This window comes from Olsenella sp. An290 (assembly GCF_002159535.1).
Lineage (GTDB): Bacteria > Actinomycetota > Coriobacteriia > Coriobacteriales > Atopobiaceae > Thermophilibacter.
Map to the genome: position 1 here is coordinate 1 of NZ_NFIU01000012.1, position 54,813 is coordinate 54,813.

The 54,813-nt window shown below is 68.0% G+C and carries 51 protein-coding genes; 14 read left to right on the top strand and 37 right to left on the bottom strand.

The annotated features are described in order from the left end of the window. The 8 genes from B5F84_RS07190 to B5F84_RS07225 form a co-directional block, all read right to left on the bottom strand. Window positions 1-184, bottom strand: a 184-nt coding sequence (locus tag B5F84_RS07190) for a hypothetical protein (RefSeq protein WP_204205529.1), incomplete at its 3' end; no start/stop codon positions are given. Between the two features lie 353 nt (window positions 185-537). After that, complete coding sequence (locus tag B5F84_RS07195) at window positions 538-1,212, bottom strand: response regulator transcription factor (RefSeq protein ID WP_087322274.1); 675 nt, start codon at window positions 1,210-1,212, stop codon at window positions 538-540. Window positions 1,213-1,472: 260 nt separating this feature from the next. Beyond that, complete coding sequence (locus tag B5F84_RS07200; RefSeq protein ID WP_087322276.1) at window positions 1,473-2,336, bottom strand: amino acid ABC transporter ATP-binding protein; 864 nt, start codon at window positions 2,334-2,336, stop codon at window positions 1,473-1,475. Then, the gene (locus B5F84_RS07205; RefSeq protein ID WP_087322278.1) at window positions 2,326-3,726 is read right to left on the bottom strand and encodes an amino acid ABC transporter permease; all 1,401 of its coding nucleotides are present in this window, start codon (window positions 3,724-3,726) and stop codon (window positions 2,326-2,328) included. The genes B5F84_RS07200 and B5F84_RS07205 overlap by 11 nt, the downstream gene beginning before the upstream one ends. A 120-nt stretch (window positions 3,727-3,846) precedes the next feature. Then, window positions 3,847-4,677, bottom strand: coding sequence for an ABC transporter substrate-binding protein (locus B5F84_RS07210; protein WP_239378308.1), 831 nt, complete (start codon window positions 4,675-4,677; stop codon window positions 3,847-3,849). A gap of 68 nt (window positions 4,678-4,745) precedes the next feature. After that, window positions 4,746-5,576, bottom strand: coding sequence for an ABC transporter substrate-binding protein (locus tag B5F84_RS07215; protein WP_087322282.1), 831 nt, complete (start codon window positions 5,574-5,576; stop codon window positions 4,746-4,748). A 246-nt stretch (window positions 5,577-5,822) separates the two neighbouring features. Next, window positions 5,823-7,163 carry a glutamine synthetase family protein gene (locus B5F84_RS07220; RefSeq protein ID WP_087322283.1) on the bottom strand — a complete coding sequence of 447 codons (1,341 nt, stop codon included), beginning with the start codon at window positions 7,161-7,163 and terminating at the stop codon, window positions 5,823-5,825. A 150-nt stretch (window positions 7,164-7,313) separates the two neighbouring features. Next, window positions 7,314-7,523, bottom strand: coding sequence for a hypothetical protein (locus B5F84_RS07225; RefSeq protein WP_087322285.1), 210 nt, complete (start codon window positions 7,521-7,523; stop codon window positions 7,314-7,316). 124 nt (window positions 7,524-7,647) lie between these two features. On the opposite strand from B5F84_RS07225, the gene gpmA reads away from it, so the two are divergent. After that, window positions 7,648-8,409: a 2,3-diphosphoglycerate-dependent phosphoglycerate mutase gene (gene gpmA / locus B5F84_RS07230; protein ID WP_087322287.1), complete on the top strand. Its 762-nt coding sequence runs from the start codon at window positions 7,648-7,650 to the stop codon at window positions 8,407-8,409. A 522-nt stretch (window positions 8,410-8,931) separates the two neighbouring features. Here the strand turns inward: gpmA and B5F84_RS09630 are convergent. Then, window positions 8,932-9,882, bottom strand: coding sequence for an FHA domain-containing protein (locus B5F84_RS09630; RefSeq protein WP_204205530.1), 951 nt, complete (start codon window positions 9,880-9,882; stop codon window positions 8,932-8,934). Window positions 9,883-10,027: 145 nt separating this feature from the next. Here B5F84_RS09630 and B5F84_RS07245 point away from each other — a divergent pair, with 145 nt between their 5' ends. Next, the gene (locus tag B5F84_RS07245; RefSeq protein WP_087322289.1) at window positions 10,028-10,957 is read left to right on the top strand and encodes a hypothetical protein; all 930 of its coding nucleotides are present in this window, start codon (window positions 10,028-10,030) and stop codon (window positions 10,955-10,957) included. Next, the gene (locus B5F84_RS07250) at window positions 10,954-12,684 is read left to right on the top strand and encodes a protein kinase (protein WP_087322291.1); all 1,731 of its coding nucleotides are present in this window, start codon (window positions 10,954-10,956) and stop codon (window positions 12,682-12,684) included. Before B5F84_RS07245 ends, B5F84_RS07250 begins: the two co-directional genes overlap by 4 nt. A 187-nt stretch (window positions 12,685-12,871) precedes the next feature. Here the strand turns inward: B5F84_RS07250 and B5F84_RS07255 are convergent, their stop codons facing one another. Beyond that, window positions 12,872-13,681, bottom strand: a complete 810-nt coding sequence (locus B5F84_RS07255) for a ZIP family metal transporter (protein ID WP_087322293.1) — start codon at window positions 13,679-13,681, stop codon at window positions 12,872-12,874. 168 nt (window positions 13,682-13,849) lie between these two features. Continuing rightward, window positions 13,850-14,113 (bottom strand): helix-turn-helix transcriptional regulator, encoded by a 264-nt coding sequence (locus B5F84_RS07260; RefSeq protein ID WP_158094511.1) that lies wholly within the window; start codon window positions 14,111-14,113, stop codon window positions 13,850-13,852. Window positions 14,114-14,116: 3 nt separating this feature from the next. On the opposite strand from B5F84_RS07260, the gene B5F84_RS09750 reads away from it, so the two are divergent. Beyond that, entirely contained in the window at window positions 14,117-14,239 is a 123-nt protein-coding gene (locus tag B5F84_RS09750; protein WP_255375239.1) for a hypothetical protein, read from the top strand. A gap of 96 nt (window positions 14,240-14,335) precedes the next feature. Here the strand turns inward: B5F84_RS09750 and B5F84_RS07265 are convergent, their stop codons facing one another. From B5F84_RS07265 to B5F84_RS07295, 7 genes are all read right to left on the bottom strand, one after another. Further along, the gene (locus B5F84_RS07265; RefSeq protein WP_087322296.1) at window positions 14,336-16,447 is read right to left on the bottom strand and encodes a heavy metal translocating P-type ATPase; all 2,112 of its coding nucleotides are present in this window, start codon (window positions 16,445-16,447) and stop codon (window positions 14,336-14,338) included. Window positions 16,448-16,452: 5 nt separating this feature from the next. Continuing rightward, window positions 16,453-16,764 carry a DUF1490 domain-containing protein gene (locus B5F84_RS07270; RefSeq protein ID WP_087322298.1) on the bottom strand — a complete coding sequence of 104 codons (312 nt, stop codon included), beginning with the start codon at window positions 16,762-16,764 and terminating at the stop codon, window positions 16,453-16,455. Window positions 16,765-16,855: 91 nt separating this feature from the next. Further along, window positions 16,856-17,215, bottom strand: coding sequence for an AraC family transcriptional regulator (locus B5F84_RS07275; protein WP_087322300.1), 360 nt, complete (start codon window positions 17,213-17,215; stop codon window positions 16,856-16,858). Window positions 17,216-17,224: 9 nt separating this feature from the next. Beyond that, a complete protein-coding gene (locus B5F84_RS07280; RefSeq protein ID WP_087322302.1) occupies window positions 17,225-17,590 on the bottom strand; it encodes a cation transporter in 366 nt (121 codons plus the stop codon). A 169-nt stretch (window positions 17,591-17,759) separates the two neighbouring features. Further along, entirely contained in the window at window positions 17,760-20,435 is a 2,676-nt protein-coding gene (locus B5F84_RS07285) for a ferrous iron transporter B (protein WP_087322304.1), read from the bottom strand. Window positions 20,436-20,611: 176 nt separating this feature from the next. Further along, a complete protein-coding gene (locus B5F84_RS07290; RefSeq protein WP_087322306.1) occupies window positions 20,612-20,851 on the bottom strand; it encodes a ferrous iron transport protein A in 240 nt (79 codons plus the stop codon). A 49-nt stretch (window positions 20,852-20,900) separates the two neighbouring features. Continuing rightward, a complete protein-coding gene (locus B5F84_RS07295; RefSeq protein ID WP_087322308.1) occupies window positions 20,901-21,134 on the bottom strand; it encodes a FeoA family protein in 234 nt (77 codons plus the stop codon). Window positions 21,135-21,883: 749 nt separating this feature from the next. On the opposite strand from B5F84_RS07295, the gene B5F84_RS07300 reads away from it, so the two are divergent. Continuing rightward, window positions 21,884-22,774, top strand: a complete 891-nt coding sequence (locus tag B5F84_RS07300; RefSeq protein ID WP_087322310.1) for a PPK2 family polyphosphate kinase — start codon at window positions 21,884-21,886, stop codon at window positions 22,772-22,774. A gap of 570 nt (window positions 22,775-23,344) precedes the next feature. Here the strand turns inward: B5F84_RS07300 and B5F84_RS07305 are convergent. Next, window positions 23,345-26,074: a phosphoenolpyruvate carboxylase gene (locus B5F84_RS07305; protein WP_087322311.1), complete on the bottom strand. Its 2,730-nt coding sequence runs from the start codon at window positions 26,072-26,074 to the stop codon at window positions 23,345-23,347. Between the two features lie 303 nt (window positions 26,075-26,377). Between B5F84_RS07305 and B5F84_RS07310 the strand changes: the two genes are divergently transcribed. Then, window positions 26,378-27,829: a lipopolysaccharide biosynthesis protein gene (locus B5F84_RS07310; RefSeq protein ID WP_087322313.1), complete on the top strand. Its 1,452-nt coding sequence runs from the start codon at window positions 26,378-26,380 to the stop codon at window positions 27,827-27,829. A gap of 213 nt (window positions 27,830-28,042) precedes the next feature. On the opposite strand, the gene B5F84_RS07315 is transcribed toward B5F84_RS07310, so the two are convergent. From B5F84_RS07315 to aspS, 6 genes are all read right to left on the bottom strand, one after another. After that, window positions 28,043-28,633 carry a flavin reductase family protein gene (locus B5F84_RS07315; RefSeq protein ID WP_087322315.1) on the bottom strand — a complete coding sequence of 197 codons (591 nt, stop codon included), beginning with the start codon at window positions 28,631-28,633 and terminating at the stop codon, window positions 28,043-28,045. Between the two features lie 9 nt (window positions 28,634-28,642). Next, entirely contained in the window at window positions 28,643-29,020 is a 378-nt protein-coding gene (crcB, locus tag B5F84_RS07320; RefSeq protein ID WP_087322318.1) for a fluoride efflux transporter CrcB, read from the bottom strand. 329 nt (window positions 29,021-29,349) lie between these two features. After that, window positions 29,350-31,188, bottom strand: coding sequence for an ABC transporter ATP-binding protein (locus B5F84_RS07325; protein WP_087322320.1), 1,839 nt, complete (start codon window positions 31,186-31,188; stop codon window positions 29,350-29,352). Next, window positions 31,189-32,928 (bottom strand): ABC transporter ATP-binding protein, encoded by a 1,740-nt coding sequence (locus tag B5F84_RS07330; RefSeq protein WP_087322322.1) that lies wholly within the window; start codon window positions 32,926-32,928, stop codon window positions 31,189-31,191. A 1-nt stretch (window position 32,929) separates the two neighbouring features. Next, window positions 32,930-33,391: a MarR family winged helix-turn-helix transcriptional regulator gene (locus B5F84_RS07335; RefSeq protein WP_204205531.1), complete on the bottom strand. Its 462-nt coding sequence runs from the start codon at window positions 33,389-33,391 to the stop codon at window positions 32,930-32,932. Window positions 33,392-33,800: 409 nt separating this feature from the next. After that, a complete protein-coding gene (gene aspS / locus B5F84_RS07340; protein WP_087322324.1) occupies window positions 33,801-35,570 on the bottom strand; it encodes an aspartate--tRNA ligase in 1,770 nt (589 codons plus the stop codon). Between the two features lie 254 nt (window positions 35,571-35,824). Between aspS and B5F84_RS07345 the strand changes: the two genes are divergently transcribed. Then, window positions 35,825-36,493: an HAD-IA family hydrolase gene (locus B5F84_RS07345; RefSeq protein WP_087322326.1), complete on the top strand. Its 669-nt coding sequence runs from the start codon at window positions 35,825-35,827 to the stop codon at window positions 36,491-36,493. A gap of 112 nt (window positions 36,494-36,605) precedes the next feature. After that, entirely contained in the window at window positions 36,606-36,911 is a 306-nt protein-coding gene (locus tag B5F84_RS07350; RefSeq protein ID WP_087322328.1) for a CDP-alcohol phosphatidyltransferase, read from the top strand. 120 nt (window positions 36,912-37,031) lie between these two features. Here B5F84_RS07350 and B5F84_RS07355 read toward each other — a convergent pair whose 3' ends face one another. The 4 genes from B5F84_RS07355 to B5F84_RS07370 all read right to left on the bottom strand — a co-directional run bounded on the left by B5F84_RS07355 (window position 37,032) and on the right by B5F84_RS07370 (window position 41,827). Beyond that, complete coding sequence (locus B5F84_RS07355) at window positions 37,032-39,143, bottom strand: ABC transporter permease (protein WP_087322329.1); 2,112 nt, start codon at window positions 39,141-39,143, stop codon at window positions 37,032-37,034. Next, window positions 39,133-39,921, bottom strand: coding sequence for an ABC transporter ATP-binding protein (locus tag B5F84_RS07360; RefSeq protein ID WP_087322331.1), 789 nt, complete (start codon window positions 39,919-39,921; stop codon window positions 39,133-39,135). Before B5F84_RS07360 ends, B5F84_RS07355 begins: the two co-directional genes overlap by 11 nt. A gap of 157 nt (window positions 39,922-40,078) precedes the next feature. Further along, entirely contained in the window at window positions 40,079-41,107 is a 1,029-nt protein-coding gene (locus B5F84_RS07365) for a sensor histidine kinase (protein ID WP_087322332.1), read from the bottom strand. 48 nt (window positions 41,108-41,155) lie between these two features. Beyond that, a complete protein-coding gene (locus B5F84_RS07370) occupies window positions 41,156-41,827 on the bottom strand; it encodes a response regulator transcription factor (protein WP_087322335.1) in 672 nt (223 codons plus the stop codon). Window positions 41,828-42,528: 701 nt separating this feature from the next. Here B5F84_RS07370 and B5F84_RS07375 point away from each other — a divergent pair. From B5F84_RS07375 to selD, 5 genes are all read left to right on the top strand, one after another. Further along, entirely contained in the window at window positions 42,529-44,166 is a 1,638-nt protein-coding gene (locus B5F84_RS07375; protein WP_087322337.1) for an AMP-binding protein, read from the top strand. 94 nt (window positions 44,167-44,260) lie between these two features. Beyond that, window positions 44,261-46,030, top strand: coding sequence for a thiamine pyrophosphate-dependent enzyme (locus tag B5F84_RS07380; RefSeq protein ID WP_087322339.1), 1,770 nt, complete (start codon window positions 44,261-44,263; stop codon window positions 46,028-46,030). A gap of 3 nt (window positions 46,031-46,033) precedes the next feature. After that, entirely contained in the window at window positions 46,034-46,633 is a 600-nt protein-coding gene (locus B5F84_RS07385; protein ID WP_087322341.1) for an indolepyruvate oxidoreductase subunit beta, read from the top strand. A gap of 296 nt (window positions 46,634-46,929) precedes the next feature. Next, window positions 46,930-47,301, top strand: a complete 372-nt coding sequence (locus tag B5F84_RS07390; RefSeq protein ID WP_087226158.1) for a DUF1508 domain-containing protein — start codon at window positions 46,930-46,932, stop codon at window positions 47,299-47,301. A gap of 90 nt (window positions 47,302-47,391) precedes the next feature. Beyond that, on the top strand, window positions 47,392-48,432 hold the full coding sequence (gene selD / locus B5F84_RS07395; protein WP_087322359.1) for a selenide, water dikinase SelD: 1,041 nt from the start codon (window positions 47,392-47,394) through the stop codon (window positions 48,430-48,432). 23 nt (window positions 48,433-48,455) lie between these two features. Here the strand turns inward: selD and B5F84_RS07400 are convergent, their stop codons facing one another. From B5F84_RS07400 to B5F84_RS07430, 8 genes are all read right to left on the bottom strand, one after another. Then, window positions 48,456-48,965 (bottom strand): DUF188 domain-containing protein, encoded by a 510-nt coding sequence (locus B5F84_RS07400; protein WP_087322343.1) that lies wholly within the window; start codon window positions 48,963-48,965, stop codon window positions 48,456-48,458. A 12-nt stretch (window positions 48,966-48,977) separates the two neighbouring features. Continuing rightward, a complete protein-coding gene (locus tag B5F84_RS07405) occupies window positions 48,978-49,301 on the bottom strand; it encodes a zinc ribbon domain-containing protein (protein ID WP_239378309.1) in 324 nt (107 codons plus the stop codon). 13 nt (window positions 49,302-49,314) lie between these two features. Then, window positions 49,315-49,440 (bottom strand): helix-turn-helix transcriptional regulator, encoded by a 126-nt coding sequence (locus tag B5F84_RS09700; protein ID WP_239378310.1) that lies wholly within the window; start codon window positions 49,438-49,440, stop codon window positions 49,315-49,317. A gap of 82 nt (window positions 49,441-49,522) precedes the next feature. Continuing rightward, the gene (locus tag B5F84_RS07410) at window positions 49,523-49,906 is read right to left on the bottom strand and encodes an MmcQ/YjbR family DNA-binding protein (protein ID WP_087322345.1); all 384 of its coding nucleotides are present in this window, start codon (window positions 49,904-49,906) and stop codon (window positions 49,523-49,525) included. Between the two features lie 109 nt (window positions 49,907-50,015). Then, window positions 50,016-50,360: a PTS lactose/cellobiose transporter subunit IIA gene (locus B5F84_RS07415; RefSeq protein WP_204205533.1), complete on the bottom strand. Its 345-nt coding sequence runs from the start codon at window positions 50,358-50,360 to the stop codon at window positions 50,016-50,018. Between the two features lie 17 nt (window positions 50,361-50,377). Then, entirely contained in the window at window positions 50,378-50,680 is a 303-nt protein-coding gene (locus B5F84_RS07420; protein ID WP_087322346.1) for a PTS sugar transporter subunit IIB, read from the bottom strand. A 241-nt stretch (window positions 50,681-50,921) separates the two neighbouring features. Continuing rightward, window positions 50,922-52,316, bottom strand: a complete 1,395-nt coding sequence (locus B5F84_RS07425) for a PTS transporter subunit EIIC (RefSeq protein WP_087322349.1) — start codon at window positions 52,314-52,316, stop codon at window positions 50,922-50,924. 126 nt (window positions 52,317-52,442) lie between these two features. Next, entirely contained in the window at window positions 52,443-53,843 is a 1,401-nt protein-coding gene (locus tag B5F84_RS07430) for a glycoside hydrolase family 1 protein (protein ID WP_087322351.1), read from the bottom strand. 309 nt (window positions 53,844-54,152) lie between these two features. Here B5F84_RS07430 and B5F84_RS07435 point away from each other — a divergent pair. Then, on the top strand, window positions 54,153-54,813 hold a 661-nt coding region (locus B5F84_RS07435; RefSeq protein WP_087322353.1), incomplete at its 3' end, for a GntR family transcriptional regulator.

Here is a 54,813-nt window from a genome sequence, read left to right on the forward strand (position 1 = left end):
CGGGCGCGCCGGGCACGGGTGCGGGGGCCGCGGCCTGGGAGGAGGCGCCGGCCGAAGGCTCAGAGGGGGTCCTCACGTCGGTCGTGGGGGCATCGTCCAGCGACGCGTCGGGGGCGGGGGCGCCCGCGGGGGTCTCCTCCCTCGGGTCCTTAGGTGACTGCGCGTCAAATGGATACTCGCTCATGGCTGCCTTCCTTCCGGCATGCGCCCAGCGGGCGCCTGACTTCCCGATGACGTAAAGGAATGTACCCCTTGGCGCGCGGCGTAGAGGCTTCGATGCGCAACACCACCCAGCTGGCACGAGCCTTTCCGTTTCCTGAAAACACACGGGGGCCAAGGTTCTTCTCGCCCGCGGCCGGGCCCGCGCGCAGGCCACGAATAGCATGCAAATGTTTGCGCAGAACCGCCGATTTTCGCGGCATCGGGCCAACTTTGTATGCTATTTCGACCCGCCGCCCGCCCCTGAAAAAGAACCCCGCCGCTCCCGTCATCATGGCGGGAGCGGCGGGGCGAAGCGTCGCGATGTCCGGGCCGGGGCTAGATGCGGAAGAGGTACCCCACGCCGCGGATGGTCACGATGTGGCTGGCCACCTGCGGGCCCACCTTGGAGCGGACGCGACGGATGTGCACGTCCACCGTGCGCGTGCCGCCGCAGTACTCGAAGCCCCAGACGCGGTGGAGCAGCGTCTCGCGCGAGTAGGCGCGGCTGGGGTGCGTGGCCAGAAAGCTCAGCAGCGAGTACTCCATGAGCGTGAGGTCCACGGGCTTCTCGTCGATGTAGACCTGATAGGTGGCCAGGTTGATGGTCATGTTGTCCACGGTCACGATGTCTGCCGGAGCGGACTCCTCGCCGGGCCACAGCAGAAGCGAGCAGCGCACCTCGAACTCGGCCACGGCGGCCGTGGAGAGGATGAAGTCGTTCTTGCCCTGCATGGGCATGCGCAGCGTGGAGAGCTTGTCCGGGTCCTGGACCAGGAGCATGGGGATGAAGCCGTTCTCCGCGACGAAGGAGTCGACGGCGTTCAGGATGTCCTGGCCCATCCCCTCGCCGTCCAGAATCACGAGGTCGAACTCGTGACCTGACGAGACGGCCTGCGAGAAGGTCTCCTCGCTCGCAAGGGCAATGGAGACGTCGATCGCATGGGAGAGCTCGCGCATGCGATCGTGCAGCCGTGTGGTGGCGGATATGAGCAGGATGTTCTTGTGATGCATCCTTCGGCCTCCCCGATTCTCTGCACAAGTTTGAAACAGATTAGCACAACGTCCCCGCACTCTGCGAGGACGTTGTCAGCTCAAGGTAAACAAACGCCAGCTGAGAACCGCTTCCAGACACCCGGTTTACACGTCGGAAACGTAACGTTTGACCACGTGGCGCGGCGAGAAGAACCGCGGCTCGCCAGCCGGCGAGAGGGGCCGGCGGCCGAGCGCAGGCCCCGCGGCGCGGTGGCCGGGGCCCGCGGGGCCGGGGCGCGCTACTTGATCGAACCGAGGAACTCCGCCGTGCGCGCGTTCTCGGGATGGTCGAAGACCTTCTCGGGCCGCCCCTGCTCCACCACGACGCCCTCCTCCATGAAGACCACGCGGTCGGCCACGTCACGGGCGAAGCCCATCTCGTGGGTCACCACGATCATGGTCATGCCGGAGTTCTCCGCGAGGTCGCGCATGACGTCGAGGACGCCGCGCACGAGCTCGGGGTCGAGGGCCGAGGTGGGCTCGTCGAAGAGCAGCACGTTGGGGTGCATGGCCACGGCGCGCGCGATGGCGACGCGCTGCTGCTGGCCGCCGGAGAGCTGGGCGGGCTTGAAGTCGGCTCGGTCGGCCAGCCCCACCGCGGCGAGCTGCTTGAGCGCCTCGGCCTCGGCCTCCTCCCGGGAGCGCCTGAGCACCTTGGTCTGGCCGATCATGACGTTCTCCTTGGCCGTGAGGTGCGGGAAGAGGTTGAACTGCTGGAAGACCATGCCCACGTCGCGGCGCAGGCGGTTGACCTCCGCCGTGCTCTTGTTGGTGATCTCCTCGTCCTCGATGAGGATGTGGCCGGCGCTCGGGCGCTCGAGGAGGTTGATGCAGCGCAGCATCGTGGACTTGCCCGAGCCCGAGGGCCCGAGCACCACCACGACCTCGCCGGGCCAGACGTTGAGGTTCACGTCCTTCAGGACCAGCGTCTCGTCGAAGCTCTTGTTGAGGTGCTCGATGCGCACGATGGGATGCTCGCCCGGCGTGAAGGCGTGGCTCGTGAGGCCCTGGTCGGCCTCGTAGGCGATCCGCGCGGCCTCGTCGGCGGGCAGCGCGGGAGGGACCTCGATCGCGGGGGCGCGGTGGCGGAGCTTAGCAGACATCGGTGGCGACCTCCTTGGCGGAAGCGGGCGCGAGGGACGCGGTGGGGGCGGCGACGGCGGAGACCTCCGCGGCGACGCCGTCCTTCTTGGCGGCCTGACCCACGAGCTCGTCCGCGTTGTCGGCAATCTGGGCACGGCGCTTGGGACGCGGGCCGGCGCCGCGCTCGGAGCGGGCGATGTTCTCCTCGATGACGCTCACGACCTTGATGAGCGGCAGCGTCACGATGAGGTAGAAGATGCCGGCCGCCACGTAGGGGGTGATGTTGCCCGTGACGGTGGTGAGGTTCTTGGAGAACATCATGAGCTCCATGACGCCCACCGAGGAGAGCAGCGACGTGTCCTTGAACGCGGTGATGAAGTCGCTCGTCACCGTGGGGATCACGCGGCGGACGGTCTGCGGCAGGATGACGGTGAGCATGGTCTGCACGTAGTTCATGCCGAGCGAGCTGGCCGCCTCGTACTGGCCCTGCGGGATGGACTGGATGCCCGCGCGGAAGATCTCGGCGAGGTAGGCCGAGGAGTTGATGGCCACCACGATGATGCCGAGGAGGTTGTTGTCGATGTTGATGTTGAGCATCGGCAGGCCGAAGAACATGATGTAGATCTGGAGGAAGAGCGGCGTGCCGCGCAGGACGTTGATGTAGGTCACCGCCACGGCGCGGACGACCCGCCACCGGGAGATCTTGAGCATCGCGAAGACCAGGCCGATCGCGATGGCAAACGGATAGGCCGCAACGACGATGCCCAGGCACAGCAGCCAGCCGGGCGCGAGGGACGCAAACGAGGTGAGCAGCAGCTGGGGCTTCAGGAACATGCCGAGGAACTGGTTGGAGTTCCAGGCCTCCACCCATGGCTGCTCGTCGAGCCAGTTGACCATCGACTGCAGCGGCGTGTTCGCGATCGTGGAGATGGGGTCGGACGGCGCGAGCTCGTGCGTGGCGCCCGCGGCCTCGTAGGTTCCCGTGACGGTGCACTCCCCGCCCGCAGAGGGGAACTGCATGTTGGTGATCTCCAGGCGCAGGAGCGAGCCCTCGGGGATCGCCTGGTCAAAGCTCACCGTGATGGAGGAGCCCGAGGGGACGGCCTCGCCGGTGACGTCCATGCGCTTGAGCCCCTCGAGGGCGGTGATGCGCGTGGTGGAGCCCTCGAAGGTCGACCCCTCGGGAAGCGTCAGCGTGACCGAGGTGACCTCCTCGCCAGGCTCGACCGTGCCCTCCCAGGTCAGACGCGTGTCCATCCCGCCGATGACGCCATCGCCGCCGTCCTCGTTGGGGCGCGCGGTGGCCTTCTCGGTGGTGAGCGCCTGCGCGGGCTGCGGTACCACGGTCGCAAAGACGCCCGAGAGCGCCAGCGCGAGCGCGACGAGCAGAGCCCCCCGTCTGTGCTGCATGCTTCCTCCGTTTCGTGCCGTGCAAAGGGGACAGTCACTTTTGCACGGTGTCGCTGCGGCGACCGTGCAAAAGTGACTGTCCCCTTTGCACGGCCGCCGCAACCTGCGTGTTCTTCTCGCCTAGATGTCGGTGGTGCCAAACCACTTCTGCTTGAGCTCGTCCATCGTGCCATCGGCCTCGACGGCCGCGAGCGCCTCGTTGAGGGCGTCCTTGAGACCCGGGTTGTCGTAGGAGACGGCGATGCCGTACTGCTCGCCGGTCGGGATCTCCTCGAGGATGGTGAGGTCGGAGAAGGACTGCGCGAGCATGTTCTGGGCAACGGGCAGGTCGATGACCATGGCCTGATAGGAGCCCGTGGAGACGCCCATCATGCCGGCCGTGACGTCGGCGAGCGGCACGCGCGTGGCGTTGGGCAGGTTCTCCTGGATCCAGGCGTCGCCGGTGGTGCCGGTCTGGCAGGCAATCTGAACGTCCGCGGCGTCAAGGTCGTCGGTGGCGTAGCCGGAGCTCGCAGCGACGATGAGGGCCTGGTTGGAGTTGAGGTAGGGGTCGGTGAAATCGACGTCCTCGAGGCGCTCGTCGGTGATGGTGACACCGGCGATGGAGATGTCGGCCTTGCCCCCCTGCTTGATGGTGGGGACGAGCGTGTCGAAGGCCTGGTTGGGCAGCCACTCGCAGGTGAGGCCCATCTTCTCGGCAAGGGCGTTGGAGAGGTCCACGTCAAAGCCCACGGTGTTGCCCTCGTCGTCGATGTACTCGAAGGGCGAGAAGCCGAGCTCGGCCACGTTGGTGAGCACGCCCTCCTTCACGAGGGTGTAGTCGGCCTCCCCGGTGGCGTCGTCGGACTGGGTGTCGTCGGCGGGCTCCTGCGTGCCGTTGCCGGAGCAGCCGGCCAGAAGGGCCGCGGCACCGGCGGCGCCGGCGACCTTGACGAAGCTACGCCTGTTCATGCTGGACATTTCATTTCCTCCCTTGGTTGCGTCGTGCAAAAGTGACTGTCCCCTTTGCACGCTGACTGCTAGAGCTCGGCGCCGAACCACTTCTGCTCGAGCTCGGCGATGGTGCCGTCTGCCTCGAGCTCGTCGATCGCGCCGTCGATGGCCTTGGTGAGGCCGGGGTTGTCCTTGCTCACGGCGATGCCGTACTGCTCGCCGGTGGGAATCTCAATGGCCACCTGGCAGTCGGTGAACGAGTTGGAGCAGAGGTACTGCATCACGGGCAGGTCGGCCACGGCGGCCGCGTAGAGCCCGGTCTGGACGCCCGTCACGGCCACCACGGGGTCGTCAAGCGCCACGACCTCGGCGTTGGGCAGGTTCTCCTCGACCCAGGACGCACCGGTCGTGCCCGCCTGGACGGCGATCTTGGTGCCCTCGGCGTTAAGCGCCTCCTCGGTCGTGGCCGCGGCGTCCGCGCGCGTCACGAGGCCCTGGTTGGAGTCGAGGTAGGGCTCGGTGAAGTCCACCTGCTCGGCACGGGCGTCGGTGATGGTGATGTTGGAGACGCCCACGTCCGCCTTGCCGCCCTGCTCGATGAGCGGGACGATCGTGTCGAACTTCATGGCAGGCAGGTACTCGCACTCAAGGCCGAGCCTGTCGGCGACGGCGTAGATGAGGTCGACCTCAAAGCCCTGGGGCTCGCCCGTAGTCTCGTCGACAAAGTCGAGCGGGGCGTTGGCAAGGTCGGAGGCCACGGTGATCTGGCCGTCCTCGACGAGCGTGTAGGCCGCCTCGCCGGCGGGCTCCGTCGCGGCGGGGACGTCCCCCTGCCCTCCCCCGCCGCACCCGGAAATCGTCACGGCTAGCGCGCAGGCAACCGCAAGGCTGCCCGCAACCCGGCAGGAGAGCTTCATGGTGGGTCCTTCCCCCAGTGCTTTGGCGCGTGGTCACGCCCTTTCCCGACAGAGGGCACGGGGTCTTCCCCGTGTCGAGGCCGCCGCCTCGCCTGTCGCCGAATTTCAAGTTTCGTCCAAGCCGCGGGGCAATGTCACCCACGACCCGTTTCTTAACAGGATTGACACGTTGTGAAAGAGCCGCCCGGCGAGAAGGACCTCGGCGCGCGGTCCTTCTCGCCGGGCGGGCGCAAGGCGGGACGGGGGTTAGAAGCCGCCGTAGTAGTGCTCGCGCTCCCAGTCCGTGACGGCGGTGCAGTACTCGTACCACTCCGCGCGCTTCTCGCGCACGAGGTAGTCGAAGATGTGATCGCCCAGGACGTCGCGCATGAGCTCGGAGGACTCGAAGCGGTCCACGGCCTCGCCGAGCGTGCGCGGCAGGCGGGAGACGCCGCGCGCCGCGAGCTCGCGGTCGGAGAGGGCAAGGGTCTCGCTCGTTGCCTCCTCGGGAAGGGGCAGCCCCTCCTCGATGCCCTTGAGGCCCGCGGCGATGGTGACCGCGAGCGCCAGGTAGGGGTTGGCCGTGGGGTCGGGGCTGCGCAGCTCGACGCGGGTGGCGATGTGCTTGCCCGGCTTGTGCGCGGGGATGCGCACGAGCGCGGCGCGGTTCCTGCGGCCCCAGGTGGCGTGCGTGGGGACCTCGCCTGTGGAGATGAAGCGCTTGTAGGAGTTCACGGTGGGGTTGGTGACAAGCGTGAACTCGGGGGCGTACTTGAGGATGCCGGCCACGTAGTGCTGGCCGAGCTCGGAGAGGTGCGCCTTGTGGAAGTCCTTGGGCGCCCAGAAGAGGTTCTCGCCGTCGTGGTCGAGGATCGACTGGTAGAGGAACATGGCCGAGCCGGGAACCCCCGTGATGGGCTTGGGCATGAACGAGGCGTACATGCCCTGCTCGGCAGCCTCCTGCTTGATGACAAGGCGCGCCGTCATGATGTTGTCCGCGCAGCTCACGGCCTCGGTGAAGCGCAGCTCCACGCCGTTTTGGGAGGGGCCTGCCGCGTGATAGGAGTACTGCACCGGAATGGACATCTTCTCCAGCGTGAGCGTGGTCTGGCGACGCAGGTCGTTGGCCGTGTCCATGGGCGTGAGGTCAAAGTAGCCCGCGTTGTCGAGCGGCACGGGGTCGAGGTCGTTGTCAAAGTAGAAGTACTCCATCTTGGGGCCCACGTTGGGCACGTAGCCCTGCTCCTCGGCGCGGGCGAAGACGTCCTTGAGGCAGCGGCGCGGGTCGCCGTTGAAGGGCTCGCGCGCGGGGGTCTGGATGTCGCAGAACACGCGCGCGACCGCGGACTCCGACGGGCGCCACGGCAGGAGCGTGAACGTGTCGGGGTCCGGGAAGGCGAGCATGTCGGACTCCTCGAGCTGGGCAAAGCCGTCAACGGCCGAGCCGTCAAAGCCGATGCCCTCCTCAAAGGCCTCCTCGAGCTCCTCCGGGGAGATCGCAAACGACTTGAGGTTGCCGAGCACGTCGGTGAACCACAGCCGCACGAAGCGGATGTCGCGCTTCTCGACGGTACGCAGGACGAAGTCGATGTCCTTCTCGCTACTCATGGGACGAGCCTCCCCGTGGTACGCGGGCTTTCAGTATTCAGGGACAGGTTCTCACATGTGTGTTACACGCCTGTTTCTGCTTGCGCCATGCCACGGGCGACGCACGGGGCGGGCGAGAAGAACCTCGGGCGGGCCGTCGAGATGCGGGGCCTACCCGCGGGGCCGCTCGCCGAGGGCTCGCTCGGCGCGGCGGAGCATGTCTTCGGCGGCGGAGCAGGTGCCGCCGGCGGCGCGTGCGGAGCAGCCCTCCCTGCTCCCGCAGCTCGAGCAGCCGTCCCTGCCGGACCTGACGAGGTGGCGGACGCAAAGCGCCACGAGCACCGCCACGAGCGCGAGGATGCCTATGTCCACGGGACCCATACGGACCTCCCTGTTCAAAAAGACTTCAGTGTTAACCTATGGCAACTATACCCAACTGCGGCATACTATAGGACGATGGGCGGCACCTGCCGCAAACCATGCATCGAGAAGGGACGTGTCTCCAATGAACGACGATCAGACCATGCAGCTTGTCATCGTCCGCCACGGCGAGTCCGAGTGGAACAAGCTCAACCTCTTCACCGGCTGGACCGACGTCGACCTCACCGACACCGGCCGCGAGGAGGCCCACGCGGGCGGCAAGGCCCTCAAGGAGGCCGGCTTTGACTTCGACGTCTGCTACACGTCGCTCCTCAAGCGTGCCATCCACACGCTCAACTGCGTGCTCGACGAGCTTGACCGCAACTGGCTGCCCGTCCACAAGGCCTGGCAGCTCAACGAGCGCCACTACGGCGCCCTCCAGGGCCTGAACAAGGCCGACGCCGCCGCCGAGCACGGTGAGGACCAGGTCAAGATCTGGCGCCGCTCCTTCGACGTCCAGCCGCCCGCCCTCGAGCCCGGCGACGAGCGCGACCCCCACGTCCAGGAGATGTTCCGCGACGTGCCCAAGGAGGACCTCCCCTACACCGAGTGCCTCAAGGACACCATCGCCCGCGCCTGGCCGTACTTTGAGCAGGAGATCAAGCCGCAGATGGAGGCCGGCAAGCGCGTGCTGATCGCCGCCCACGGCAACTCCCTGCGCGCCCTCGTCATGCAGTTCGAGAAGCTGACCCCCGAGGAGATCCTCGAGGTCAACATCCCGACCGGCGTGCCGTGCGCCTACACCTTCGACAAGGACTGGAACGTCGTCGAGAAGCACTACATCGGCGACCCGGCCACCATCGAGGCCAAGATCAACGCCGTCGCCAACCAGGGCAAGGCCAAGTAGTTCCTCGCTGAACGCAGGGCAGGCCCCGGGTTTTCCACGAGAAGTGCGCCACGCGGAACTTCTCTCCGGAAACCCGGGGCCTTCTGTGTAGCGGCGACCGACCGCGTCGGAGGCCCCCACCACCCCCGAATCGTCAAATGTTGTATCAACAAATCCGCTCGTATCGCCCGGACAATGAGGGGAGCAATTGTTCCCGTGAGAAGGGGCGGCTATGAAGCGGCAAAAGCGTAGCCGCCTCTACGACGCATGCTTCTTTCACGCACGCCTCACGGTCTATGCGGTGGTGCTCGCAACGGGGCTCGCGGCGCTGCTCGCCCCCGTTGACTACGAGTGCAACCTGCCGGGACGGGCGTGCCCGGCCTGCGGGCTGAGAACGGCGGTCACCCTGACGCTGAAAGGAGACCTTCCAGAGGCCCTGGAGGCAAGTGCCCTCGCAGCCCCTCTCATGGCGTGCGCCAGCCTTGCCGTCGCCGATGTGACGGCCGGCATGGTCTTGAGGACACGTCTGCCAAGAGCACGCCCCTACCCCGCCACACCCTCGATCGCGACGAAGGTCGTGCCGCCGGCGAGGATGAGCTCGTCACCGGGGCGCAGGGGCGCCGGGACGCCCGCCTCCAGCGCGGCGCCCTCGTGCGTGGCACCGCTCACGAGGGCCGTTCCGTTCTTGGAGCCCAGGTCCTCCACGAGCCAGCCGCCCGACTCGTCGCGTCGGACGAGCGCATGGCGGCCGGAGACGCCGGAGCCCACGTCGGTGATGTCCTGGGCGCCCATGGCCAGTGAGCCAATGGTGACGCCATCGGGAGAATCGGAGAGCCAGTGCGGATCGCCCGCCACATAGCCGCCCTCCACGCGGATGAGGCCGAAGCGCGTCGCCGGCTCGGGCCGTACCTCGCGCGGACCTGCGTCGGTCGTCGCGACGGCGCCCACCGTCGGCGTCTCCGCCCGCCGGCCCAGCGCCGTGCGGACGTAGTCCATAGCGTAAGCAACCGAGGCGCGCACGTCAGCCGTGCAGCCTGCGGCCACAAAGAGCACCAGCGCCGCCTCCGCGCGCTCGCCGGGTGCCAGTCCGGCGCCGCCGGCCAGGCGCCCGAGCGCGTTGCGATAGAGCCGCGCGTCCTCGTGACAGCGCTCCAGCGCGGCGTCCATCGCATGCCCCGGCCCGCCCACCAGCACCGCAGTGATCTCCTCCGCAGCCATCGCGCGCCCGCGCCGGGACCGCAGGCGGCTCATCACGCGCACCGCCGCGCTGCCGTAGTCGCGGAAGAAGCGCTGCTGCAGCGTGCCCGCCGGGGCGTGCACCACGTTGTGCGAGAGCCAGGAGCGGTCGCGGGCCAGGTCGCGCGGGGTGCGGCCGTTGGGCAGGGGCCGCTCGGAGAGGATGAGGTCCGCGAGCTCGCGGTGCGAGATGCCCCCATGCGTCTTGAGCAGCGAGAACAGCACCCCGCAGGGCGTTTGGTCATGGCCGTTCAGCATCCCCTGGAACCCCTCCGCGCTCAGCGCCCGCCGTCATTGCCCCGCCATTTTACGACAGACGCGCACCACGGCCCCCGGGACGCCGCCCAGCGGGCCCCGAAACGGGCGCGCTATCATGTGAGAGACGTCCGACGTAGGAGAACCCATGCCAGATGAACCGACCGGCGGCCCCGCGCCCGCCCGCAGACGCCGCGGCCTTCCCCCCAGGGAGAGCGCCCTCGTCGCGATCGCGTTCACGCTGCTCGTGGTCAGCGGCGTGGTCTACGTGCAGTCGATTCCGAGCCTGCTGGCCGCGGATGACCAGGGCGCGTCGACGGCCGAGAAGGGCGAGGACCCCGCAGAGGCGGACCAAAGCCAGTCGGGTGCCGCCGGGGACGCGGCCGCACCAGGGTCGCAGGCCGCCCCGGCCACCGAGAAGGATGCGAGCGCCGAGAAGAGCCCGCAGCCCGAGAAGGTCAAGCTGCCGGACGTCAGCCTCGAGGGCGCACACGTGGAGGAGAAACCCAGCTCTCCTGACACCGAGGACCCCAAGCCGGACGCGCCTGCTGCGGACAGGCCCAAACCGCCCACCGATGACGCGCCGGCCGGGGACACGGACGACGACACGCCCGACGATGACGCCGGCGACGACGTCTTCACCTCCACCCCCTCCGCCGAGGAGGAGGCCGCGTTCCACGCGTTTCTCGCCGGGAAGGCCTCCGCGATCCCGGGCTACGTGAGCCAGGCCAACGCGTGCACGAGCACGTTCGAGAACGCCTGCCAGAGCGCGAGCCTCTCCGCCCGCCGCGCCAACCGGGACTCCTGCGCCGCCCTCACGCAGCAGCTCTTCTCGGAATACATCGCCGTGCGCGACTACGTGCGCTCCAACAGCTCCCAGTACTGCGACGAGCAGGAGCGGCTGATCGGCGCCTATCGCTGCCTGATGAGCTACGTGGACTGCTATCTCGACGCCTGGACCGTCAACGTGGGCTACGAGGACCCCACCGGCCACGTGGGCGAGTTCACCGCACCTCTCGCCGCCTGTGACGGCTACCTGGCGGAGTTCCACTCGTACTACGACGGGCTCGCGCTATGAGCTGCCGAGAAGTGCGCCCCGTCGACGGCTCCGCGCTGAGCCCGGAGGCCGAGCCCGCGCGGCGCGTGATCACGCTGCGCGACGTGGAGGCCCCCTTCCCCCTTGCGGCGGAGGAGCGGGACGGCTATCTCCGCCGCGTCTCGACGCTCTTCGTTGACGAGGGCCGAGGCAGGCGCGGAGGTCTAGGGCGGGTGTTCCCCGCGACCAACGCGCAGGGCGAGCAGTTCGCGGTCAAGCTGCTCATCCTCCCGGACGATAAGGATGACAGAGCCGATGCTGGCGAGCAGGACGAGCCGTCGCTGCGCCGGGCTTTTCGCCGTGAGTACGAGTGTCAGCGAAGCCTTGCGCTGCTTCGCGGCTTCCCGCGCCTCTACGCATACGGGCTGATGGACGACGTCCCGGCCATCGTCATGGAGTGGGTCGAGGGCCTGACTCTCGCGGAGGCACGCCGCGAGCTCGCAGTGGACGATGAGGGGCGCCTCTCGCCGCTCACCGTGGCGCGGCTCGGGCGCGAGCTGTTCGAGCTGATCGCCCGCCTCTCCCTCGTGGGCAACGGACTCGTGCACCGCGACATCTCGCTGGCAAACGTCATGGTACGGACCGCGCATCGCCCTCTCGAGCAGCAGCGCGCGGAGGGCTCGTTCGACCTGTGCCTCATCGACTTCGGGTCTGCCGAGCCCGCCACCACGACGACCGACTCCTTCACGGCAGCCCATGGCGCGCTGCGCCACGCCACGGTCGCGTACGCGCCGCCCGAGATGCTGAGCGACGACGTGGCCGACGTCGAGCGACAGCGGCACTCGGCCGCTGTCGACGTGTACGCTGCCGGCAGCGTGCTATGTGAGCTGCTCGGTGGGCACGTGCCCTTCCCCGGGGCATCGCGGGCCGCCTCGCCCTACCGGTACAAGCTGGAGCACGAGCCGCTGCGTCCCGTCCCGGCGCACGCGGACGCCGCCGACCTCGCCACGGTACTCGCGCGCGAGGGGGAGGTCGCGTCCGTGGTGGCGCCAATCGCCCTCGAACGGGAGCTCTCGCCACGAAGCGGCGAGCTTAGGCAGGCCCTCGCGCTTCCCGACGAGCAGATCACCGACGCTCTCATGTCCTGCCTCTCCACCGAGCAGCGGCGGCGCCCCCTACCGGAGCTGATGCGTGACGAGCTCGACGGGCTCGCCGAGCGCTACGCGGAGAACGTCAGGCGTGCGCTGGGCGGCTGCCCCCTCACGCCCTGCATGACAGGGGGCGCCTGGCTGGGGGTCGGCTCACCGTACTCGGGCTGGCGTCTGCTACGCACAGCGGGACGCGCAACCGGCCTGTTCGTGACCGGTGCCGTCACGGTCACGACCTCCTGGCTCGCCGGTGCGGGAGACCCAAACAGGACCGCAATCGTGGCGGCACTGCTATTTGCGCCCGGCTTTCTCGCCATACTCGCACGGGGGCGCGACGTCTCGGGCGTGGCCGGACTCGTGCGCGGGAGCGCCGCGCTGCTGTTTGCCTCGGTCGCGAGCGCTGCCCTCTTCTGGATGCGGATGGAGATGGGGGATGCCCTGTCAGGGGCGCTCGCAGCAGTGCTCACCTGTGCCAGCGGCGCATGGCTGCCGCTTGCACTCGACTATGCGTGCGCCCACGTACCCGGCATCGTCCGTGAGGCACGTCGGCAGCTCCCTCCCGCAGCTGCACGGCCCATGGGCCCCGGCTTTGGCGAGACAACGAGGCGCCGCCTGCCGTAGAGGGGGTTGGCAGGCGGCGCTGGGATTCGCCATTCGCAACGGGGAGAGGGACCGTCGCGTCAGGCAGGGTTAAACGGTGCTCATCGGGTTGCCCGTGACAGGTACATCATAAGTTAACTGTGGCTAATTTTCTGCGATGCCAGGAGGCTGCACGGGTTCTCCACAAGTTTACCAAGGTTTACTAGCATCAGCCAAGTGCGACGTCCAGGACCATCATGACCACGAACCCGGCAATGAAGCCCAGCGTGCCCACGTTGGAGTGCTCGCCGAGATGGGACTCGGGGATGAGCTCCTCCACCACCACGTACACCATCGCACCGGCGGCAAAGGCCAAGAGCCACGGCATGTACGGGCTGATCCAGCCGCTGGCAAGCACCACGAGGACGCCAAAGATGGGCTCCACGATGCCCGAGAGGCTTCCCATGACAAAGGCGCGACGGCGGCTCATGCCCTCACGGGCGAGCGGAAGCGAGATGGCGGCGCCCTCGGGGAAGTTCTGCAGGCCAATGCCCACCGCAAGCGCCATGGCCATGCCGAGGTAGGCCTCCCCCGCCGCGCCCGCAGACTGCGCCGCCATCGCAAACAGCAGCCCCACCGACATTCCCTCGGGGATGTTGTGCAGCGTCACCGCGGATACCAGAAGCGTCGTGCGCTTCCAGCCGGAGGGCACGCCCTCGGGCTCGCTGGCCTCCGCGTGCAGGTGGGGCAGGAACGTGTCGAGCGCCATGAGGAAGGCAACGCCCAAAAGGAAGCCTCCCGCCGCGGGAAGCCAACCGGGGACCCCGAGGCCCTCGGCCTGCTCGATGGCGGGGTTGAGCAGCGACCACACGCTCGCCGCCACCATGACGCCCGCGGCAAAGCCAAGGAAGATGTGGTGCATGTGCTTGCGCTCGGACCGGAAGAAGAACACCACGGCAGAGCCGAGCGTGGTCATGAGCCAGGTGAAGCCGCACCCGAGCGCGGCCCACTCGAGCGCTTGGGGAATGTTGTCAATCATGAAGCAACCTCCAGACCGCTGGTCCGGCCCGGAGCGACCCTTGCGGGCACTCGTGCGGGCCGCTGAATTACTACCATGATAGTAACATTCTCCGCGCGAGGTTTAACGTGCGCGGCGAGCGCGGCGGCGGCTCCGCGGGGTCAAAAGGGGACGGGTCCGTTTTCGCTGTCAAAACGGACCCGTCCCCTTTTGACCGCCGTCCCCTTTTGACCGCCAGGCGCGCGGGTAGCCCACGGCGCTCGCAACCTCGGCCACGCTCACCGACGCCACCTCGAGCAGGTTTGCCGCCCGCTCCATGCGCGCGCGGCGCACGTAGGCGCCCAGGCCCTCGCCGGTCTCCGCCCGGAAGGCCGCGCACAGCCTCGAGCGGCTCGTGAGCAGGTCGCGCGCGATCCCGTCGAGGGTGAGGCTCTCCCCCAGGTGCTGCGCCACGTGATGGCGCGCCGCGCACACGAGCCGGCCCGCTCGAGCGTGCCGGCCGCCGCCTCGGCGCGCTCGCGCTCCTCGTGCCAGACGAGCGCCACCTCCGCCGCGCGCCTCATCTGCCGCATCACCTGACCCTCGTCCGCCAGGGGGAGGACTGGACGCTGTAGGCCGCGGCGGGCGCGCGGGGCGGGCGCCGGGCGCGCCCGCGCGCGGCCCGCCCGCGCCCCCCTACTCGCGCAGAAGCGGGCGCGCGTTGAGCGCCGTGATCGCGAGCGTCGAGGCGTTGTGCAAGTAGGCTGCGGTGGTAAGCGAGATCGCGCCGCCGAGCCCCAGGGCTATGAGCAGCGTGTTGAACCCCACGATGAGGCGGTAGTCGCGCCGGATGCGGGCCATGAGGCGCTCGGAGAGGTCGCGCGCCGTCACGAGCGCCCCGAGCGAGGGCTCCGTCACGAGCACGTCGGCCACGGCGCGCGCCACGTCGCTCGCGTCGCCCATCGCGACGGAGACGTCTGCCGCGGCGAGCGCAGGCGAGTCGTTGATGCCGTCGCCCACCATCATGACCGTGCGGCCCTCCCGGCGAAGCGCCTCGACGTGGGCGCTCTTGCCCTCCGGCAGCACCTGCGCGCGGTACGACGTGAGCCCGAGCTCCGAGGCCACCCGGCGCGCCGCGGGCTCGGCGTCGCCCGTGAGCATCACGAGCTCGTCCATGCCGCGCCCGCGCAGCTCCCTCACGACCTCGCTCGCCTCCGCGCGCGGCGGGTCGCTCACGCAGATGGCCCCCACCAGGGCGCCGTCGCACGCCACGTAGATCACCGACGCGGCCGGAGCCTCGCGCTCCACGAGCTCGTCGAGCCCCGCGGGCCGCTCGACGAGCTCGTCCTCAAAGAGGAAGTGGGCGCTGCCGATGAGCACGTCCTTCTCGCCCACGCGCGTGGCGATGCCGTGCGCCACGATGTAGCGCACCTCCGCATGGAGCTCGCTTTCGTGGGAGAGCCCGCGACGCTCCGCCTCCGCCACGATCGCGCGCGCCATGCTGTGCGGGAAGTGCTCCTCTATGCAGGCGGCCAGGCGCAGGACCTCCTCCTCGCCGAGGTCCCCGAGGGAGATCACGCGCTCCACGGCGGGTGCGGCGTTGGTGAGCGTCCCCGTCTTGTCAAAGACCACCGTGTCCGCCGCAGCCATGGCCTCGAGGTACCTGCCGCCGCGCACCACTATGCCGTGGCGGGCGGCCTCGTTCATGGCGCTCATGACCGCCACCGGCGTGGAGAGCTTGATCGCGCACGAGTAGTCCACCATCAGGACCGACATCGCCGTGCGCAGGTTCCTCGTCACGGCCAGGATGCCGAGAAACGCGAGGAAGCTGTACGGCACGATGGCGTCCGCCAGGCGCTCCGCCCTGCCCTGGGCCGAGGCCTTGAGGTCGGAGGACTCCTCCACCATGCGGGCGATCCGGTCTATGCGCGCGGCGCCGGGGACGGCGGCCACGCGGACGAGCAGGTCGCCGTCGCGCAGCGCGGTGCCGGCGAAGACGGTGGACCCGGCCTCCTTGCGCACGAGCGCCGCCTCGCCGGTCATCGAGGACTCGTCGAGCTCGCCCACGCCGCCCACGACGGTGCCGTCCACGGGAAGGACACCGCCCTGCGCGAGGTGGAGCACCATGCCCTCCCGCACGTCCGCGGTGGCGATGCGCACGTCCCTGCCGTCGACCACCTGCCAGACGCTCTCCGCGCGCACGACGAGGCCGTCGCGCAGCGCGAGGCGCGCCCGGGCGTTGACGTGCTCCTCCATGAGGGAGGAGAGGCGCAGGAGAAACGCGATCGTCCCCGCCTCCGAGAAGGACCTCCGGGAGAGCGCCGCGGCGAGCGCGGCCGCGTCGAGCACCTCGACGGCCATGCGGCCGGAGAGCAGGACCCGAAGGCCGCGCAGGATGTGACGTGCGGCGCGCACGCAGACGAGCGCGACGCGCGCCGGGGCGGGCACGAGCGCGCGGCGGGCGGCGCGCGCGAGCAGGAGGCGCACGACCCTCATCTGAAAGCGGTTGTTCTCGAGCGCCATCTCGAGCTCCGTCTCGCGCAGGCCGAGCCCGGGCTCCTCGACGGACGGCAGCGCGAGAACGTCAAGCGAGCGCACGGCATCGAGCGCCGCCGTGCGCGCGGCGGGGTCAGCCGGGTCCGTGCGCAGGAGTATGGAGCCGTTGGCGGCATGCGCCTCCGCGAAGAGGACGCCGGGCACGGCCATGAGCGAGTGGGAGACCCCGCGAGCCTCGGCCTCGGTCATGAGGTCGCGCCCGCATCGCAGGCGCAGGCGCCCCGGAATCTCCGAGACGATCTCAAAGAGCATGGGCCTTACGCCTCTGCGGCGGCGCTCTCGGCGTCGACCTGCGCGGTGACCTCTGCCCGGACCTTGCCCTCGAGAGTGGCGAGGCGCTCTGCGACCGCCGCGTCGATCTTGGCCTGGCGGCGCGCCTCGGCGCAGGCGTCGTTGGCGTCGTCCACGACGGACTGGGCCTCGGCGCTCACGGCGTCGGAGACGCGCATCGCCGCGGTGGTGGCGGCAACGGCCGCCCTGTGCAGGGTGCCCTTGGCGGCGAGGCCCGCGGTCACACCGGCGAGCGCGGCGCCGCCCAGGGCAAAGAGAACGTGATGGTGAAGGGACATGGCTCCTCCTTCGTCTGGCCGTCTTGTCCCCGACAGTATTGTTCCTCTCGGCGCGGAGGTCGACCCGTCGCTCCAAAAGGGCGTACCGTGTCTAACTTCTCGGAAGGCCGGCGCCCGCGCGCGGGCGGTAGCGCTCCCGGAACGCCGTCGGGCTCATGCGCAGGCAGCTGGCGAAGGCGCGGGCGAACTTGGACGCGTTGGCGTAGCCCAGGGCGCGCGCCACGTCCGCCACCGGCAGGTCGGTCCGCGCGAGCAGGCGCGCCGCGGCGATCATGCGGCGGCGGCGCGCCCACTGGTAGACGGGCATGCCAAACTCCTCGCGGAAGGCCTCCTTGAGGACGGTGGGCGACGTGCCGCACGCCCGGGCGAGCTCGGGGATCGTGGGGTGGCGGGAGAGGTCGGCGAGAAGGACCTCGCGCGCCCTGCGGGCGACCTCCTCTCGGCCGGGCATCGCGCGCCCCTAGCCGGCCACGTGGTAGCCCGCGGCCTCAACGGCTGCGGAGAGCGCCGCCCGGTCGACGGGGTCCTTCGAGAGGACGCGCACGCGGTCGGGCAGGCTCGCGCGGGCCCACACGCCGCCGATCGCGTCGAGCGTGGACTCGACCGAGGCCAGGCAGTGCTCGCAGTGCATCCCCTCGACGGTGAGGTCGACCGCGTAGGGGTAGTGGGCCTCGTCGGTGTCGGCCACCGTCGGGCGCGCGACGTGTGCCTCGTCCCCGCCCGAGCAGCCGCAGCCGCAGCCGCCGCGGCGCAGCGTGCGCACGTAGCACCCGGCGACCACGATCACCGCCATCACCACCACGACGAAGATGATTGCATCTGCCATTGCCGTCTCCTCCCTCTTGCGAGAAGGGCGCGCCGCCAGCAGGGGTTGCCGACGACGCGCCCGGATGGTACGAAGGGTGCCTGCCCCTTTGTGGGACCCTTTGTTGGTCGGTGGCCCAAAAGTGACCTGTCCCTTTTTTGCTGCGAAAACGGACCCGTCCCCTTTTGGGTTACGCGAGCTGGGCGAGGACCTTCTCGTCCTTCTCGTCCTGCTTGGGCATCGGGCGCACGATTTGGAAGATCATGCCCGCGAGCAGCACGAACGCGACCACCGTCCACAGCCCGAAGTTCCCCAGCACGAAGAGCTCCCAGAGCTGGTTGATGATCAGGCCCACGCACCAGGCGAAGACGCACTGGTAGCCAATGGCGAACCAGAACCACTTGGGCGAGTCCATCTGCTTGCGGATGGTGCCGATGGCGGCGAAGCACGGCGCGTCGAGCATGTTGAAGGCCACGAAGGCGCACATCGCACCGACGTGCAGGATGCCGGAGGCGTCGGTGAACATGCCGGCGAAGCCGCTCCACATGGTCACGGAGTTCTCGGTGGCGTCGCCGATGCCGTAGATGATGCCGAAGGTGGAGACGAGGTTCTCCTTGGCGATCAGCGCGTTGATGGAGGCAGCGGCGGCCTGCCAGCTGTCCGCGCCGAGCGGCGCGAAGATCCAGGCGATGGCGTTGCCCACGATGGCGAGCAGCGAGTAGTCGGTGTAGTACTCGGGCACGCCGGGCATGAGCGACATGAAGCCGAAGGAGCCGTCGCCGCCCTCCCAGTTGGCAAAGCCAAACTCAAGCAGGAACCACACCACCACGGACGCGGCGAAGATGATCGTCGTGGCCTTCTTGAGGTACGCGGAGATGCGCTCCCACACATGCAGCCACCAGCTCTTGATCGTGGGGAGGTGGTAGTTGGGCAGCTCCATCACAAACGGCGCGGGGTCGCCGGCGAACATCTTGGTCTTCTTGAGCATGAGCGCGGAGACAATGATGGCGGCAAGGCCCAGGAAGTAGAACATCGGGGCCACCCACCAGGCGTCGGAGCCGCCGATGAGCACGCCCATGACCAGGGCGATGATCGGGGTCTTGGCGCCGCACGGGATCATGGTGGTGAGCATGGCCGTCATGCGACGGTCCTTCTCGTTCTCGATGGTCTTGGTGGCCATGACGCCGGGCACGCCGCAGCCGGACGAGATGAGCATGGGGATGAAGCTCTTGCCGGAGAGGCCGAAGCGGCGGAACACGCGGTCCATGACGAAGGCCACGCGGCTCATGTAGCCGCAGTCCTCGAGGAACGCGAGCATCATGAACAGCACGAGCATCTGCGGGATGAAGCCGAGCACCGCGCCGACGCCGGCGACGATGCCGTCGAGCACGAGCGCCTGGACGAAGTCGGAGGCGCCGGCGGCCACGAGCGCCCCCTCGATGAGCGAGGGGATCGACGGCACGAAGCTGCCGTAGTCCTCCATCGCGGGCGCGCTGTCCTGCGCGGCAACGGCATCCTCGAAGTCGGCCGCCGTCACCGTGTCGATGACGGAGAGCTGCTGGCCGTCGTCCAGGACGGGGTTGCCGTCGGCGTCGATGCGCGTGGCGATGCCCTCCTCGCCGGCCTCGTCGACGGTGATGAAGTTGCCGTCGCCGTCGTGGGTGGGCACGTCGGTCGCCGTGACGCCCGCCGCCTCGGCGGAGGCCACGAAGTCGGAGACGGTGGCCTGCGCGTCGGCGTCCTCCGGGTCCTCGGCGAGCGCCGCCACGGCGTCGGCCACGCCGTCGGTGGAGACGCCGTCGGCCTCGGCGGCGGCCAGGAAGCCGTCGATCTTGTCGCCGTAGAAGCCGGCGTCATACTCCTCGGTGGCCGTCTCGTAGGCCGCCTGGTCCGCGGGGTTCCACAGCCAGCCGTCGCCGAAGACGCCGTCGTTGGCCCAGTCGGTGCCCCAGGTTCCCACCGTGGAGACCGCGATGTAGTACACGACGAACATCACCACGACGAAGATGGGCAGGCCGAGGATGCGGTTGGTCACGACCTTGTCGATCTTCTCGGAGACGCTGAGCTTCTTGGGAGCCTTCTTCACGCAGGCGGCCATGACGCCCGCGATCCAGTCGTAGCGGTCGGAGGTGACGATGGACTCCGCGTCGTCGTCGCGGCTCGTCTCGACGGCCTTGATGACCTTCTCGGCCTGGTTGAGCTGGGCGGAGGAGAGGTGCAGCTGCTTTACCGCCTCGGCGTCGCGCTCAAAGACCTTGACCGAGTACCAGCGCGCGAGGTTGGCGTCGCAGCTGCCGGAGATGATGCCCGCGATCTGCGTGAGCGCATCCTCCACCTCGGGCGAGAAGCACTTGGCGCCCGGCTGGACCTTTCCCGCCTGACCGGCGGACACGGCCCTTCTCACCAGCTCGTCGAGGTTGGTGCTGCGCAGCGCCGAGACCTCCACCACCGGCACGCCCAGCGCCGCGGAGAGCTTCTTGGCGTCGATGACGTCACCGCGCTCCTTGAGCAGGTCGCACATGTTGAGGCCGATGACCACGGGGCGCCCTGCCTCGAGCAGCTGCGTGGTGAGGTAGAGGTTGCGCTCGAGGTTGGTCACGTCCACGAGGTTGATGATCGCGTCCGGGCGCTCGCCGACGATGTAGTCGCGCGAGACGACCTCCTCGGGCGTGTAGGGTGAGAGCGAGTAGATGCCCGGCAGGTCGATGAAGGTGACCGACTTGTCGGCGCGCCAGCTCGCCTGCTTCTTCTCGACGGTGACGCCGGGCCAGTTGCCGACGTAGCCGTTCGAGCCCGTGAGCTCGTTGAACAGCGTGGTCTTGCCGCAGTTTGGGTTTCCTGCGAGACCGATGGTTGTCTCTGCCATACCGTGCCTTTCTTGTGCGTGCCTCTGTGTGCCGTGCGCGCTTCTCGCGTGCGCGCTCCTTCGAGTTAGCCAATTGCTACTTGCGTGGTGTTATTTGTTAGAGTTGGCTAACTTGTTCGGCGAGAAAAACGGCCGCTCCCGGCCGTGCCTGCGACCCGCGGGGAGTCCCGCCGCCGCTACTCGCCCTGCCTGACGTCGGTGACCTCGACGTACGCTGCCTCGTCCTTGCGGATGGAGAGCTCGTAGCCGCGCACCGTGATCTCGATGGGGTCGCCGAGCGGGGCCACCTTGCGCACGTACACGCCCGTGCCCTTGGTGAGACCCATGTCCATGATGCGGCGCTTGAGCGCTCCGGTGCCCGTGAGCTTGGACACCGTGCAGCTCTCCCCCACCCTCACGTCCTTGAGTGTTGCCATGTACCTTCCCTTCTTCCGCGACGCCGGGGGATCGGTCCCCTCGCGTCAGTTAAAGCATCACGGTGATGTGGTTTGCCATCGTGCGGTTGAGCGCAAGGCGCGCGCCCTTCACGCTCACGATGACGTCACCAGCAGCACGCGAGATGACCTTGACCTCCGAGCCCTCAACGAAGCCGAGCTCGGCGAGATGCTGGCGCAGGTCGGCGTCGCCGCGAACCCGCGTCACGCGCGCCACCTCGTCGGGGCCGACCATCGCCAGCGGGAGCTGTGCAGATGCAGCCATAGAGCCTCCTCAGACCTCTGCGGGTCCTTCTCGTACCCCTTCGGGCGCTCCCGGGACGCGCTCGGCCGCGTCTGGACGGGCGTTTGCCGCGCTCGACGCGCTTTGTCGCCCCGCGCCGCCGCCTGCCGCGCTTGGCCGCCCCGGAAGTTACCCTTCACCAACTGAACACAAGTAATATAGGACTAACTCATGGAAACGCAAGGGCCGCTCGCCGATTTTGTAACATTGGGCGAACTTTTGGGACGCGCAGGCGGCGGCAACAAGCCGTCTGGCCACATCCGGGGCGTCTGACGCCGCGCCGACCACCTGCGTTACGCTTTTGCCGGTCATGGCACAAAATCTCTCGCGAGCGTTTCGAAATCTTGAGTCATGTCACTGTCCCCTCAAGGAGACGAGCGTCCGTTGCGGCCCCCGCACGCCCCTTTTCAGTGCCGCGGCCCATAATTCGCAACATTCCGGCCGACCTAAGCCTCCGGAGGGGGCCGGACAAGTCTCCCCCCCTCCTGCCATGAGCCCGATTTTCGCAACGTCCTTCTCGCCCTTGGTGACATGAGCCCAAAACTCGCAACGCCCTCCCCCGCATCCGCCGCGTCAGCCTCACGTGGGAGTGACACAACCCCAAAACTCGCAACGCTCGCCATAAAAGAGAGCGCTCGGGCCAGGCGCCGGCCCAGCCCCCCGTCGACCGCGCGGCGTCACGCTGGGCAAGAAAACGGGAACAAGGTAGAAAACGCAAGCAGGGAGGCAGCATGGACATCCGAGACTTCACCGTGACGGGCGAGAAGAACCTCAAGCTGGAGCGCTTTCCCACCTCGCTCAAGATCGACTCCGCGCGGCGACCCGAATACGAGCGGACCCTCGCCGACAACAAGGCGCGCATCGAGGCGCTGCAGGACCGCCTCTACGCCGAGGCGCGCGAAAGCGTCATCATAATCCTGCAGGCCATGGACGCCGCGGGCAAGGACTCCATGATCCGCCACGTGCTGGGCGGCATCAACCCCACGGGCATCGACGTGCGCAGCTTCAAGCAGCCCACCAGCGTGGACCGCGAGCACGGGTTTCTCTGGCGCAGCTTCGGCGCGCTGCCGCCGCGCGGCAAGATCGCGGTGTTCAACCGCTCCTACTACGAGGAGTGCCTGGTCGTGCGCGTCCACGGGCTCTGGCGCGACTACCGTCTGCCAGACCGCTGCCTCAATTTGGACGAGGGGGACTACTTCAGGGAGCGCTTCGAGGACATCCGCGGCTTCGAGCGCTACCTCTGGCGCACCGGCAACCGCATCGTCAAGATCTTCCTCAACGTGAGCGCGGACAAGCAGCGCGAGCGCTTCCTCGAGCGTATCGACGACCCCGCCAAGAACTGGAAGTTCTCCGAGAGCGACCTCAAGGAGCGCCTGGAGTGGGACCAGTACCAGCGCGCCTACGAGGAGATGATCGCCGGGACCGCCACCGAGCGGGCGCCCTGGCACGTGATTCCCGCAGACCAGAAGTGGGTCGCGCGCGCGTTGGTCTCGGAGGTGCTGCTTGGCGTGCTCGAGGACATCGACCCTCACTACCCCGGGCTCCCCCGCAGGGCGCGCGAACGGCTCGCCGACTGCCGGCGCGCCCTCACGGACGGCCCCGCCGCGGACGTGGACCGCTAGAGGGCGAGAAGAACGCGGCTTTTGGAGCGGTGCCCGCACGCTCATGACTTCGGACGTTGCTTCCATCGCGTGTCCCCTCCCCCAGTGCCGCGTCTCTATCCCTTGCCCGGAGCATAGCAGCGTGACCGGACATAAATAGAACATATGTTTCTGCTGAGACACGTCCCTTGCCGCGCGTCAGGCGGCCGGGGGAACATTGCCCACGGGTCTACTATTCGTTTATTTTCTTGTGCTGGGCAAGGCCGACAAACGTGGGCCTGGTGCTAAATCTCATGTATACGTCAATAACGAGATGGGAGGGGCTTTGATAAAATATAAACGCGAAACAGTTTGTTCTTCTCGCCTATTCGCATTTTGTACACATACATAAAAATAAAATATTAGACCCCGGGCCCTAATTGGCGCCCTGTGGAAAATACCCAACTGACGGCATGCCAAGAGCACGAAAGCGGCGCCGGCAGCGGAACTCCCCCGCTGCCGGCGCCGCATGACAGAGCAGGATGGCCCGGCGCCACGGCCCCACAGGCAACTTGGCACAGGGCCCGGCGCCATCGCCCGGCGCCGCCCGCCTCACCCCGTGTTCTGCAGGCCCGCAGCCACACCGGAGACGGTGCAGAGGATGAGGTAGAGGAAGCGCTCGCGCTCCTCGGGCGTGAGGGTCTCCCCCTCCGTGCGGAGCTTGCGCAGGGCGAGCGCCTGGGTGACGGAGAGCACGTTCACAAAGGGCAGGCGCATGCGGATGACGGGGCCGAGCACGCGACGGTGCTCGAGCGGCCACTCGTCGCCCACGATGGCGAGCACCCAGCGGCGCGTGAGCGCCATCTCGTCGAGGACCTTCTGCGCAAGGTCGTCGCGGTCGCCGAGGGCGAGGTAGAGCCGGGCGATTCGGTCGTCCGTCTTGGAGAGCGACATCTCGATGTTGTCGACGAACGTGGTGAAGAGCGGCCACTCGGCATAGGCCTCGCGCAGGCGGTCGAGGTCGCCCAGGCGCTCGCAGGCCGTGCCCAGGCCGTACCACGCGGCCAGGTTGATGCGCGCCTGGCTCCAGGAGAAGATCCAGGGAATCGTGCGCAGGTCGTCGAGGGACTTGGCGCCCAGGCCGCGCTTGGCGGGACGCGAGCCGATGGGCATGAGGCCCACCTCGGTGAGCGGGGTCACCGTGGAGAACCACTCGGCGAAGCCCTCCGTGTGGAGGAGCTCGAGGTAGTGCTCGCGCGAGGCGGAGTCAAGGGCGCTCGCGAGCTCGGCGTACTTGGCCGTGGACTCGGTGTTGACCCACTCGATCGAGGGCGCGGACTGCAGGAGCGTGGCGCCCGCGACCGACTCCACGTGACGGCGGGCCAGCGTGGGGTCGCCGTAGCGCGCAAAGATGACCTCGCCCTGCTCGGTGAGCTTGAAGCGGCAGTTGACCGAGCCCTTGGGCTGCGAGAGCACGGCGCGGTTGGCCGGTCCGCCGCCGCGGCCGACGGCGCCGCCGCGGCCGTGCATGAGCACGAGGTCGATGTTGTTCTCCTCCGCCCACTGGGCGATCGCGGCCTGCGCCGCGTGCAGGACGAGCGTGGCCGAGGTGGGGCCGGCGTCCTTGGAGGAGTCAGAGTAGCCGAGCATGACCTCGAGCCGGCGGCCGGACTCGGAGAGGCGCCGCTGGACCTCCGGCAGGCGAATCATGGCGTCGAGCGTGGTCACGGCGTTCTCGAGGTCCTCGATCTGCTCGAAGAGCGGGATGACGTCGAGCGTGGGGACGTCGGCCTCGTGCGCAAAGGCCAGGTGGGCGAGCTCGTAGACGTCCGCGACGTTCTGCGCCGACTTGGTGAAGGAGATGATGTAGCGCCGGGCGGCGTCCACGCCGTTTTTGCGCTGGATCTGGCCGATGGCGCGGAAGGTGTCCAGGACCTCGCGCGTCATGGGCTGGAGCTCGCCGTTCTCCCCCCAGCGGCCGTGCTCGCGAATGTCCTCGAGGGCGCGCGTGTGCACGACCGAGTGCTGGCGGAACTCCATCTCCACCAGGTGGAAGCCAAAGGTCTCGGCCTGCCAGATGAGCTTCTGCAGGGGGCCGTAGGCCGTGCGCACCGCACCAGACTTGGCAAGGGACAGCTGCACCACACGCAGGTCTGCGATGTAGTCCTCGGCGCTCCGGTACATGATGTCGGCGGTGCGGCGGACCGTGGCCTCAAGGCGCTCCGCGATGACGAGCATGCACGCGCGGTGCAGCTCGCTCTGGGAGATGCCCATGGCGCGCAGCGTGATGGCCTCACTCATCTCGCGCTGGTGGTTCCAGAGGTTGACGAGCTGGTCGGAGGGCGGCGTGGAGGTGGCGTCGAGCGTGAGGTTGCGCCCCGTGACGCGCGTGGCCTCGGCGAGCGCCTCGAGCACGTGGCTGCGGAACTTCTCCGCCACCTGGCGGCTCACGCGCGCGGTCACGTTGGGGTTGCCGTCACGGTCCGAGCCGATCCAGCTGCCGGGGTGGAAGAACGCCGGGCAGACGGGCGGCACGGTGCCGGCCTTGTCGCCGAGCTCCCAGTCGTCGAAGCGGCGGTACACCTCCGGCACCATCTCAAAGAGCGTGTTGTCGAAGATGTCGATGATGGTGTCGGCCTCCTCGACGGGCGTCGGCTTCTTGTGCGCGATCGGCGAGGTGCGGAAGAGCGCGTCGATCTCCTGGAGGAGCTTGCGCTCGTTCTCCGCAAGGGCGATGCCGCCGAGCTGGTCGCGCTCCTCGAGGAGCCCCGCGATGCGGCGGATCTTGCCCTCGACGGCCTTGCGGCGAGCCTCGGTGGGGTGCGCGGTGAAGACCGGGCGGAACTCGAGGCGGCGCAGGAGCGCGATGGCCTTGCCGCGGCCGCACTCGTCCACGAGCTGGCGATAGGCCACGGTGATGTCGTTGATCGGGTCCTCGTCCGCCGTGGTGGGGATGGCGCGCTCCCGACTGCGCAGCGACCCGACGCGGTAGTTCTCCTCGCAGATGTTGGCAAGGTGGAAGTACGCCACGAAGGCGCGCATGAGGAGGGTGGCGCGCTCCTCGCTCAGGCCGTCGATGATGCGCTCGAGGTCCTGGAAGGCGGCGAGCTCGTCGCTCGTGTCGCGCTCGTCCGCGTTCGCGCGGATCGCGTCGGCGAGAAGGACGTCAAAGATGGAGCGCAGCTCCGGGTCGTACTCCTCGAGCACCTTGCGGACGAGTCTCAGGAAGAGCGCCATGTTGTCGCGGATGCTGCCCGGGACGTCGACGCCCGAGAGCGTCTGGCGCGCGGCGTCCGTGGCGTCTCGCACGGCGTCGGCGAGCGCGCGGTTCGCGCCGGGCATGATAGCGGACTGAGTCGCGGGAAGTTGGTTCTTCTCGGCCAACGTGCCTCCTTTGTCGGACGTGTGGTCATGAGCTACCTTAGCGCGAGAAGGACGCCGCGGGTAGGACCTCGCAAGAAAGACTCAACCGAGAAACCCATTGTTCACGTGGTCCGCCCCTCCGGCGGCAGGGGCTTCTGGCGGGGCCGAGGGAGGCCGGGGCCGAGAGGCGGCCCTGCCCCCACGCCACGTCGCCGACACTTCCGTCACGTCCCGCGGCTACAATCCTCCACAGGGAACCCCGACGGCGAGAGGACGCCACCCATGGCAGCACACCCGCTCAGGCGCCTCCTTCGGCGCCGCGGCCCAAAGAACGACGTCACCGTGGTGCCGCGCACCCCGCGCTACGGGGTCGAGCGGCCCGCCGAGCCCGCGCGCGGGCGCGAGCGCCAGCCCGGCCCCCTCGCGCGCGTGGTCAACGGCTGGTGGAACCGCCTCATCGGCGCGGTCTTTGGCGGGCGCTTCTCAACCGAGACGGAGCAGTACCTTGCCCACCAGACCAAGCGCGACTACGTGTGCAACACCCTCGGCCAGGCGGCCTGGGGCATGCTCTTCCCGCTGCTGACCCTCATAGCCACCTGGTTCGTGGGTCCCGAGCAGGCCGGCCTGTTCTCCATGGCGTTCACGGTGGGAACCCTGCTTCTCTTCCTGGCCAACTACGGCGTGCGCACCTATCAGGTCTCGGACCTCGACGAGACGCAGTCGTTTCTCGACTACCAGATCAACCGCGTCATGACCTGCGCGCTCATGCTCCTGGTGGGCTGGGTGTGGTGCCAGGTGCGCGGCTACGACGCCCAGATGTTCTCCGTCTGCATGGGTGTGCTCGTCTTCCGCGCGGTCGACGGCCTCGCGGACGTCTACGAGGGGCGCCTCCAGCAGAAGGACAAGCTCTACCTTGCGGGCATCTCGCAGGCGGCGCGCTGCGTGCTCGCGGTGGTCGCCTTCTTCATGGCGCTGCTTCTTACGCGCAGCCTCGCGGTGGCGAGCTGGGCGCTCGCCGTGGGCGCGGTGGCGTCGCTCGTGGTGCTCTCCCTGCCGCTCGCCTACTTCGAGACCGACCGCTCGCTGCCCGCGAGCGTGCGCGGCGTGCGCGAGCTCTTTGTCCAGTGCTTCCCGCTGTTCCTTGCGCTCTTCCTCTACAACCTCATCGACTCCGTGCCCAAGTTCGCCATGGAGGGCGCCCTCTCCTACGACAACCAGCTCTACTACAACGCCATGTACTTCCCCGCCCACGCCATCCTCATGGCCGCGGGCTTCATCTACAAGCCGCAGCTCGTGCGCCTGGCGCGCATCTGGGACGACCCGGAGAAGCATCGGCGCTTCGATCTTCTCGTCCTTGCCATGATGGGGGTCATCGCGCTCATCACCGGGGCCACCGCGCTTGTCATGGGCACGGTGGGCATTCCCGTCATGAGCTTCATGTACGGCCTCGACTTCGAGCGCTTCCGGAGCCTCTGCTACGTGATGGTCGCGACGGGCGGCGTCTGCGCCTGCATCGACTTCCTCTACCAGATCATCACGGTGCTGCGCGCGCAGGAGCAGGTCTCGCGGCTCTACCTCATCGCGATCGCGTTTGCCGTGCCCGTGGCGCTGCTGCTCGTCAACTTTGCGGGGCTCGCGGGCGCGGTGGTCGCGAGCCTGGTCTCCATGGCGATCCTGCTGGTGCTGCTGGTGACGGAGTACTTCGCGATCCGGAGGCGCCTGGGCCGCGGGTAGCGCGGGGCGCGGGCGGGCGTGTGACCGGAGCGCGGGTGCGAGCAGCCGGGCGCGGGCGGGCCCTCCGATTAACGCACAAAAACTGTTTTCATTTCATATATCCCCAGATGACTTTTTCGGAAAAGTCAGATTATGTGCGTTAATTTTCGCGCCAGTCGGAGACGCAGCCAAGGGACGTGCCCGGCGCTCGGTGCACCACCCCGCCGCCCCGAGCTAGCGCCGCCCGCGCCCCCGTGGCGCGCGCTTGCGGACCGAGTACCCAAAGCTGCCAAGGCGCCGGCCAAGCTCGAAGTACTCCCCATGGCTGTAGGCCGTCAGGTTTGCGCGCGCAAGGTCAAGCCGGCCTCGGGCGTCGAGCAGGTCCTCCTCAACCTGGACCGCGCGGACGTCGGCAATGAACAGGTGGTGGCTCCCCAGCTCCAGCACGTCGCGCACCGCGCACTCCAGGCTGACCGGAGACTCCGCGATGATGGGCGCAAGCTCAAGGCTCGACGCGGGCGCGGGAGTGAGGCGGCACTCCTTCCACTTGTCGAAGTCGCGCCCCGAGCGGACGCCGCACCAGTCGCAGGCGCGCTGCAGCCGCGCCGTGACAAGGTTGACCACAAACTCCCCCGACTCGCGAATAATTCCGTAGCTATGGCGCTCCGGGCGAAGCGAGATCGAGAGCATCGGAGGGTTGGTGCAGACCGTGCCGGCCCACGCGACGGTCACGATGTTCTTCTCGCCCGCCGCGTTTGCGCAGCTCACCATCACTGCGGGGAGCGGGTAGAGCATGTTGCCGCCGCGCCAGACCTGCTTTGCCATGTATCCTCCCTACGCCGAAGCCAGGGCGGCGCCCAGACGAGCTCCCGCCCACACCGCAACGAGGCAGGTTACCACGTTGAGCGCGACGTTCGCGGCCGCGGGCGCAAGGTGGCCCGCCTCGATCATCTGCAGCGTCTCGTTGGAGAAGGTCGAGAAGGTGGAGAGGCCGCCGCAGAGGCCAACCGTGAGCAGCAGGCGTGCGGGCTCGGGCAGCGGCGCGACCGCATGCGCGCCCGTGACCAGCCCGATGAGCAGGCCCGCGAGCACGTTGGCAACGAAGGTCCCCGCTGGAAGTCCGGGTGCCAGCGTCGAGAGCGCCAGGCCCAGGCCCCAGCGCGCCACGCTACCCGTCGCGCCGCCCACGGCGACGGCAACCAGCTCGATCATGCGGCCCCCGTTCTCCCCTCGTCCCATGCTGCGACCCGTTGTCGGGCTTGGAACAGTCTATCGCACGCATGGCTGGGCGGCGGGCGCGAGGCCCGGCCCCTCTCCCCAAGATTGGGTAGCCTGTTTGATATGACTCGTCTTCAAACGCGAAAAAGCGCTCAGGCTCGGGCAAAACCTCGCAATAACGCGCAATTTCTCTCAGTTTTGGCGTCGTTTGCACCATCCGAGAAGAACCAATATCAAACTCACCACCCAATAGCGGAGAGAGAGGGGCCCCGAACCCCGCGGGCAACGGGGCCGGGGTCGCCAGGCGTCCCGGTCCCGCGCCCCTAGTCCAGCTCCTTGGCGCCGGTCCAGAGCTGCCAGTACTCTCCGCGGCGGGCGAGAAGCTCGTCGTGCGTGCCGCGCTCGACGATCTGCCCGTGCTCGAGCACGATGATCGCGTCGGCGTTGCGCACGGTGGAGAGTCGGTGCGCGATCACGAAGACCGTGCGTCCAGCCATGAGCCCGTCCATGCCGCGCTGGATGAGCGCCTCGGTGCGCGTGTCGATCGAGGACGTGGCCTCGTCGAGGATGAGCACCGGCGGGTCCGCCACGGCCGCCCGCGCGATGGCCAGGAGCTGCCGCTGGCCCTGCGAGAGGTTGGCTCCGTCCGCCACCACCGGCGTTTCGTAGCCGCGCGGCAGACGGGAGATGAAGCCGTCCGCGTTGGCCACGCGCGCGGCCTCGCGGACCTCCTCGTCGGTGGCGTCGAGCTTGCCAAAGCGAATGTTGTCCGCGATCGTTCCCGCAAAGAGGTGCGTGTCCTGCAGCACGATTCCCAGCGAGCGACGCAGCGAGGTCTTCTCGATGTCGCGCACGTCGATGCCGTCGTAGGTGATCACGCCCGAGCGCACCTCGTAGAAGCGGTTGATGAGGTTGGTGATGGTGGTCTTGCCCGCGCCCGTTGACCCCACGAAGGCGATCTTCTGGCCAGGCTTGGCGTAGAGGGTGAGGTCATGCAGGACCGTCTGGCCCTCCTCGTAGCCAAAGTCCACGTTGTAGAAGCGGACGTCGCCCTGGAGCGGCACGTGCTCGCCGCAGATCTCCCACGCCCACCCCGCGGCGCCGGCCGCCACGCGAGCGGCCTCCACGTCGTCGGCGTGCTCGAGCCGCACCTCGCCCTCGTCCACCTCGGGCGCGAGCTCCATCACGGAGAAGATCCGCTCGGCGCCCGCGAGCGCCGTGAGCAGGAAGTTTCCCTGCTGCGTGAACTGGTTGAGCGGGGCCGTGGCCTGACGGACAAACACGAGGTAGCTCGCGAGCGACCCCACGTCCATCGAGCCGCCCAGGGCCAGAAGCGCGCCGACCACGGTCACGATCGCATAGTTGACGTAGCCCATGCACACCGTGACCGGCACCATCGTGGACGCATAGGCCTGCGCGGAGGTGCCGGCCTCGCGAAGCCGCTCGTTGAGCTCACGGAACCGTGCCACGTTGGCCGTCTCGTGGTTGAAGACCTTCACGACCTTCTGCCCGGAAATCATCTCCTCCACGTAGCCGTCGAGCCCGCCGAGCTCGGCCTGCTGCCGCGCGAAGAACCTCCGGCTCCTGCCGCCGGAGAACCGCACGTAGAGCGCAATCCCCGCGTCACAGGCCAGCGTGATGAGCGTCAGGCGCCAGTCGAGCACCAGGAGCAGCGTGAGCGTGCCCACGATCTGCACGGCCGCCTGTACGAGGCTCGCAAAGCTGTTGTTGAGCGCCTCCGAGACCGTGTCCACGTCATTGGTGAAGTAGCTCATCACGTCGCCGTGGCGCGTGCGGTCAAAGAACGAGAGCGGCAGGCGCTCGATGTGCGCGAAGAGGTCGCGCCGGATGTCAAAGACGACCCTCTGTGCCGCGCGCACCATGGTCTGCGTGTAGCCCGCGGCAGACGCCACGCCAAGCGCGTAGATGACGGCGGTCAGCGCCACGCCGCGCACGAACGCGTCATAGTCCCCCGCGCCCACCGCGTTCACGATGGGCTTGATCATGTAGGTCCCCACGAGGTTGGCAAGCCCGGACACCGAGACGAGCACCGCCACCACGGCGAGCATCCAGCGCGCATGGCTCATGTACGAGAGCAGGCGGCGCAGCGTCCGAAGCACGTTCTGCGGCCGCGCGGGCGCAGCGGTCTGGCGGGCGGGCATCTACGCCACCTCCCCACTGATCCCAGATCCTATCTGGGACTCGTAGATCTCCTGGTAGATGTGATCGGAAGCGAGAAGGACCTCGTGCGTGCCGCACGCGTGCACCCTCCCGTCGTCGAGCACCACGATCTGGTCCGCGTCCATGACCGAGGCCACGCGCTGGGCGATCACGATCTTGGTGACGTCGCCGAGCGTGGCCAGGTTCGCGCGGATCCGGGCGTCCGTGGCCATGTCCACGGCGCTCGTGGAGTCGTCGAAGATCAGGACGCGCGGGCGCTTGAGCAGGGCGCGGGCAATGCAGAGGCGCTGGCGCTGCCCGCCGGAGGCGCCCGCCCCGTTCTGCCCGAGGTCGCCGTCCAGGCCGCCGATGCGGTCCAGGAACTCGTCGGCGCAGGCGAGGCGGCAGGCCTCGAGCATCTGCTCGTCGGTCGCGTCGGGGTTGCCCCACGCAAGGTTCTCGCGCACGGTCCCCGAGAAGAGCACGTTCTTCTGCAGCACCACGCCGACCGCGTCGCGCAGGGCGGCAAGGTCGTAGGCGCGCACGTCCCGGCCGCCCACGCGGACCTCCCCCGCGGTCGCGTCGTAGAGGCGGGCGACGAGCTGCACGAGCGTCGTCTTGCCCGAGCCCGTGCCGCCGAGAATGCCCACCGTGGACCCCGCGGGAAAGGCGAGGGTCACGTCCTCGAGCACGTTCTTCTCGGCATCGGCGGCGTACTTGAAGGAGACGTGCTCAAAGCTCACGGAGCCGTCGGCGATCTTGGTCACGGCCTGCTCGGGGGAGGCGATCGTGGGCACCTCGGAGAGGACCTCGCGCACGCGCTCGACGCTCGTGACGGCACGCGCGAGCAGGAGGAACACGTTAGAGATCATCATGAGCGAGTTCACGATCTGGAGCACGTAGCTCATGAAGCCGGTGAAGGTGCCTACCTGGAGCGTCCCCGCCATGATCATCTGGCCGCCAAACCAGAGGATGCCCACGCAGGTGACGTACATCGTCCCCTGGAAGATGGGGGTGTTGAGCACGGCCGTCCGGAAGGTGCGCGAGGCCGTCTCGGCAAGGCGCCCGTTCACGTCGGCGAAGCGCTCGGCGACGTGGCCCTCGCGCACGTAGGCCTTGATCACGCGAATGGCGGCAAGGTCCTCCTGAAGGGCGTCGTTCAGGTGGTCCATCACACTCTGGAGCACGCGGTAGAGCGGCCCCACGCGGCGCACCACGAAGAACATGGCCAGGGCCAGGACCGGCATCACCGCAAAGAAGACGAGCGCGAGCTCGGGCGACATGACCCACGCAAAAAGCAGGCCCATCACCAAGATCACGGGACCGCGGACGAGCGGGCGCGTTCCCGAGACCAGGGCGTTCTGGATCACCGTGACGTCGGTGGTGAGGCGCGTCACGAGCGAGGAGCTCTCGAAGTCGTCGAGGTTGGCGAAGGAGAACTCCTGCACGTGCGCGTACTCCGCCTCACGGAGACGCGCGCCGAGGCCCATGGCGGCTCGCGCCGAGAAGCGCGCGTAGAGGAAGCCGAGCCCCAGCGAGACGAGCGCAAAGAGCAGCATGAGGCCTCCGTTGGCGAGCACCGCGCCAAGGTCGCCCGCAAGGATGCCGTCGTCGACGACCGCGGCCATGAGCATGGGGATCACAAGCTCGAGCGAGGTCTCCAGGGCAACGCAGACAACGGCGACGAGGAAGTCACGTCGATAGGGGCCCAGGTAGCGGGCGATGAGACGGACGCCGTCCATGCTAGGCCTCCCCCCTCTCGGCCGCGGCGCGCAGGTTGGCGTGGGCGCGGGCGAGGTAGTCGGCAAAGGCGGTGCGCTCGTCGGGCGAGAAGCCGGCGAGCATGACCTCCTGCTCCGCAGCGCAGGTGACGTCCCAGGCGTCGGCCGCGGCAAGGCCGCGCTCGGTGAGGGTAAGGGCCTTGGTGCGCCGGTCCCGGCCGGGCGCCGAGCTCACAAAGCCCGCGCGTGCGAGGGAGTCGAACATGCGCGAGACGGCGCCCGGGTCGCACTCAAAGAAGTCCGCGACCTCGCGCTGGCTCGACGCGCCGTGAATGGCCAGGTAGACGAGGAGCTTGGCCTGGCCCGGACCAAGCCCGAGCTCGTCGACGCGCGGCTTGAGATAGGTTCGCTGGGCATGGAAGGCTCGCATGAGGCGCATGTGGAAGTCCGTGAGGGAGCTTCCGCGCCGAGGACGGTCTGGCATGGCGTCTCCTTGACGTGACAACTGTTGCTTACGCAATGATACGACAGACCGTTGCCGTGTCAAGGATTCGAGCGGCACGGGCGCGCGGGCCAGGGCGGTCTCACGGCGCGCCGGCGGCGGCGCGCCACTGCCGGCGGTTACGTACACTGCCGGCGGTTACGTACACGAAAAAAGGTTCTTCTCGCCAACGCGTTTTATATTTGCGCAGGTAGACGCCTCACGTTCCTGTGTACGTAACCGGAAAGAATGTACGTAACCGACGCTCGTGTACGTAACCGCCGGAAGCGTACGTACCCGGCGAGAAGGACCTCCGTCCGAAGCCGTCGCACGGCAGCAAAAAGCCCCGGGCGCGCGCCCGGGGCCGGAACTTGCAGCTTGTCATGCCGCCTTTGCCACGGCAGACGGATCGTCACAGCAGGCGGAGGCCAACCTCCTTGAGCTGCTTGCCGGAGACCTCGCTCGGCGCCTCGGACATGAGGTCGGAGCCGGAGCTTGTCTTGGGGAACGCCATGACGTCGCGGATCGAGTCCTCGCCGGCGAGCAGCATGCACACGCGGTCAAGACCGAGCGCGAAGCCGCCCATCGGGGGCGCACCGTACTCGAGGGCGTCCATCAGGAAGCCAAACTGCTCGCGGGCGCGCTCCACCGTGAAGCCCATGAGCTCGAGCATGTCGAGCTGCATCTGGGAGTTGTGGATACGCATGCCGCCGCCGCCCGCCTCGCAGCCGTCCATGACGAAGTCGTACGTCGCCGATCCGATGGCCAGCGGGTCGGCCTTGATCTTCTCGACGTCGAGCTCGGTGGGCAGGGTGAAGGGCTGGTGCTCGGCCTCGTAGCGGCCGGCCTCGTCGTCCCAGTGGAAGAGCGGGAAGTTGACCACCCAGAGGAAGTCGTGACCCTCGCGCGGGACGTTCAGCGCGTTTGCCATGTGCAGGCGCATGCCGCCCAGGATCTCGTCGGCCGTCTTGCGGTCGGCCACGGCGAACATCACGAGGTCGCCCAGCTCGATGCCCATCTCGGCCTTGAGGGCCTCCATCTCCTCGTCGGAGAAGAACTTGACGATCGGGCTGTTCACGGAGCCGTCCTCGCGGAACGCGATCCACGCGAGGCCCTTGGCGCCGAACTCGGCGGCGACGTTCGCCAGCTTGTCGATCTGCGCGCGCGGCCAGGCGCCGGCGCCCTTGGCGTTGATCGCCTTGACGTACTGGCCGTCGGTGGCCGCCGCGCCCGCAAAGAGCTTGAACTTGGAGGCCTGGAAGATGCCCGTCACATCGTGGAGCTCCATGCCAAAGCGGGTGTCCGGCTTGTCGGAGCCGTAGGTGTCCATCGCGTCCCAGTAGTCCAGGCGGCGAAGCGGCGTCGACATCTCGACGCCCATCTTGGCGAAGGCGTCCGCCAGCACGTCCTCGAGCGCGCCCATGACGTCGTCCTGCTCGACGAAGCTCATCTCAATGTCCACCTGCGTGAACTCGGGCTGGCGGTCGGCGCGCAGGTCCTCGTCGCGGAAGCACTTGGCAACCTGGTAGTAGCGCTCCACGCCACCCACCATGAGGAGCTGCTTCAGCAGCTGCGGGGACTGCGGCAGCGCGTAGAAGTGGCCGGGCTGGGTGCGGGACGGCACGAGGAAGTCGCGCGCGCCCTCGGGCGTGGACTTGAAGAGCGCCGGCGTCTCCACCTCCATGAACTCGCGGTCGTGCAGCGCCTGGCGCAGCGCGAAGGTGAAGTCGGAGCGCATCTTGAGGTTGGCCGTCATGCGCGGACGACGGAGGTCCAGGTAGCGGTAGCGCAGGCGGACGTCCTCGGAGGTGTCCACGTGGTCCTCGATCTGGAAGGGCGGCGTCTTGGAGGAGTTGAGGACCTCGATCTGGTCGATAAGAACCTCGACCTCGCCGGTCGCGAGCTTGGGGTTGTCCATGCCCTCGGGGCGCTCGCGCACGGTGCCCGTGACCTTGATCGGCCACTCGGAGCGGATGGTCTCCGCAGCGTGGAAGGCCTCGCCGCCGGAGTGCTCCGGGTCAAAGGAGACCTGCGTCACGCCGTCGCGGTCGCGCAGGTCAACAAAGATGAGGCCGCCGTGGTCGCGGCGGTGCCAGACCCAGCCGGTGAGGGTCACGGTCTGGCCGATGTGCTCGCGGCGCAGCTCGCCGCAGGTGTGGGTGTGCATGCTGTGGGAATCCATGGGTGCCTTTCTCGTCCTGCCGCCCCGTGCCGTACGGGCGGCGCCTTCTGGATGGTCGCGGCGTGCGTAGACGGCGCGCGCCGCAGCGGGGGTGATTGTACTACGGGCGCGTTCCGCAACGCTCCGCGGCGCTGACAAAGGGGGCAGGGTTAACGGTCATGAAACCCGGGTTACGTGACCGTTAACCCTGCACCCTTTGTCAGCGTCGTGGCTCCCACGTGCTACCCTAGGCGCGACCAACGTTAGGAGCGCCCATGCACGCATGCACGACCGCCGTCTTCGACCTTGACGGAACCCTCCTCGACACCCTCGAGGACCTGCACCTCTCCACCAACGCCGCGCTCGCCGCCCACGGCATGCCCGCGCGCACCAGAGACGAGGTGCGCCGCTTCGTGGGCAACGGGATCGCCCTGCTCATCCACCGCGCCGTTCCCGCCGGCACGCCCTTGGCCACGGAGGAGGCCGTGCTGGAGGACTTCCGCCGGCACTACGCCGAGCACTGCGACGACCACACCGCGCCCTACCCCGGCATCGAGGTTCTTCTCGCCCACCTGCGCGCGGCGGGCACGAGGCTCGCCGTCGTCTCCAACAAGGCCGACTTTGCGGTCCAGGAGCTCGTGGCCCGGCAGTTCCCGGGAACCTTCGGGGCCGTCATCGGGGAGAACGAGGCGGCGGGCGTCCGCAAGAAGCCCGCCCCGGACATGGTGCGCGTCGCGCTCGAGCGGCTGGGCGCCGGTCCCGAGGGGCTCGTCTACATCGGCGACTCGGAGGTCGACGTCCAGACCGCGGCCTCCTGCGCCTGCCCCGCCGTCATCTGCTCCTGGGGCTTCCGCGACCGCGCCGCGCTCGTCTCCGCGGGCGCTCGAGTCATCGTGGACACGCCCGCCCAGCTGGAGCGGGTTCTTCTTGCCGGCGTGCGCTGACCAACTTCCACCGAACGCTCACCTAACAATTTGGGAACGTACGCATAACATCCCGCACGGCGGGTTATAGTCTTCGTATCGTCCATCTGGTAGTCCGGAGAAAGGATACGCCATGGGTAAGAAAGCTGCGGAGGCCCTCGACATCAACTACGACGAGCTGGCCGAGTACCTGCACTGCAACCACTCCGTGTATATGAAGCTCGGCTCGGCTATCTACTACCTGACCGACGTCAACTACGAGGCCTGGCGCGCCCAGGACACGAGCCGCCGCAACGAGAAGGACCACTTCGTGGACTGCTCCGAGCTCGTCCCCACCGTCGACGAGTTCCTCTCCCTCCCCTGGATCAACGGCGAGACCATCAAGGACGTCTTCGACCACGCCACCTTCTACGCCTCCATCAAGGGCGAGAAGGACTAGCCCTCCAGGCGCCTGCGAATGCGGAAGGGGTCGGAACCGCCGGGTTCCGACCCCTTTTTCATGACGCCCGCCCCGTCGCCCCTGTCATGCCAGCAAAAGCGGCGGGGCGGGCGTCAGGCCCTAGGCGCGGGCGAGGATGCTGCGGGACGTGAGGTAGGTCACGAGGAAGTACCCGCCGTAGAGCACCACGACAAAGCACACCGTCCCCACGAGCGCCGTGCCGATCTGAAAGCCCGTGAGCAGCGCCACGATGTCATTCACCACGCTGAGCGCCACCGCCGCGTGCGCCACGGCAACAACCAGCGGGAACAGGAAGTACACGCCAACCTGGGCGAGAAGGGCATGGTCGACCATGCGCCGCTCGGCACCGAGCTCGGCGAGCACGCGATAGCGGCCCACGTTGTCCGCCGCCTCGGAGAGCTGCTGCAGGGCGAGCACCGTCGCGCAGCACACGAGCAGGACCACGCCGATGTAGATGGCCAGGTAGGTGACCACGACGGTGGTGCCGGACGCCTGGTCGAGCAGGCCCTGGGCAGTCGTGAGGGTCCAGACCGGCCAGGCGTCGAGCGTGGAGCCCTGGCCCATGACGTCGCCGTAGGCCTCGTCGATCGCGGCGACGGCGGCCGGCTCCACCTCGGTGCGCTCGCCCGCGTACATGAGGTTCACCGCGGTGGCGCTGGGGCCGGCGCCCGCGGGCACCATGCCATCCGGGACCACGAGCGCGCCCGAGACCGTGCCGCCGGCAGCCGTGTCCGAGAAGAGCAGGTGCACGATCGGCTCCTCGGCAAAGCGCAGCGTCTTGCCGCCGACCTCGACCTCCGGGTTCTGCGCGGTCACCGCGTCCCAGAGCTCGTCGAGGGACGAGAGGTCGTTCCAGAGCAGACACTCCCCCGCCGCGAGCTCCACGGTCTTCTCGCCCGCCATCCGGGCCAGCGCGTTATACTCGGAGACGGGCACCACGGTGAGACGCTGATCGGTGTTGCCCTGCATCATGGTCTGCATGGTCGCGTTGCCCGTGAAGTCCGTGTTGGCAAAGAGCTCCTCCACGGTGGTGTCCACGAGCAGGTTGCCGTCGGCGTCGTAGGTGTACTGGTTGACCTGGACGGCGTCGCGGAAGAGCTCGTCGTAGTTGGGGATGTCCGCGCGCAGGCGGGCGATGGCGTCGTAGCCGTCTGCCGCGGCCGGCCCCTCCTCGGGGTCGGCGGAGACGAGCGCCGAGGCCATGCCCATCGGATAGCTCACGAGCGACATGTCGTAGACCGTGCCCACGCGCAGGCTCTCGTTCATGCCCGTTGCCACCGAGAAGCCCGTGCACACGCCGCAGATGGCGAGAAACAGCATCGCGCACACCATGGAGATGGAGAGCCACGCGGTGTTGATGCGGCTGTTGAGCTGGCGCATCACGAACATGTTGAGGCCGGAGAGATAGGCGCGCGGGCTCGCCTGGAGCGCACGCAGGGCAAAGCCGGAGATCGAGAAGAAGAAGAGCAGCGTGCCCACCGTGACGAGCCCCGTGGCCAGCGCAAAGTACGGCCCCTCCTCCATCATGCCGTGCTCGAGCAGGACCTTGTACGCCACGCCGATAAGAACGAGCGACACGAGGAAGAGCACCACGGAGAGCGGCAGGCTGCGCAGACGGACCTTCTCGCTCACCTTGTCCGCGTTGATGAGGTCAATGAGCTTGTAGCGGGAGACCGTGGTCACGTTGAAGACGAGCGTCACGAGGAAGATGCCCGCGAAACACGCCACCGTGGAGAGCGCCGCGGCCGGCGAGAAGGCAAAGACGAAGCCCTTGATCGTGGCCTCGAAGAGCCCCGCCGTGATGTACATCATGACCTGCGAGAGCCCAACGCCCAGAAGTAGGCCGACCGCCAGCGCGACCACGCCCACGGCGAGCGTCTCGATGACCACGATCCACGACACGTGCCGGATGTCCATGCCAAGGGTGAGGTAGATGCCAAACTCGCGCTTGCGCCGCCGGATGAGGAAGCGGTTGGCGTAGACGACGAGAAACCCGAGGATGATGACAACGAAAACGGAGAGGCCAGAGAGGATGTCCGTGAGCGCCTGCACCATGCGGCGCTGGTCCTCGCCCATCTGAATGACGGCCGCCTGGTCGGTGATGGAACCGAAGGCGTAGAACACGCAGACGCCAAAGGCGAGCGTGAGGAAGAAGACCGAGAAGTCCCGGAAGGACTTGCGGACGTTGCCGAGCGCGATCTTAGCGTACATCGGCGCCCTCCCCTCCCAGGAAGGACACGACGTCCATGATCTCGCCGAAGAACTGCTTGCGCGTCTTGGAGCCGCGGACGATCTCGTTGAAGATGCGGCCGTCCTTGAGGAAGAGCGCACGGCGCGCGTAGCTCGCCGCGAAGGAGTCGTGCGTGACCATGATGATCGTGGCGCCGTCCGCGTTGAGCGCCTCGAGGCTCTCCAGGAGGCGGCGGGAGTTCTTGGAGTCGAGGGCGCCCGTGGGCTCGTCGGCAAGGACGAGGGACGGGTCGGTCACGATGGCGCGCGCCGCGGCGACGCGCTGGCGCTGGCCGCCGGACATCTGGTGCGGGAACTTGTCGAGGACGTCGCCAATCTCAAGGCGCTCGGCCACGCCCTCGACGCGCGCGACGACCTCCTTGGCCGGCACGTGGCTGATCGTGAGCGCAAGGGCGATGTTCTCGCGCGCGGTGAGGGTGTCGAGCAGGTTGGAGTCCTGGAAGACGAAGCCCAGGCGCTCGCGACGGAACTTCGAGAGCTGGCCCGAGCGCAGGGAGGTGATGTCCTGGCCGTCCACGAGAATGTGGCCCGAGGTGGGACGGTCGATCGTGGAGATGCAGTTGAGCAGCGTGGTCTTGCCCGATCCGGACGGGCCCATGATGGCGATGTACTCGCCGGACGCCACGTCAAAGGAGACGCCGTCGAGGGCGCGGGTCACGTTGGAGCGGCTGCCGTAGAGCTTCTCCACGCTCTGGCAGGAGAGCACGGGATGGGTGGGACGGGCGTGCGAAGGTGCCATGGGGCTCCTCTCGTCTGGGGTCTGGTACAAGACCATACTCGCCCGGCGGGAGGAGCGACGCCATCGAAGGGGCTTACCCCCGCCTTATGCTTTCGTAAGGTTGGCGGGCGCCTACATCGCGCGCCGTCGGCCCCGCACCGCGCAGGCCCGCCCCGCCTCACGCGCGATCAACCATGTCGGGGAAGCTGAGGTAGACGGTGGTGCCAACGCCCTCCTCGGACTCGAGCCAGGCGTCGACGCCCATCTTTGCGCAGAGCTTGCGGACGAGGTAGAGGCCCATGCCGGTGGAGCGGGCGAAGCGACGGCCGTTCTCGCCGGTGAAGCCCTTGTCAAAGGCGCGCCCCACATCGGAGGCGGGCATGCCGACCCCGTCGTCGGCAATGGCGAGCCGCGTGACCCACGAGTCGAGGCCCGTCTCGTCGCGCTCCGCGAAGATGCGCACGTGGCCGCGCCCCTCCCCGTCCGCGCGGTACTTGGCGGCGTTCACGAGCACCTGGCCGATCACGAAGGAGAGCCACTTGGGGTCCGTGCGCACCGTGACGTCAAGGTCCACGAGCTCGGGCGTCACGCGCGCCCCGATGAGCGTGCGGGCCTTGTGGCGCAGGGCGTCGCGCACCACCTCGGAGAGGGCGACCTCCCTGATCTGGAAGTCGCGGTCGAGCGACGTTCCGCGAGAGTAATAGAGCGCCTGCTCGACGTAGCCCTCGATCTCTCCGACCTCGGCGTCCATCGCGTCGACCTCCGGCGAGGGGTTGTTGTGCGCCACGAGGTGCGCGGCGGCGATGGGGGTCTTGATCTCGTGGACCCAGGTCTCCACGTACTCGCGGTACTCCCGCTGCCGATGGCGCGCCGCGGCGAGGCGGTCGCGCATGGCCTTGGACTCGCGGTCGAGCGCGTCAAAGAAGAGCTCGCCCTCGAGGAAGTGCGGGCGCTCCACGAGCTCGGTGGCGAGGTAGGTCTCGTCCAGGGAGTCGAGCGCGTCGGAGATCTGCTGGTAGAAGCCGCGACGGTGCAGCCAGTCCAGCACGAGCGCCACGAAGGCGGCGAGCACGAGCACGCCACAGACAAAGGCCACGACCGCGCCCTCGACGCCGTAGACGCTCATGACGAGCGCCACGAAGGCGAGCGCCACCGCCCGCACGAGCAGCGGGACCGCCCGGTCCGCAAGGTAGGACCAGAAGCTCACGTTCTTCTCCCCTCTCGACGCCGGCGACGGGCGGCGGCAAGGCGCTGGCTACTCCACCAGATAGCCCATGCCGCGCCTGGTGCGCACGAAGTCCTCCACGCCAATCCGCGCGAGCGTCTGCCGCAGGTGGGAGACGTTCACGGTCAGCGTGTTGTCGTCGACGAACTCGTCGGAGGCCCAGAGCTCCTCCTGGATGCGCTGGCGGCTCACGACGGCGCCCGCGTTGCGCATGAGGAGCGCTAGGATGCGCAGCTCGTTCTTGGTGAGCTCGGCCGAGCGGCCCTGAAAGCTCACGCGACAGCGCGCGGTGTCCAGCGTGACGCCGCCATGGCTGATCTCCGCCGCGGTCGCGCCCTCGCCGTAGCTGCGCTTGAGGACCGTTGCCACGTGGGCAAGAAGGACCTGGTCGTTGTAGGGCTTGGGCACGAAGTCGTCGGCGCCGAGGGAGAGCGTGAGGAGCTCGTCCATGTCGTTGTCGCGCGAGGTGACCACGATGATGGGGACGGAGCTCCTCCGACGCACCTCCCGGCAGACGTACTGCCCGTCCACCCCAGGCAGGTTGAGGTCAAGGAGCACGAGGTCGGGCGCCGCGGCGAGCACCTGACCGGCAGTGTCGGCAAAGTCCGTGATCGCCTGCGCCGCGTAGCCGTTGCGCTCCAGGAGCACGCAGAGCTCGTCGCGGATGCGCGCGTCATCCTCCACCACGAGCAGCCGTCGCATGGGCACCTCCTGAGTCCGTGGCCATTCCGTCGAGCATAGCACAGGCGCCCGCACGGGCCCGAGCCACGCGGGGCGGGTCGCGGGCGCGGGGCGGGCGGGCAAGCTCGGACGGCCCCTGGTACCGGGCCCGCGACATTCCCAGACGGTATTGGGTGCTAGGTTTTATATGGCAGGGCGCCGTGCACGCTAGCCCTGCGCTCGCGAGAAGAACAACCCGCCCAAACCCTGCCAAACCCGCTTCGGGACATCGCACTCGACGTCAAAATCGTCCGTTCTTCTCGGCCAATATCAAACTAGCCACCCAAAACCGCCGCGCTGGCCCCGGATTCGGCGAGTCGGACAGCGCGCAGCGCGTCCGGACCACTTTACGGGCCGAAAGCACCATCAAATGTTATTCGATATCAAACTGGCCACCCAAAACCGGAGCTTCGGGGCGCCGCGGACGGGCCCGGGCGACGGACCAAGGGGCGCCGCGGACGGGCCTGGGCGACGGACCAAGGGGCGCCGCGGACGGGCCCGGTCGGCAGCCCAAGAACCGAACGGCACCCAGGACCCGGGCGGCGGGCCGAGAGACGGCGCGCTCGATGGGCCCGCCCCTCCGGGCCACGTCACGGGCGCGTTACCACTCGCCGGACGGGCGCTTCCGGGCGGGCGCCGCGCGCCTATCATGTAACGACACGTCACTGAACTGGGAGAGACGCATGACCATCGTCGACATGCTGCGCGCCAACGCCGAGAAATACCCCAACGAGGTCGCCCTCGTGGAGGTCAACCCCGAACGCCGCGAGAACCGCCACATCACCTGGCGCGACTACGACCTCGTCGAGACCACCGACGACGAGCCCTTTCGCCGCGAGATGACCTGGTCGGTCTTTGACGAGAAGGCCAACCGCTTTGCCAACCTGCTGCTCTCCCGCGGCGTGCGCAAGGACGACAAGGTGGCGCTTCTGCTCTACAACTGCATCGAGTGGCTGCCGCTCTACTTTGGCATCCTCAAGTGCGGCGCCACCGTGGTGCCGCTCAACTTCCGCTACTCAGCCGACGAGATCGAGTACTGCGTCGACAAGGCCGACGTCGACATCCTCGTCTTTGGCCCGGAGTTCATCGGGCGCGTGGAGGAGATCGCCGAGCGCATCCGGGCCGGGCGCCTCCTCTTCTACGTGGGCGACGACTGCCCCACCTGGGCGGAGAGCTACCGCGAGCTCGCGAGCCTGTGCTCCTCCGCGGACCCGCGCGTCCCCCTCTCCGAGGACGAGGACGCCGCCATCTACTTCTCCTCCGGCACCACGGGCTTCCCCAAGGCGATCTTGCACCACCACCGGAGCCTCACGCAGGCCGCCGAGATGGAGCAGCACCACCACGGCCAGACCCACGACGACGTGTTCCTGTGCATCCCGCCGCTCTACCACACGGGCGCGTGCATGCACTGGCTGGGCAGCCTCATGGTGGGCGGGCGCGGCGTGCTTTTGCGCGGCGTCTCGCCCAAGACGGTGCTCGAGACCGTCTCGGCGGAGCGCTGCACCATCGTCTGGCTGCTCGTGCCCTGGGCGCAGGACATCCTCGTGGCCGTTGAGCAGGGCACGGTTCGCCTTGAGAACTACCACCTCGACCAGTGGCGCCTCATGCACATCGGCGCGCAGCCGGTTCCGGCAAGCCTGATCCGCCGCTGGCGCGCGCTCTTCCCGCACCATGCCTACGACACCAACTACGGGCTCTCCGAGTCCATGGGGCCGGGCTGCGTGCACCTGGGCGTGGAGAACATCGACCACGTGGGCGCCATCGGCGTGCCGGGCTATCGCTGGGAGTGCCGCGTCATCGACGAGGACGGGCGCGACTGCGCGACCGACGAGGTCGGCGAGCTCTGCGTCAAGGGCCCCGGCCTCATGGAGTGCTACTACAAGGACCCCGAGGCCACCGCGGAGACGCTCGTCGGCGGCTGGCTCCACACGGGCGACATGGCCCGCCGCGACGCCGACGGGTTCTACTGGCTCGTGGACCGAAAGAAGGACGTCATCATCACGGGTGGCGAGAACCTCTATCCGGTCCAGATCGAGGACTACCTCATGGGGCACCCCGCCATCCAGGACGTGGCCGTGATTGGCCTGCCGGACTGTCGCCTCGGCGAGATCGCGTGCGCCGTGGTGGAGCTCAAGCCCGACGCCGCCCCGCTCACCGAGGCGGACCTCGAGCGGTTCTGCCTGGGGCTGCCGCGCTACAAGCGGCCCCGGAGATTCATCTTCGCGCCCGTGCCGAGAAACCCCACGGGCAAGATCGAGAAGCCGGCGCTGCGCGCCAAGTACGGGGCCGACGCCCTCGTCGCCCGCGAGATGCGCTGCTAGGAAACGGGGCGTGCAAAGGGGACAGTCGCTTTTGCACGCCGCCTCGTATGCGTGCAAAAGCGACTGTCCCCTTTGCACGCGGGAAAGGAGAGACATGGACAAGCACCTCATGTCCGGCAACGAGGCCATCGCCCAGGGCGCCTGGGAGGCCGGAGCGGCCGTGGGCGTGGGCTATCCCGGCACGCCGTCCACCGAGACGCTCGAGGCCCTCGTGCGCCACGAGGACGTCTACTGCGAGTGGTCCCCCAACGAGAAGGTCGCCTTTGAGGTGGCCCTGGGCGCCGCCATCGCCGGCGTGCGCTCGCTCGTCACGATGAAGCACGTGGGCGTGAACGTTGCCGCCGACCCCTTCATGGCCGCCGCCTCCACCGGCGTGAACGCCGGCCTCGTGCTCCTGGCCGCGGACGACCCCTCCTGCTACTCGTCTCAGAACGAGCAGGACTCGCGCTTCTACGCCGCCTTCGGCCGCATCCCCTGCCTCGACGTCGCCGACTCGCAGGAGTGCTACGAGATGACCCGCGCCGCCTTCGAGCTCTCCGAGCGCTTTGACACGCCGGTCATGCTGCACGAGACCATGCGCATCGCGCACACCCGCACGCTCGTCTCCCCCGCCGGCACCCGTGAGGCCGTGGCCCCGCGCGACTACGCGGACGACATCCCCAAGTACGTCATGATGCCCGCCAACGCGGTCAAGCGCCGCGCCGTGGTGGACGAGCGCCAGGCCGCGCTCGAGGCCTACGCCGAGACCTGCTCGTTCAACAAGGTCGAGCACCGTAGCGAGAAGATCGGCGTCATCTGCGCCGGCGCCGTCTACCAGCACGTCCGCGAGGCGCTGCCTGAGGCCTCCACGTTCAAGCTCGGCCTTGCCTGGCCGCTGCCCGCCCGCGCGCTCGCGGACTTCGCGGCCTCCGTGGACGCCTGCTACGTCGTGGAGGAGGCGAGCGACTACTTCTCCTCGCGCGTCCGCGCCCTCGGCATCGAGCTCGCCGAGCCGCCCGCCGGCGCCCTCCCCGTAGCCGGCGAGCTCAAGCCCGAGCTCATCCGCGCGGCCTTCGGCGAGGCGCTGCCCGCGCACCTCGCGCCCGCCACGGACCTGCCGCCGCGCCCGCCGGCGTTCTGCCCCGGCTGCCCGCACCGCCTGGTCTTTACCGAGCTGCGCCGGCTCAAGGCCATCGTCACCGGCGACATCGGCTGCTACACGCTCGGCGCCGTCGCGCCCTACGGCGCGTGCCACACGGTCATCGACATGGGAGCCTCGCTCTCGATGGCGCACGGCATGGAGCTCGCCCGCGCGCAGGAGCGCACGGGTCGTCCCGTCGTGGGCGTCATCGGCGACTCCACGTTCGCGCACTCCGGCATCACGAGCATGCTCGGCACCATCTACAACGGCGGCACCGGCACCCTCTGCATCCTGGACAACCGCACCACGGCCATGACCGGCACGCAGGGCAACCCCGTGAACGGCGTCACCCTCACGGACAGCTCGCACAAGATCGGCCCGCTCGACAACCCCACCGGCAAGGCGCTCGACCTTCTCGCCCTGTGCCGCGCGATGGGCGTGGAGGACGTGGTCGAGGTGGACGCGCAGGACCTGGCTGCCGTTCGCTCGGCCCTCAAGGCCGCCACCGCCGCCACCGACCGCCTCTCCGTCATCGTCTTCAAGGCGCCGTGCCGCCTCATCGACCGCAGCCGCGGCAAGGAGCCCACGATCCGCAACTGCCGTGCGTGCGGCGCGTGCGTGCGGATCGGCTGCCCCGCCCTCGGGCGCGCCAAGGACGGCACCGCCGTGATCGACCCCACGCAGTGCGTCGGGTGCGACCAGTGCGTCCAGTCCTGCCCGTTCGGCTGCATCACGAAGGAGTAAGCAATGGAGAAGTTCAGCGGCACCAAGACCATCCTCCTCGTGGGCGTGGGCGGCCAGGGCACGATCCTCGCGGGCAAGCTCCTCGCGACGGTGGCGGCCGGCGCGGGCCTTGACGTCAAGGTCTCCGAGATCCACGGCATGAGCCAGCGCGGCGGGTCCGTGAGCACGGTCATCCGCCTGGGCGAGCACGTCTCCACCATGGTCTGCGACGACGGCTGCGCCGACGTGGTTGTGGCCTTCGAGGCCGTGGAGGCCCTGCGCGCCCAGCACTACCTCGCCGAGGGCGGCACCATGTTCGTCAACGACGAGGAGATCACGCCCGTCTCCGTGAACATCGGCAACTTCACGATGCCCGAGCGCGTGGACGAGCGCCTGCGCGAGATGGGCGCCCACCTGCTGGACGCCGGCGTGATCGCGCGCGGGCTGGGGACGCCCCGCTCCACCAACGTGGTGCTCGTGGGCGCGCTCTCCACGGCGCTGCCCTTCGACGCCGAGCTCTGGCGCGACGCCGTGCGCGCCTGCGTGCCCCCGACCACCGTGGATGCCAACCTCGCCGCCTTCGACGCCGGTCGCGACGCCGCCCTGCGCGGCGAGGCCCGCTAGACGTCATAGCGAGAGGTTCTTCTCGCCCAGACACGACGAGACCCCGGCCGCCACGGCGACCGGGGTCCTTCGCGTCCTGGTGGGCCGGCGCGTCCCCCGACCACGCCGACCCGTCTTTTCGGGGGATGTACAGAGATACTACCCCATTTTTCCTGCTCGCAGTCTGACGCGTGACCAAGCGTCCCTTCTCCCCGAGCAAAACCGACCGCCCGCGTAGTTGTTGCCTCGGTACGGGAGATGTCACGGTAGGGTAAGGAAATAATCTGTTCGCCGCGAGCTTATGGTGGTGGTTTCCCATGGGACAGTACGTTGTTGTTGAGAACGAGGGTCGCTACTGCTTCAACCTCTGCGCCTCCAACGGTCATATCCTCATGTCGTCGATCATCTTCCCGTCCAAGGACGAGTGCCTGCACGGCATCGAGTGCGTGCGCGCTTCCGCCGAGAACGCGGAGATCGAGGACAGCACGATCGACGCCTTCGATCGCGAGTCCACGCCCAAGTTCCGCATCTACGAGGACTTCGACGGGCACTACTTCTTCCGCTTCATCACGCACGAGGCGGGCGACATCGCGCGCTCGCACACCTACGAGCACAAGGAGAGCCTGCTCCGGCGCATCGAGCGTACGCGCGCGGAGTGCGACTCCTCCCTCGCGGCAGACGAGAACTAGCGACTGGCGAGAAAAACGACGACTCGGTACGCCCCGGACGCCCCCGAACACGTCCGGGGCGCCCTTGTGAAGACGGGAGAGACCATGGACATGGCGGGCGTGAGGCTCACGGAACTCGTGGAGGCCGCAGGATGCGCGGCCAAGATCGCGCCGGGCGAGCTCGCGGGCGTGCTGGCCGGGCTGCCGCGCCTGGACGCGCCGGAGCTCGTGGTGGGCTTTGACGCCTCGGACGACGCGTGCGTGTGGGACCTCGGCGACGGCCGCGGTCTCATCGCCACCACGGACTTCTTCCCGCCCATGGTGGACGACCCGTTCCTCTTTGGCCAGGTCGCAGCCACCAACGCGCTCTCGGACGTCTACGCGATGGGCGGCCGGCCCGCGCTGGCGCTCAACCTCCTGTGCTTCCCCAACTGCCTGGGCATCGAGGTCGCGGGGCAGATCCTTGCCGGCGGCGCCGAGACGTGCCGGCGCGCTGGCTGCGTGGTCGCGGGCGGCCACTCGATCAACGACCACGAGCCCAAGTACGGCCTCGCAGTGACGGGCTTTGTGCAGCTGGACGAGCGCCTGGAGAACGGCGGGGCGCAGGTCGGCGACGCCCTCGTGCTCACCAAGGCGCTCGGGACGGGAATCCTCACGACGGCGCACAAGGGAGGGCTGCTCGACGAGGCGGGCCTCGCCGTGGCCACGGAATCCATGACCACCCTCAACGAGGCGCCGATTCGCCTCGCCCGCGAGCTGGGCGTCTGGCCGCACGCCGCTACCGACGTCACGGGCTTCTCCCTCCTGGGCCATGCCTGCGAGATGGCCGAGGCCTCGGGCGTGACGCTCGAGGTGGACGCCACCTCCGTGCCGCTCATGGCGCGCGCCCGCGAGATGGCGGCCATGGGGCTCATCCCCGCCGGGGCCTATCGCAACCGCGACTTCTTCGGCCCCCGCGTGGCGCTCGACGACGCCCTGCCACTCGACCTCGCCGACGTGCTCTTCGACCCGCAGACCTCCGGCGGCCTGCTTTTAGCGCTACCCGAGTTGGACGCGGAGCGCTTGGTTGATGCCCTACGCGACGAGGGCCTTCCCGCCGCCGTCATCGGCCGCGCCCTCCCCTGCGGCGAGAAGAGCGTGGTCGTGGAATGATACGAAGGGACAGTCCCTTCGTATCATTTGCCAAGAAGGTCGGTGAGGTTGCGGGTGAAGCGCTCGCGGTCGTCGTCCGTGAACGCTGCCGGCCCGCGCGTGCGGCCACCGGCGCGACGCACCTTCTTCTCCTCGTGGCGAATGAAGAGGTCCATGTCGATCGTCGCCCTTGAGTACACGCGCCCGCGCACGCCAATCGCAGCCGCCCCACGTCCCAGCACCATGCTCGCAAGGCCGATGTCCTGCGTGACCACCACGTCATCTGGCTGCAGGCGCTCCACGATGGCAAAGTCCGCGCTGTCCGCCCCGACGGACACGTCGAGCACGTCGACCCAGAACCCGCCGTGCTTGGCATCGCGGCCGCGGGCCCGCTCGGGGCCGCGCGGGTCATCCCGTCGGACGTGCCGTTCAAGGTTCTGCGTGGTGTTTCCCACAATGACCACCGGCACCCGCGCCCGTCGCGCGCAGGCGAGGGCCTCGCGCGTGACCGGGCACGCGTCGGCGTCAATGTAGAGGGTACGACTGTGGACCACCCGCTCCTCCTCTTAGCGCGCCTCGCCCCCATACCAGCGGCGCAGCGTGGGCAGCACCGCGCCGAGCAGCGACGCCGCCTCGTCCGCCGTCCAGCCCATCGCCTTGGCCATGCGCGGGGCGCAGTCCTCGATCATCTCGTCCATCGTGACGTCCTCGACGTAGGCGCCGTCATCGTAGCACCACCGGCAGAGGTCACCCACCTCGGAGCCGTCCGCCTCGTGGCCGTGCTGGCCGGGCGCGTCGAACATCATGCCGCAGCTCTGGCAGTAGTGCTCCGGCATGTCGAGGAGTGCCGTCACGGGGACGTCAAGCTCGCGGGCAATGAGCTTGATCATGTCAATGCCGGGCTCAGTGGTACCCGGTCTCCCAGCGACTGACTGCCTGGCGGGTTATGTAGAGCCTTCGCGCCAGCTCCTCCTGCGTGAGCCCTCGCTCGCGCCGCAGGAGGGACAGCGCGTCCTTGAGCATGAGCATGGGACGTCTCCTCTCATCCGGATTCTTCTCCCCCATTGTCCGGGGGGCGGCGCAAGAGCCAAGCAACAGATCGTTGCGCGGACTACCCCCTGGCAAGCTCACGCTGCACGCGCTTGGGCAGTTTGGCAACAACGAGCCTGTAGCTCAGGTCGCAGATGCCGAGCACGAGCCCCTCAGGCAGGTCGGCGTCGAGGTCCACCGAGATCCACGTGCGCCCGTCGGAGTAGTAGCCGGGCAGGACCGCGTCCGGCCACTCGGCACGCAGCTCCAGGATGCGGTCGGGATCGCACTTGAGCGAGAGCAGGTGACGCCCGGCATAGGGAGCCTTGGCGTCGGGCGCGACCGTGAGCTCGCAGGCAAACTGCCGGCCACCCACCCAGTACACCATCCAGCCCCACTTCTCGTGAAGCGCCTTGGTGGCGCCGGCGAGCGAGAGCAAGCGCTTGTCGACATTCGCAAAGTCCATGGCGGCCCCCAATCAGGGAAACGGATTGCCCTGCCAAAGGCTACCAGACAGAAAGAGGCCGGGGCACCGTCTTCGGCGACCCCGGCCCGTCAGTCACGCCCCGCTGCGTCTAAGCGTTGAGCTTCTCCTTGAGGGAGAGCAGCTCGCGATAGGCGTCGGCGAAGTTCAGCGCCATGAGCTTGCAGGTCTCTGCGCTCGCCATCTGGTCCTCGGCGTGGAGGAGGAGCAGCGGCAGCGTCTCCTTCCTCTCACCGGACGCCTCGGCCTGGAGCAGCCTCATGTGCACCTCATGCCCGCCGTTGTACGCCTCGTCACCCTGCCTGACCAGCTCGTCAGCCGCGTCGAAGTCGCCTTCCTTTGCCTTGGCGATCGAGTTGACGTAGCAGGACTTGGCAGTGCCCACGTAGCTGATGATCTCGAAGCAGATTTGCTCGAGCTCGTCCATGTCTTCCATCACAGCCTCCTAGCTGATTAGCCGAGCATCTTCTTGACGTCGTCGAGGATCTTGGGGGCGTTCATGCGGCCGTAGTCGACCATCGGGATGACTGCCACGGGGATGCGCCCGTCGACGGCCTTCTCGAAGTCGCCCTTGGCATAGCCGATCTGAGGCCCGAGGAGAATGACGTCGGCCTCGTTGATGTGGTCCATGGCCTCGTTCATCGGGCGCGCCTCGATCTCGACGTCCTCGCCGCGGCTCGCGGCCTCCTTCTGCATCTTCTGCACGAGGAGGCTCGTGGACATTCCGGCATTGCAGCAAAGCATAATCTTCTTCATGGTGGTTCCCTTCCGGCCGCCCGCGGGCGGCCTTGCGCTCCGGACGCTCGGAGGTCCGGATGGGTTTCCAACGCCAGCAAGCACTGTTCGGCATGTGTGACGTCGGCGGTGGAACGGGGGCGTGCGCGGGGACGGGCGCTTCGGCGAGCAGCTCGCGTCCGACGGTCGCGTGGGGGGGCGAGTCCGGAAAAGGCTGCCGGGGGTTGCGGAGGCCCAAGAGCCCCGCGCACGCAAGGGGGGACTAGTTCTCGGTGCTCTCGGAGGCCATCTCGAACTGCTTGCGCTGCGCGGACTCAGACGCCTTCATGAAGGGCAGGTAAATCAGCGTGAAGATCACGAGCAGCACGATCTGGAGAATGGCGGCGCGGATGTCGCCGCCCGTGGACAGGATGCCCGAGACAATGATTGGCGTGGTCCAGGGCACCTGGATGCAGGTGGGGTTGACGAGGCCGATGACCGTGGCAAAGTAGCCGACGAGGATGCCGATGATGGTGCTGAGCACAAACGGAACCATGAGCGGGATGTTGAACACGATCGGGTAGCCGTAGATGACCGGCTCATTGATGTTGAAGAGGGCAGGTAGGATGCCGAGCTTGGCCACCTCGCGGGAGGGGCGCCACTTGCCCCAGATGAACGTTGCGATGAGCAGCGCCAGCGTACAGCCCGAACCGCCCAAGAGCGCGTAGACGTTGATGGTGTTCATATTGAGCCACAGGTCCGGGCGGGCGATGACCGCGTCGATGCCACCGGAGCTATATACGCTCGTGGCCTCGACGAGCACGACCGTGAGGACGGGCTCGACGAGCACGCCGTTGATGGTGGACTGGTGGATGCCGAGGGTGAACAGGAACATACCGAGCGAGTAGATCACCACGAGGCCGATCGGGTTGGTGGTGAGGGCTCGCAGCGGGGTCTGGATGAAGGTGTTAATGAGAGCAGTGACGTCAGTCTGGAAGCCTGCGTAGAGAACCATCGAGAGCACGCCGAAGGCGCCCAGGGTAAGCAGCATCGGAATCAGGACATTGAAGGACTTCTCGACCGCGGGCGGCACGCCTTCGGGCATCTTGATGCGCAGCTTCTCGACACCCGAGACCTTAATGAAGAGCGTGGGCGCAAACAGGCCGATGATGATGGCGGTGAACATGCCGTTGGTACCCGTGTAGTTGGTGATGAACGCGCTCGAGACCTGAGCGGTGGTCACCTCTTCGGCCACGTAGAGCGGCGATGACGTAGCAAGGTTGGCAGCCACCGTCTGCGGCATCATGATGAAGAAGACCGCGAGCGCCACCACTACGCATGAGACGGGATTGTCGAAGCGCTTGTTGTTCGCGAAGCTGTAGCCCACCATAGCGCATAGCAGGATGGCTGAGATGGAGAGCGCACCCTGCGTGAGCGAGTTGCCCCAGTACTGGGCCGTGGCGAGCACATCGGCGTTCGGGAAGAGCCCGGGGTTGCTCGGGTCCGCGCTCCACAGGAACGTAAAGACCACGTTGTTGAGCAATGCGGCGATGCCGGCAAGGATGAAGATCGGCATGATGGTGGCGAAGCCATCGCGCAGGCTGCGCAAGTGCACCTGGTTGCCAATCTTGGCGGAAACTTCCGCGAATTTATCGAGGAAGCTTTGTCCATTAGCCATGTCTTTCCCTCCTAACTATTGGAAACATTAGCTGTACCTTCGCGCCCCTCTCTAGGGGACGTGTATCCGATGGCCGAACCGAGGGGAGGGAGCCCGGGACCGTTCCCCCCGGTCCGGCCCAAGGACCTACTTCACCACGTGTGTCGCGACAACCTCCCTGAGCCACGCCGCGGACTTCTTGGGCCTGCGGTCGTAGTTCTCCATGAGGTCGACCTCAACGAAGCCATAGCGGTTCTTGAAGGCGTTCGCCCAGGACCAGTTGTCGATGAGGCCCCAGTAGTGGTAGCCCTTGCACTTGGCGCCGTCGTCGATCGCGCGGGCGATCCAGGCGAGGTGGTCGCGCACGAAGTCGACGCGGTAGTCGTCCTGGATCTGGCCGCTCTCGTCGCGGTTCTTGTACTCGCCCTCGATGCCGATGCCGTTCTCGGACACGAACCACTCGAGGTCGGGGTACTCGTCACGGCACTTCATGCCGAAGTCGTAGATGCCCTTGGGGTAGATCTCCCAGCCGCGGCTCTCGTTCATGACGCGCTCGGGCCAGACGTAGGGCTCGGCAAAGAGCGGATTGCCCCACTCGTCATGATCGCGGCTCGGCGCCTGCACGCGACAGGGCTGGTAGTAGTTGCAGCCGAGCCAGTCCACGACGCCCGAGCGCAGGACCTCCTCGTCACCGGGGCGAGCCGGGACCGGCGTCCCGAGGCGGGCAAGGGTCTCGAGCACGTCGGCGGGCAGGCTGCCCTTGGTCGCAAGGTCGAGCCACCAGCGTGTGGTGAGACCGTCGTTCATGCGCAGCGCCTCGAGGTCGGCCTCGCTCGGGTCCTCCTTGGTGTAGGAGGGGCTGAAGTTGCACACGATGCCAATCCGCGCGTCCGGACGGAGCGCGCCCTCCTCGCGCGCCGCGCGGTAGCGGGCGACGCCGAGCGCGTGCGCGATCGAGATGTTGTACTGCGCCACCACGGCCTCGCGGAAGCTGTGGTGCTGCGGGTACCAGCCACCGTGCCAGTAGCGGTTCTCGGGCTCGACGCTCGGCTCGTTGAACGTGAACCAGTACCGGACCTCCTTGCCGAACTCGTGGAGCGCCTTCTCGACGTAGTTCGCGTACGCCTCGCAAGTCTCGCGGCTCTCCCAGCCGCCGCGGCGGAAGAGGAAGGTGGGAAGGTCAAAGTGGTAGAGGATCACAAAAGGCTCGAGCCCCTCCTCGCGCGCCGCACGGAAGAGCTCGTGGTACCAGGCCGCGCCCTCTGGGTTGATGTTGCCGTCGGCATCGAGCAGGCGGCTCCACTGAATCGACGTGCGGAAGCTGTCGAGCCCGAGGCCCTTGAGGATGGCAAGGTCCTCCTTGTAGTGGTGCATGAAGTCGTTGCCCACGTAGGAGCCCACGCGGTTGTAGAACGCCTCGATGTCCTCGTTGGACCAGGTGTCCCACACGTTCTCAAGCTTGCCGCCTACGTTCCAGCCCCCTTCCGTCTGCGGACCGGACATCGCCGCTCCGAAGAAGAAGTTCTCGGGCAGGGTCAGTTCTGCCATGACGCCTCCGTTTCCTCGCTCGTCTTCGCGCGACCATTTGTCGCGCTTTGTTAGTTGAATTGTAGCGCTCTTATTTTCTCTATGTAGCGGATTTATTGCCGACAAAGACGGGAACAAAGGAAGATAATGGATTACGTCAGACGAGAACCACGTCGATGAGCTGGGGTTTTACAGCCGACCAGCCCGACGGGGCGCAATGCGCACGAACCCGCGCCCTTTTGCCTGGCCGCAAAATCAAACCGCTCGCGGGCGAAACAAGACCGTTCGCGGAGCGCGTCGAGGACCGCAGGAAGCACGAGGGAGGCTGCCATGCTCAAGTACGAGACGATTGCCCAGGATATACAGAACCGTATCGAGGACGGCGACCTTGCGCCCAATGACAAGCTTCCGACGGTCGTCGACCTCTGTGACCGCTACGGCGTGAGCAAGATCACCGTCAAGCGCGCCTTCGAGATCCTCACCGAGAAGGGCCTCATCGCGAGCAAGCGCGGGTCGGGCACCTACGTGAAGAACACCACGGAGCTCTTCGACACGGGGGGCGTCGACCCGCTGCTCGTGGGCAAGGACGGCACGCGGGAGGACACGTTCGGGTTCACCAGGCCCGACCAGCCGATCGGCTTCACCGCCTCGCACAGCGCGCGCGGGAGGAGCGTGAGCTCGGTGGTCTACGACTTCTCGGTCACGAACCCGCCCGAGAGCGTCGCGCGGCACCTGAGCATCTCCCCCGACGACTTCACCTACTACTTCTGCCGGGCGCGCCGCCTTGAGGACGACCCAATTACGATTGAGTACACCTACATGCCGATCGACGTAACGCCCGGCCTCAAGCGCGACCAGCTCTACCACTCCGTCTACTCGTTCGTCCAGGACACGCTCGGGCTCAAGATCTCGAGCTTCCACCGCATCATCCGCGCCGTGAGCGCGACCGAGGAGGAGGCCGGGCGCCTGCGGCTCGACGCGGGCACCCCCC

What these genes read in the sequence shown, in the direction of transcription:
- B5F84_RS07195 (WP_087322274.1), bottom strand. Translation starts at nt 1,212, where the DNA reads ATGCATCACAAGAACATCCTGCTCATATCCGCCACCACACGGCTGCAC.
- B5F84_RS07200 (WP_087322276.1), bottom strand. Translation starts at nt 2,336, where the DNA reads ATGTCTGCTAAGCTCCGCCACCGCGCCCCCGCGATCGAGGTCCCTCCC.
- B5F84_RS07205 (WP_087322278.1), bottom strand. Translation starts at nt 3,726, where the DNA reads ATGCAGCACAGACGGGGGGCTCTGCTCGTCGCGCTCGCGCTGGCGCTC.
- B5F84_RS07210 (WP_239378308.1), bottom strand. Translation starts at nt 4,677, where the DNA reads ATGAACAGGCGTAGCTTCGTCAAGGTCGCCGGCGCCGCCGGTGCCGCG.
- B5F84_RS07215 (WP_087322282.1), bottom strand. Translation starts at nt 5,576, where the DNA reads ATGAAGCTCTCCTGCCGGGTTGCGGGCAGCCTTGCGGTTGCCTGCGCG.
- B5F84_RS07220 (WP_087322283.1), bottom strand. Translation starts at nt 7,163, where the DNA reads ATGAGTAGCGAGAAGGACATCGACTTCGTCCTGCGTACCGTCGAGAAG.
- B5F84_RS07225 (WP_087322285.1), bottom strand. Translation starts at nt 7,523, where the DNA reads ATGGGTCCCGTGGACATAGGCATCCTCGCGCTCGTGGCGGTGCTCGTG.
- gpmA (WP_087322287.1), top strand. Translation starts at nt 7,648, where the DNA reads ATGAACGACGATCAGACCATGCAGCTTGTCATCGTCCGCCACGGCGAG.
- B5F84_RS09630 (WP_204205530.1), bottom strand. Translation starts at nt 9,882, where the DNA reads ATGCTGAACGGCCATGACCAAACGCCCTGCGGGGTGCTGTTCTCGCTG.
- B5F84_RS07245 (WP_087322289.1), top strand. Translation starts at nt 10,028, where the DNA reads ATGCCAGATGAACCGACCGGCGGCCCCGCGCCCGCCCGCAGACGCCGC.
- B5F84_RS07250 (WP_087322291.1), top strand. Translation starts at nt 10,954, where the DNA reads ATGAGCTGCCGAGAAGTGCGCCCCGTCGACGGCTCCGCGCTGAGCCCG.
- B5F84_RS07255 (WP_087322293.1), bottom strand. Translation starts at nt 13,681, where the DNA reads ATGATTGACAACATTCCCCAAGCGCTCGAGTGGGCCGCGCTCGGGTGC.
- B5F84_RS09750 (WP_255375239.1), top strand. Translation starts at nt 14,117, where the DNA reads ATGGCGCGCCGCGCACACGAGCCGGCCCGCTCGAGCGTGCCGGCCGCC.
- B5F84_RS07265 (WP_087322296.1), bottom strand. Translation starts at nt 16,447, where the DNA reads ATGCTCTTTGAGATCGTCTCGGAGATTCCGGGGCGCCTGCGCCTGCGA.
- B5F84_RS07270 (WP_087322298.1), bottom strand. Translation starts at nt 16,764, where the DNA reads ATGTCCCTTCACCATCACGTTCTCTTTGCCCTGGGCGGCGCCGCGCTC.
- B5F84_RS07275 (WP_087322300.1), bottom strand. Translation starts at nt 17,215, where the DNA reads ATGCCCGGCCGAGAGGAGGTCGCCCGCAGGGCGCGCGAGGTCCTTCTC.
- B5F84_RS07280 (WP_087322302.1), bottom strand. Translation starts at nt 17,590, where the DNA reads ATGGCAGATGCAATCATCTTCGTCGTGGTGGTGATGGCGGTGATCGTG.
- B5F84_RS07285 (WP_087322304.1), bottom strand. Translation starts at nt 20,435, where the DNA reads ATGGCAGAGACAACCATCGGTCTCGCAGGAAACCCAAACTGCGGCAAG.
- B5F84_RS07290 (WP_087322306.1), bottom strand. Translation starts at nt 20,851, where the DNA reads ATGGCAACACTCAAGGACGTGAGGGTGGGGGAGAGCTGCACGGTGTCC.
- B5F84_RS07295 (WP_087322308.1), bottom strand. Translation starts at nt 21,134, where the DNA reads ATGGCTGCATCTGCACAGCTCCCGCTGGCGATGGTCGGCCCCGACGAG.
- B5F84_RS07300 (WP_087322310.1), top strand. Translation starts at nt 21,884, where the DNA reads ATGGACATCCGAGACTTCACCGTGACGGGCGAGAAGAACCTCAAGCTG.
- B5F84_RS07305 (WP_087322311.1), bottom strand. Translation starts at nt 26,074, where the DNA reads ATGCCCGGCGCGAACCGCGCGCTCGCCGACGCCGTGCGAGACGCCACG.
- B5F84_RS07310 (WP_087322313.1), top strand. Translation starts at nt 26,378, where the DNA reads ATGGCAGCACACCCGCTCAGGCGCCTCCTTCGGCGCCGCGGCCCAAAG.
- B5F84_RS07315 (WP_087322315.1), bottom strand. Translation starts at nt 28,633, where the DNA reads ATGGCAAAGCAGGTCTGGCGCGGCGGCAACATGCTCTACCCGCTCCCC.
- crcB (WP_087322318.1), bottom strand. Translation starts at nt 29,020, where the DNA reads ATGATCGAGCTGGTTGCCGTCGCCGTGGGCGGCGCGACGGGTAGCGTG.
- B5F84_RS07325 (WP_087322320.1), bottom strand. Translation starts at nt 31,188, where the DNA reads ATGCCCGCCCGCCAGACCGCTGCGCCCGCGCGGCCGCAGAACGTGCTT.
- B5F84_RS07330 (WP_087322322.1), bottom strand. Translation starts at nt 32,928, where the DNA reads ATGGACGGCGTCCGTCTCATCGCCCGCTACCTGGGCCCCTATCGACGT.
- B5F84_RS07335 (WP_204205531.1), bottom strand. Translation starts at nt 33,391, where the DNA reads ATGCCAGACCGTCCTCGGCGCGGAAGCTCCCTCACGGACTTCCACATG.
- aspS (WP_087322324.1), bottom strand. Translation starts at nt 35,570, where the DNA reads ATGGATTCCCACAGCATGCACACCCACACCTGCGGCGAGCTGCGCCGC.
- B5F84_RS07345 (WP_087322326.1), top strand. Translation starts at nt 35,825, where the DNA reads ATGCACGCATGCACGACCGCCGTCTTCGACCTTGACGGAACCCTCCTC.
- B5F84_RS07350 (WP_087322328.1), top strand. Translation starts at nt 36,606, where the DNA reads ATGGGTAAGAAAGCTGCGGAGGCCCTCGACATCAACTACGACGAGCTG.
- B5F84_RS07355 (WP_087322329.1), bottom strand. Translation starts at nt 39,143, where the DNA reads ATGTACGCTAAGATCGCGCTCGGCAACGTCCGCAAGTCCTTCCGGGAC.
- B5F84_RS07360 (WP_087322331.1), bottom strand. Translation starts at nt 39,921, where the DNA reads ATGGCACCTTCGCACGCCCGTCCCACCCATCCCGTGCTCTCCTGCCAG.
- B5F84_RS07370 (WP_087322335.1), bottom strand. Translation starts at nt 41,827, where the DNA reads ATGCGACGGCTGCTCGTGGTGGAGGATGACGCGCGCATCCGCGACGAG.
- B5F84_RS07375 (WP_087322337.1), top strand. Translation starts at nt 42,529, where the DNA reads ATGACCATCGTCGACATGCTGCGCGCCAACGCCGAGAAATACCCCAAC.
- B5F84_RS07380 (WP_087322339.1), top strand. Translation starts at nt 44,261, where the DNA reads ATGGACAAGCACCTCATGTCCGGCAACGAGGCCATCGCCCAGGGCGCC.
- B5F84_RS07385 (WP_087322341.1), top strand. Translation starts at nt 46,034, where the DNA reads ATGGAGAAGTTCAGCGGCACCAAGACCATCCTCCTCGTGGGCGTGGGC.
- B5F84_RS07390 (WP_087226158.1), top strand. Translation starts at nt 46,930, where the DNA reads ATGGGACAGTACGTTGTTGTTGAGAACGAGGGTCGCTACTGCTTCAAC.
- selD (WP_087322359.1), top strand. Translation starts at nt 47,392, where the DNA reads ATGGCGGGCGTGAGGCTCACGGAACTCGTGGAGGCCGCAGGATGCGCG.
- B5F84_RS07405 (WP_239378309.1), bottom strand. Translation starts at nt 49,301, where the DNA reads ATGATCAAGCTCATTGCCCGCGAGCTTGACGTCCCCGTGACGGCACTC.
- B5F84_RS09700 (WP_239378310.1), bottom strand. Translation starts at nt 49,440, where the DNA reads ATGCTCATGCTCAAGGACGCGCTGTCCCTCCTGCGGCGCGAGCGAGGG.
- B5F84_RS07410 (WP_087322345.1), bottom strand. Translation starts at nt 49,906, where the DNA reads ATGGACTTTGCGAATGTCGACAAGCGCTTGCTCTCGCTCGCCGGCGCC.
- B5F84_RS07415 (WP_204205533.1), bottom strand. Translation starts at nt 50,360, where the DNA reads ATGGAAGACATGGACGAGCTCGAGCAAATCTGCTTCGAGATCATCAGC.
- B5F84_RS07420 (WP_087322346.1), bottom strand. Translation starts at nt 50,680, where the DNA reads ATGAAGAAGATTATGCTTTGCTGCAATGCCGGAATGTCCACGAGCCTC.
- B5F84_RS07425 (WP_087322349.1), bottom strand. Translation starts at nt 52,316, where the DNA reads ATGGCTAATGGACAAAGCTTCCTCGATAAATTCGCGGAAGTTTCCGCC.
- B5F84_RS07430 (WP_087322351.1), bottom strand. Translation starts at nt 53,843, where the DNA reads ATGGCAGAACTGACCCTGCCCGAGAACTTCTTCTTCGGAGCGGCGATG.